Origin of the sequence: Pseudomonas sp. p99-361 (assembly GCF_003935475.1) — a bacterium.
Lineage (GTDB): Bacteria > Pseudomonadota > Gammaproteobacteria > Pseudomonadales > Pseudomonadaceae > Aquipseudomonas > Aquipseudomonas juntendi.
The window spans coordinates 1-57,671 of the sequence record NZ_RHQO01000012.1; the positions used below are offsets into that span (position 1 = coordinate 1).

Sequence of the window (57,671 nt, forward strand, 5' to 3'; positions counted from 1 at the left end):
TCGCTCTAACAGGCGCTGCATACCTTGTGGCAAACACCTGTCAGCCCTGATGCGATCCCCGTGGGAGCTGGCTTGCCAGCGATAGGGCCCGAACAGGCCATCTTCCCCTCAAATCAAAAGCCCAACAAATTCAAACCCTTGGCTAACCTCAGCGATTCCCGCTAGCATCCGCCCAATCATTTGCGCCAATAATAAGTTCAAACCCGCAGCGCCCAACCATCGAGGCCAGCATGTACATCTATCGTTTGGTCCTGCTTCTGGTCGTGGGGATCTACCTGTTCTCCCCGGCCATCATGGACTGGTGGATCGAACCGACCGGAGCGTGGTACCGCCCGTACCTGCTCTGGCTGATCCTGATCGTCGTCACCTTCATCCTGCAGAGCCAACGAGATGCCGATGAGCTTTAGCCTGACCCAGATGATCCTGATCAGCGCCGGGTACCTCATGGTGCTGTTCGGCGTAGCCTGGGTCAGCGAGCGCGGGCTGATCCCGCGCGCCATCATTCGCCACCCGCTCACCTACACCCTGTCCCTGGGCGTATACGCCAGCGCCTGGGCGTTCTACGGGTCGGTGGGCCTGGCCTATCAGTACGGCTACGGCTTCCTTGCCTGTTACCTGGGGGTGTCCGGTGCATTCCTGCTGGCGCCGGTGCTGCTGTACCCGATCCTGAAGATCACCCGCACTTACCAGCTGTCGTCGCTGGCCGACCTGCTGGCGTTCCGCTTCCGCAGCACCTGGGCCGGCGCGTTGACCACCCTCATCATGCTGATTGGCGTACTGCCGTTGCTGGCGTTGCAGATACAGGCGGTGGCCGACTCGATCAGCATCCTTACCGGTGAGCCGGTCAAGGCCCGGGTGGCCTTCGCGTTCTGTGCGCTGATCATCCTGTTCACCATCTTCTTCGGCTCACGGCATATCGCCACGCGCGAAAAGCATGAAGGGCTGGTGTTCGCCATTGCCTTCGAGTCGGTAATCAAGCTGCTGGCACTGGGCGGCATCGGCCTGTACGCCCTGTATGGCGTGTTTGGCGGCCCGCACGAGCTGGAAGTGTGGCTGCTGCAGAACCAGACCGCCCTGGCTGCCCTGCACACCCCGTTGCAGGAAGGCCCGTGGCGCACCCTGCTGCTGGTGTTCTTCGCCTCGGCCATCGTCATGCCGCACATGTACCACATGGCCTTCACCGAAAACCTCAACCCACGCTCGCTGGTCAGCGCCAGTTGGGGCCTGCCGCTGTTCCTGCTGCTGATGAGCCTGGCCGTGCCGCTGGTACTCTGGGCCGGGCTGCGCCTGGGCGCCAGTACCAACCCCGAATACTTCACCCTGGGCCTGGGCATTGCCGCCAACAACCAGGCACTGGCCCTGCTGGCCTATATAGGCGGCCTGTCGGCGGCCAGTGGCCTGATCATCGTCACCACCCTGGCGCTGTCGGGCATGGCCCTCAACCACCTGGTGCTGCCGCTATACCAGCCACCGGCCGAGGGCAACATCTACCGCTGGCTGAAATGGACCCGCCGCGCACTGATCGTCGCCATCATCACTGCTGGGTTCATGTTCTACCTGACCCAGAACAACCACCAGAGCCTGGCCAACCTGGGCATCGTGGCGTTCGTGGCCACGCTGCAGTTCCTGCCCGGCGTGCTGTCCGTGTTGTACTGGCCGACCGCCAACCGCCGCGGCTTCATCGCCGGACTGCTGGCCGGCACGCTGGTGTGGATGGTGACCATGCTGCTGCCGCTGCTGGGCAATCTGCAAGGCTTCTATATCCCGCTGCTGGACATGATCTACGTGCTGGACGATACCAGCTGGCACATGGCGGCCATCGCCTCGCTGGCGGCCAACGTGCTGCTGTTCACCCTGATTTCGCTGTTCACCAACGCCAGCACCGAAGAGGTCAGCGCCGCAGAAGCCTGCGCGGTGGACAACGTGCGCCGCCCACAGCGCCGCGAACTGCACGCAGCCTCGCCCCAGGAATTCGCGACCCAACTGGCCAAGCCGCTGGGCGCCAAAGCCGCGCAAAAGGAAGTGGAGCAGGCCCTGCGCGACCTTTACCTGCCGTTCGACGAACGCCGGCCATACGCCTTGCGCCGCCTGCGTGACCGCATCGAGGCCAACCTGTCGGGCCTGATGGGCCCGAGCGTGGCCCAGGACATGGTCGAGACCTTCCTGCCGTACAAGTCCGGTAACGAGAACTACGTCACCGAGGACATCCACTTCATTGAAAGCCGCCTGGAAGACTACCACTCGCGCCTGACCGGCCTGGCCGCCGAGCTCGATGCCCTGCGCCGCTACCACCGCCAGACCTTGCAGGAGCTGCCCATGGGCGTCTGCTCGCTGGCCAAGGACCAGGAAATCCTCATGTGGAACAAGGCCATGGAAGAGCTCACCGGGATTGCCGCCAAGCACGTGGTCGGCTCACGCCTGGTGACCATCGCCGAGCCCTGGCGCGGGCTGCTGCAGGGCTTCATCAACGTGCCCGACGAGCACCTGCACAAACAACGCCTGGCTCTGGATGGCCAGCCACGTTGGCTGAACCTGCACAAGGCGGCCATCGATGAACCACTGGCCCCCGGTAACAGCGGCCTGGTACTGCTGGTCGAGGACCTGACCGAAACCCAGGCCCTGGAAGACAAGCTGGTGCATTCCGAGCGCCTGGCCAGCATCGGCCGGCTGGCCGCCGGCGTGGCCCACGAAATCGGCAACCCGATCACCGGCATCGCCTGCCTGGCGCAGAACCTGCGCGAGGAGCGTGAAGGCGACGGCGAAATCACCGAGCTGTCCAGCCAGATCCTCGACCAGACCAAACGCGTGTCACGCATCGTCCAGTCGTTGATGAGTTTTGCCCATGCCGGTGGCAGCCACCAGAACAGCGAGGAACCGGTGTGCCTGGCCGAAGTGGCGCAGGACGCCATTGGTCTGCTGGCGTTGAACCGGCGTAATTTCGAAGTACAGTTCTTCAACCTCTGCGACCCCGACCATTGGGTAGAAGGCGACCCGCAGCGCCTGGCCCAAGTGCTGATCAACCTGCTTTCCAACGCGCGCGACGCCTCGCCGCCCGGCAGCGCAGTGCGCGTGCGCAGCGAGGTGAGCGAGCACACCGTCGACCTGATCGTCGAGGACGAGGGCAGCGGCATCCCGAAGAACATCCAGGACCGTCTGTTCGAGCCGTTCTTCACCACCAAGGACCCCGGCGAGGGAACCGGACTGGGCCTCGCTCTGGTCTATTCCATCGTGGAAGAGCATTATGGGCAAATCACCATCGACAGCCCGGCCGACATCGAACGGCAACGTGGCACCCGGATCCGCGTGACCCTGCCCCGGCATGTCGTAGCGACGTCCCCTGAAATTCGAGACCGTCGAGAGAATTGAATCAATGCCGCACATTCTGATCGTCGAAGACGAAACCATCATCCGCTCGGCCTTGCGTCGTCTGCTCGAGCGGAACCAGTACCAGGTCAGCGAAGCCGGCTCGGTGCAGGAAGCCCAGGAACGCTTCAGCATTGCCACTTTCGACCTGATCGTCAGTGACCTGCGCCTGCCAGGTGCACCCGGCACCGAGCTGATCAAGCTCGGCCAAGGCACCCCGGTGCTGATCATGACCAGCTACGCCAGCCTGCGCTCAGCCGTGGACTCGATGAAGATGGGCGCGGTGGACTACATCGCCAAGCCCTTCGATCACGACGAAATGCTGCAAGCGGTGGCCCGCATCCTGCGCGACCGGCAGAACGCCCCGGCTGCAGCACCGGCTGCCGAGCCCCGCGCCACCACCGGCAAGGCAGCCCCTGCCGACAAAGCGGCCCCGGCAGCGGCCAATGGCGACATCGGTATCATCGGCTCGTGCCCGCCCATGCAGGACATGTACAGCAAGATCCGCAAGGTGGCCCCTACCGATTCCAATGTGCTGATCCAGGGCGAATCGGGTACCGGTAAAGAGCTGGTGGCGCGCGCCCTGCACAACCTGTCGCGGCGCGCCAAGGCGCCGATGATTTCGGTGAACTGCGCGGCCATCCCCGAAACCCTGATCGAGTCCGAACTGTTCGGCCACGAAAAAGGCGCGTTCACCGGCGCCAGTGCCGGCCGTGCGGGCCTGGTGGAGGCTGCAGACGGTGGTACGTTGTTCCTCGATGAAATCGGGGAACTGCCCCTGGAAGCCCAAGCCCGCCTGCTGCGCGTGCTGCAGGAAGGGGAAATTCGCCGGGTCGGTTCGGTGCAGTCGCAAAAGGTCGATGTGCGCCTGATCGCCGCGACCCACCGCGACCTGAAGAACCTGGCCAAGGCCGGCCAGTTCCGCGAAGACTTGTACTACCGCCTGCACGTGATCGCCCTGAAGCTGCCCGCGCTGCGCGAGCGCGGCAGCGACGTCAATGAAATCGCCAGTGCCTTCCTGGCTCGCCAGAGTGCGCGCATCGGCCGTGATGACCTGCACTTCTCTGCCGAAGCCGAACAGGCCATTCGTCACTACAGCTGGCCGGGCAACGTACGTGAGCTGGAAAACGCCGTGGAGCGCGCGGTCATTCTCAGCGAAAGCGCAGAAATTTCTGCCGACCTGCTGGGTATCGACATCGAGCTGAGCGACCTGGAAGAAGACGATATTCTCGACAACGCCCTGGCGGTGGCCAGCGCGGCCAATGCCAGCCACGAGCCGACCGAGGACTTGTCCCTGGAAGACTACTTCCAGCACTTCGTGCTCGAGCACCAGGACCACATGACCGAGACCGAACTGGCCCGCAAGCTCGGCGTCAGCCGCAAATGCCTGTGGGAACGCCGCCAACGCCTGGGCATTCCGCGGCGCAAGAGCAACGCCACCAGCGATAACTGACCTGCCTGGGTGGGAGGTTCCTCCTGCCCCTTCTCTACCAGCCTCACCGGCCTGTTCGCGGGCTTGCCCGCTCCCACAAGCACAGCGCAACCTGGCAGCCACGGTGATCCTGTGGGAGCGGGCAAGCCTGCGAAACGGCCAGCCACCACACCCCAGGTAACACATCTGCTGCCGCAAAAATCTGTTACCCACCCTCTGCGCCGTAACAGTCACCGAGGCGTACGGTAACGAAATTTCCACATTTCGGGCTTGCCACAAACCTGCAGAATCCACCAACCCCTTGATTTTACTGGCTTTTCAAAAGTTGGCACGGCACCTGCTATATCTCTGGTACAAGAACAATAACAAGCACTGCAACTCATAATAAGAACAAGACGAAACGGCTCACGCACAATAAAAACAAGACGGCGGAGGCGCAGCTAACTGATTCTTTTGGAGAGGATGCGTGTTTGGGGCTTGCCCCACGACCAGGCAGAGAACAACAAAAACTGCACTAAAAAGCAGCGCCTGAACTGGTTGGATCAACAGATCAACGTGACATCAGCGGCCAAAGCAATCCGTTTGCTCTTTACCCCCGGTTTGGGGGTCGTCCACAAGCTTCAGGCTTTGTGGGCAGGGCACTCAACAAAAACAAAAAGCCCGGCAAAAAATAATAAGAGCACGCAACGACACTTCTTGGGGAGCTTAGGCTCCCCTTGTCGTTTCTGCGATTCCCGCAGGCTTCCTGCTACCCGCCTACACCATTCCCTGAGTAAATGCTAGAATCCCCGCCCATCATGCGGCCATTCTCCTATTCTTGGCCGAACATTCCTTCAAACAGTGCATCCCATGCTGAAGAAGCTGTTCCAGTCGTTCCGCCCGCCCGTACCGGGCCAGCACCACAGGCGCACCACGCCTGAGGTGATCAACAAGAGCCAGCACTCGTTGCAGCGCCACCAGTTCAGCCGCCACGCGGTGAACATTGTCGAGCGCTTGCAGGCTGCCGGTTACCAGGCCTACCTGGTCGGTGGCTGCGTCCGCGACCTGATGCTGGGCATTACGCCGAAAGACTTCGACGTAGCCACCAGCGCTACCCCTGAACAGGTCCGTGCCGAGTTCCGTAATGCGCGCATCATTGGCCGCCGCTTCAAGCTGGTCCATGTGCATTTCGGCCGTGAAATCATCGAGGTCGCTACCTTCCGTGCCCCGCATACGGAAGATGACCAGAATGACAGCCACCGTTCGTCGCATAACGCCAGTGGTCGCATCCTGCGTGACAACGTATACGGCACCCTGGAAGAAGACGCGCAGCGCCGCGACTTCACCATCAACGCCCTGTACTACGACCCGGTCAGCGAGCGCATTCTCGATTACGCCAACGGCGTACACGATGTTCGCAACCGCCTGCTGCGGCTGATCGGCGACCCGACGCACCGCTACCAGGAAGACCCCGTGCGCATGCTGCGCGCAGTGCGCTTCGCGGCCAAGCTGGACTTCGGTATCGAGAAGCACACCTTCAAGCCGATCCGCGAACTGGCCCCACTGCTGCGCGAAATCCCGCCAGCGCGCCTGTTCGAAGAGAGCCTGAAGCTGTTCCTGTCGGGCCAAGGTGCCATCGCCTTTGAAATGCTGGTCGACCTGGAGCTGTTCGAGCCGCTGTTCCCGGCCAGTGCGCACGCGCTGGAAGAGCGCCCGACCTATACCCACACGCTCATCAGCCAGGCACTGAACAACACCGACCTACGGGTGAAGCAGGGCAAACCGGTAACGCCGGCGTTCCTGTTCGCCGCGCTGCTGTGGCCTGCCCTGCCAGCCCGCGTGCTGCATTTGCAGAGCCAGGGCGTACCCCCGATTCCGGCCATGAATGGCGCAGCCCACGACCTGATCGCCGAGCAATGCGCCCGCATCGCCATCCCCAAGCGCTTCACCCTGCCAATCCGGGAAATCTGGGACATGCAGGAGCGCCTGCCACGCCGCAGCGGCAAGCGCGCCGACATGCTGCTGGACAACCCGCGCTTCCGTGCCGGTTACGATTTCCTGCTGCTGCGTGAAAGCGCGGGCGAAGAAACCGACGACCTGGGGCAATGGTGGACCGATTACCAGGACGCCAACGACAGCGAGCGCCGCGAGATGATCCGCGACCTGGGCAACCGTGACGAAGGCAGCACTGCCGGCCCGCGTAAACGCAAGCGCAGCGGCAGCAAACGCAAGCGCGCTGGCGACGAGGCATTCGAGTGACGACGCGCGCCTACGTCGGCCTGGGCAGCAACCTGGCTGCACCGGCCGAGCAGTTGCGCAGCGCGTTGCAGGCGCTGGACCAGGTCGCGGCCACGCGCCTGGTAGCCGCCTCTGCCTTTTACACCAGCGATTCGCTGTTGCCCGGGCAGCCACGCTATACTAACGCCGTCGCGGCGCTGGATACCCAGCTGGCACCGCTGGCCTTGCTCGATGCCCTGCAAGCCATCGAGAACGACCAAGGCCGGGTGCGCGCGGAGCGCTGGGGCCCACGCACGCTGGACCTGGACATCCTGCTGTTCGGCGACCAGGTGCTCGACGAGCCCCGCTTGAAGGTGCCGCATTACCATATGCATGCCCGCCCCTTCGTACTGTACCCGCTGGCCGAGCTGGTACCGGGCGACTTCCGCCTGGCCGATGGCCGCGCCCTTGCGCAGCTGCTTGAGGCTTGCCCATTCATCGGCCTGGAGCGCTTGTAAACCGGGTGCTCCAGCCCGTTGCACCGGCCCGGTAACGCCAGTAACACCCTGATCGTAACAATGCGGTAACAGGGTGATTGACTTCCCCCACCTCGCTCACGACTATAGGCGTCCCGTGTGGCAACTGACTGCCGCATACCCGTATTTAGGCCCGGACGGACCTGTGCCCGAACATCACGCGCGATGATGTGCCGCTCCGGAAGATGACTACACGCGTTGAATGCAGTCGTTTTTTACAGCGCCTGAACGAGGAATTTCCTACATGCCTGAAGTAACCCTGACCACCCTGCATGGCCTCAAGGCCAAGGGTGAAAAAATCACCATGCTGACCTGCTACGACGCGACCTTCGCCAAAGTCGCCAGCCAGGCCGGTGTTGAAGTGTTGCTGGTGGGCGACTCGCTGGGGATGGTCCTGCAGGGCCACGACAGTACCTTGCCGGTCACCACGGCCGACATGGCCTACCATACCGCCAGCGTCAAACGTGGCAATGACGGCGCGCTGATCCTGGTAGACCTGCCATTCATGGCCCACGCCACCCCGGAACAGGCGTTTGCCAACAGCGCCACGCTGATGCAGGCAGGCGCCCACATGATCAAGATCGAAGGTGCCGCCTGGCTGGCAGAAACCATTCGCCTGCTGGCTGAGCGTGGCGTACCGGTGTGTGCGCACCTGGGCCTGACCCCGCAGACCGTCAACGTACTGGGCGGCTATAAAGTGCAAGGCCGCCAGGAAGCCCAGGCCCGGCAGATGCGCGCTGATGCCATTGCCCTGGAACAGGCCGGTGCAGCCATGCTGCTGCTGGAGTGCGTACCCAGTGAACTGGCCGCGGAAATCACCAACTCGGTCGGTATTCCGGTGATCGGCATCGGCGCCGGCAGTGCCACCGATGGCCAGGTGCTGGTGCTGCACGACATGCTTGGCCTGTCGCTGAGCGGCCGGGTGCCCAAGTTCGTGAAGAACTTCATGCAGGGCCAACCGGATATCCACAGCGCCCTCGTCGCTTACGTCGAGGCCGTCAAGCAAGTCAGTTTCCCAGGCAGCGAACACGGGTTCAGTGCATGAATACAGTCAAGACCGTCCGCGAACTGCGCGCAGCAGTAGCCCGTGCCCGCGGTGAGGGCAAGCGCATCGGTTTCGTGCCGACCATGGGCAACCTGCACAGCGGCCACGCGGCCCTGGTCACCAAGGCCGCGCAGCGTGCCGATTTCGTGGTCGCCAGCATCTTCGTCAACCCGCTGCAGTTCGGTGCCAACGAAGACCTGGACAGCTACCCGCGTACCTTGGCCGCCGACCAGGAGCGCCTGCTGCAAGCCGGCTGCAACCTTTTGTTCGCACCCAGCGTGGCAGAGATGTACCCCGACGGCATGAGCGTGCAAACCCGGGTCAGTGTTCCCCAGCTTTCCGAAGGCTTGTGCGGCGCCAGCCGGCCAGGGCATTTCGAAGGTGTGGCCACCGTGGTCACCAAGCTGTTCAACATGGTCCAGCCAGACCTCGCGGTGTTCGGTGAAAAGGACTTCCAGCAACTGGCAGTGATCCGCGCCATGGTCCGCGACCTGAACATGCCGATCCAGATCATTGGCGAGCCTACCGTGCGGGCCGACGATGGCCTGGCGCTGTCGTCGCGTAATGGTTACCTCACGCCCGAGCAGCGGGCCACCGCGCCTGCGCTGTACCGCACGCTGCAGCATATCGCTTCGGCCATTGGCCGCGGGCAGCGGGACTTTGCCGCGCTGGTTGCCGAAGGGCAGGCGCAGCTGGTTGCCGCGGGTTTGCGTCCAGATTACCTGGAAGTGCGCCATGCCGTGAGCCTGCGCCCGGCGGTGATCGATGATCGCGACCTTGTGGTGATTGCGGCGGCTTACCTGGGTAACACCCGGTTGATCGACAATCTGTACCTGCATGTGGAAGAGAAAACCGCATAAAGGCCTTGGGGGCTGCTTTGCAGCCCCCTCAAAATCCCCGTCCCACAGCCATTCCCAGCGCGTGACCTTTGCCTATAATGATGCAGCCTGAACCCGGCAATGACTGCCGTGTCAAAGGCCTCACCACGCATTAAGGGAACCCCGCGCAATGGCGTATTACCGTACACCCCACGATGTGACGGCGCTGCCCGCCTGGCAGGCGCTTCAGCAACACCGCGACGCCATGCAGAGCTTCAGCATGCGCGACGCCTTCGCCGCCGATGCCCAACGCTTCGACCAGTTTTCCCTTAGCGCTTGCGGCCTGTTCCTCGACTACTCGAAAAACCTGATCACCGAGCAAACCCGCGATCTGTTGGTCAACCTGGCCAACGAAGTGGGCCTGCAGGACGCTATCAAGTCGATGTTCAGTGGCGAAATCATCAACACCTCCGAAGGCCGCCCGGTGCTGCACACCGCATTGCGCCGGCCGGTTGGCGACAAACTCAGCGTCAACGGCGTGAACGTCATGCCGGAAGTGCACAAGGTACTCAACCAGATCACCGAACTGGTTGGCCGCATCCATGACGGCCTGTGGCGTGGCTACAGCGAAAAGCCGATCACCGACGTGGTCAACATCGGCATCGGTGGCTCGTTCCTCGGCCCGGAGCTGGTTTCCGAAGCCCTGCTGCCCTACGCGCAGCGCGGTGTACGCTGCCACTACCTGGCCAACATCGACGGCAGCGAGTTCCACGAACTGTCGGCCAAGCTGCGCGCCGAAACGACCCTGTTCATTGTTTCGTCGAAGTCGTTCAACACCCTCGAAACCCTGAAAAATGCCATGGCCGCGCGTACCTGGTACCTGGCCCAGGGCGGTTCGGAGGCCGAGCTGTACCGCCACTTCATTGCGGTTTCCAGCAACAAGGCTGCCGCGGTGGCCTTCGGTATCCGCGAAGAGAACATCTTCCCGATGTGGGACTGGGTGGGGGGGCGCTACTCGCTGTGGTCGGCCATCGGCCTGCCGATCGCCCTGGCCATCGGCATGGCCAACTTCAAGGAGCTGTTGTCCGGCGCCTACACCATGGACCAGCATTTCCAGACCGCGCCGTTCGACAAGAACATGCCGGTACTGCTGGCCCTGCTGGGCGTGTGGTACGGCAACTTCTGGGGCGCCAGCAGCCATGCGATCCTGCCGTACGACCATTACCTGCGCAACATCACCAAGCACCTGCAGCAATTGGACATGGAGTCCAACGGCAAGAGCGTGCTGCAGGACGGCACCCCGGTCAAAACCGAAACCGGCCCGGTAATCTGGGGTGGCGTCGGCTGTAATGGCCAGCACGCCTACCATCAGTTGCTGCACCAAGGCACCCAGCTGATTCCGGCCGACTTCATCGTACCGGTCGTGAGCTTCAACCCGGTCGCCGACCATCACCAGTGGCTGTACGCCAACTGCCTGTCGCAAAGCCAGGCCCTGATGCTGGGTAAAACCCGCGAAGAAGCTGAAGCCGAACTGCGTGGCAAAGGGCTGAACGAAGCAGACATCGAAAAGCTGGCCCCGCACAAGGTGATCCCGGGCAACCGCCCGAGCAACACCCTGGTGGTAGAGCGCATCAGCCCACGCCGTTTGGGGGCGCTGGTGGCCATGTATGAACACAAGGTGTTCGTGCAAAGCGTGGTCTGGGGCATCAACGCCTTCGACCAGTGGGGCGTCGAGTTGGGCAAGGAGCTGGGCAAGGGTGTGTACCAGCGCCTAGTCGGTAGCCTGGACGACAGCGCCGAAGATGGTTCCACCCAAGGCCTGATCAACTACTTCCGCGGCCGTCATCGCGGGTGATCTCAGGCCTGTGCCGGCCGCTTCGCGGGCACGCCCGCTCCCACAGCGATAGCGCCGCCCGCGAGTGGGGCGTGGTACCTGTGGGAGCGGGCATGCCCGCGAAGAGGCCGGCACAGTTTGAACACCTCTCCCAGCTACACTGTCCTATCGAATAGCCGTTGCAGTCCCTCGCCCCTTACAAGAGCAGGACCACCGCCATGTTCGATATCCGCAACTATCCCCAGGCCCTGGCCGTCAGCCAGTCCGCCGCCCTCACACCTGACGACTACCAGCGCCTTTACCGCCAGTCGGTAGAAGACCCCGACGCCTTTTGGGCCGAGCAAGCCAAGCGCCTGGACTGGATCAAGCCGTGGTCAAGCGTGCAGCAGTGCGACCTGCGCTCCGGCGAGGCCCGCTGGTTCGACGGCGCACAGCTCAACGTCAGTTACAACTGCATCGACCGCCACCTGGCCCAGCGCGCTGAGCAGACGGCCTTGCTGTGGGAAGGCGACGACCCGAAAGATGCCAAAGCCATCAGCTACCGCGAACTGCACCGCGAAGTCTGCCGCCTGGCCAACGCCCTGAAGGCGCGCGGGGTGAAGAAAGGCGACCGCGTGTGCATCTACATGCCGATGATCCCCGAAGCAGCGTTCGCCATGCTGGCCTGCACCCGCATCGGCGCTATCCATTCGGTGGTGTTCGGTGGCTTCTCGCCGGACGCCCTGCGTGATCGTCTTCTCGATGCCGACTGCCGTACGGTGATTACCGCCGATGAAGGCGTGCGCGGCGGCAAGCGTATCCCGTTGAAGCAGAACGTCGACAAAGCCCTGGCCAGTTGCCCGGCCGTCAGCAGCGTCTTCGTGGTACGCCGTACCGCAGGCGCGGTGGACTGGGCCGCGGGCCGCGACCTCTGGTACCACGAGGCTACCGAACACGCCGGCGACGACTGCACCCCCGAGCCCATGGCAGCCGAAGACCCGCTGTTCATCCTCTACACCTCTGGCAGCACCGGCAAACCCAAGGGCGTGCTGCACACCACCGCCGGCTACCTGTTGCAGGCAACCCTGACCTTCAAGGTGGTGTTCGATTACCGCGACGGCGAAGTGTTCTGGTGCACCGCGGATGTGGGCTGGGTGACCGGGCACAGCTACATCGTCTACGGCCCATTGGCCAACGGCGCCATCTCGCTGATGTTCGAAGGGGTACCGAACTACCCAGACACCTCGCGCTTCTGGCAGGTGGTGGACAAGCACCAGGTCAATATTTTCTACACCGCGCCGACCGCGCTGCGGGCACTGATGCGCGAGGGCTCTGGGCCACTGCAGGGCACCTCGCGCAAAAGCCTGCGCCTGCTGGGCAGTGTCGGCGAGCCGATCAACCCGGAAGCCTGGGAGTGGTACTTCGAAGCGGTCGGGCAAAAGCGCTGCCCCATCGTCGACACCTGGTGGCAGACCGAAACCGGCGGCATCATGTTGACCCCCCTGCCCGGCTCGACCACGTTCAAACCGGGCTGTGCCACCCAGCCCATGTTCGGCGTACAGCCCGCCCTGCTGGATGAAAAGGGCGAGGTGATAGACGGGCCGGGTGCCGGCCTGCTGGTGATCAAGGCCAGCTGGCCCGGGCAGATCCGCAGTGTCTATGGCGACCACCAGCGCATGGTCGACACGTATTTCAAACCCATGCCCGGTTACTACTTCACCGGCGATGGCGCCCGCCGCGACGCCGACGGCGACTACTGGATCACCGGGCGTATTGACGATGTGATCAATGTGTCAGGGCACCGTATCGGCACGGCCGAAGTGGAAAGTGCACTGGTATTGCATGATCGCGTCGCCGAAGCCGCCGTGGTCGGCTACCCGCATGACCTCAAGGGCCAGGGCGTGTACGCCTTCGTCACGGCCATGAATGGCGTTACACCGGACGAAGCGCTCAAGGCCGAGCTACTCGCCATGGTCAGCAAGGAAATCGGCAGTTTCGCCAAGCCCGAGCTGATCCAGTGGGCCCCGGCACTGCCCAAGACCCGCTCCGGCAAGATCATGCGGCGTATACTGCGCAAGATCGCCTGCAACGAACTGGACAACCTGGGCGATACTTCGACGCTGGCCGACCCCGCCGTGGTGCAGGACCTGATCGACAAACGCCTCAACCAGTAACCGGCGGCCGCTGCTGATGGCCGCCCTGTATTGCAGGTCGCCATGGAAGCCCTACGCCGCCGTATCGAAACCCAGGTCATGAGCCTTACCGGGCTGGCCCTCGGCCAGCTCGACCTGGAGTCCCCCAAGGGTGACCCAGGGCTGTTCGGCCCGCACAGTGTCAGTTGGCAGGTGCATGGCGACTTTCCGAGCATGCTGGTCGGCGGCATCAGCGCACTGATGCTGCAGCTATTGCATCCGCTGGCCCTGGCCGGCGTGTGGGACCACTCCAACTTCCGCGAGGACTTGCTCGGCCGCCTGCGGCGCACCAGCCAGTTCATCTCCGGTACAACCTTCGGCGCGACCGGTGATGCCGAGTGGCTGATCGAGAAAGTGCGCACCATCCACCTGCAAGTGACCGGCACCGCGCCGGATGGCCGGCCCTACGCGGCCAGCGACCCAGCCTTGCTGACCTGGGTGCATGTGGCAGAGGTCAGCAGCTTTCTGGCCGCCCACTTGCGCTACCGTAACCCGCACATGCCGCGCGGCGAGCAAGATGCCTACTACAACGAAATCGCCTTGATCGCCGAGCGCCTTGGCGCCCGTGACGTACCACGCTCGTGCCAGCAGGTGGACGCCTACCTGCAAGCCATGCGGCCGCAACTGCACTGTGATGCGCGCAGCCACGAGGTCATGCGGATTCTGCTCGACGCCCCTGCCCCCAGCCGCCTGGCTCAACCGGTGGGCAAACTGATGCTGCATGCCGGCATCGACCTGCTGCCTGGCTGGGGCCAGAGCCTGCTTGGCCTGCAGCACCGGCCCTGGCAGCAGCGCCTGATCCGCCTGGGCCTCAAGCCCACGGCAGCGCTGCTGCGCTGGGCAATGCGCGACGGCTCCGCGCACCGCGCCAGGCGGCGCATGGGCATCGAGTGAGGGCAACAGGTCGCGCCTGCGGAACTGATTTAACGTGCCATACTCCAAGCACTCCTGCTCAGACCGACGAAGCGACACATGTACAAAGGATTGACTCGCGCCGCTGGCGCCATCGTGGCCCTGGTAGCCCTCTACAGCCTGCTTGGGTTCCTGATTCTTCCCGGCGTGGCACTGCGTATCGCCAATCAGCAATTGACCAAGTACGCTACCGTGCCCGCGCACCTTGAACGCATCGAACTCAACCCCTTCAGCCTTGAGCTGACCCTGTGGGGCCTGCAGCTTGGCGAGCCTGGCAAGGAGCAGGTCGGTTTCGACCGGTTGTACGCCAACCTGTCGCTCGACAGCCTGTGGAGCAAGGCCCTGCACCTGGAAGCGGTCGAGCTCGACAAGCCCCGCAACCAGGTCCTGTTCGCCAAAGACGGCACACTCAACCTGACGACGTTGTTCAAGCTGCCGCCGAGCGAAGCCAAGCCCGACGAGCCACCCAGCGACCCCTTCCCGTTGCGTATCGGCAGCATCAAGCTCAAGCAAGGCTTGCTGCACTTCCAGGACATGCGCCCGAGCGAACCCATCGAGTTCCTCTACGACAACATGAACCTGGAGCTGAAGAACCTCAGCACCTTGCCTGACGACAACGCCGACATGACCCTGGTGGCCAACGGCCCCAACGGCGGGCGCATCGACTGGAACGGCACCCTCAGCCTGTCGCCGATCGCTTCGCAAGGCACGCTGAAAGTCACCGACGCCAAGATGAAGCTGTTCTGGCCCTACGTGCGCGATGCCGTGCCCCTGGTGCTGCAGGACGGGCTGGTCAGCCTTCAGACCCAGTACAAGCTCAACCTCGCCAAGCAGACCGAGCTGCTGCTGGACAACGCCACGCTGCGGGTGGCCCCGTTCGCCATCAACGCGCCAGACGGCCGCCCGTTGGCGCGCCTGGCCAACCTGGAGGTGAGCGAGACGACCGTCGACCTGGTCAAGCAACAGGTCAGTGTGGGCAAGCTGCGCAGCGACAAGCTGGAAACCTGGGCAGCACTGGAAAAGGACGGCCAGCTCGACTGGCAGAAGCTGTTCGCCAGCCAACCGGCCAAAGCCACGCCGAAAGAAAAGGCCGAACCGGCTGCCGCCGGCCCTGCGCCTGAGCCGCAATCGGCCAACGAACCGGCCAAGCCTTGGCAGGTATTGCTCAAGGACGTGCAACTGCGCAACTACCTGGTGCACCTAGCAGATCGCAGCCAGAAAGAACCGGTAGCGCTCGATGTCGGCCCGCTGAATGTCGACCTGCAAGGCTTCGACAGCCTCAACCAGTCCCCCTTCACCCTCAAGCTCGATACCGGCGTAGGCAAGCAAGGCAAGCTGCAGGCCGCCGGCCAGGTGAACCTGGCGCCCATCCAGGCCAAGCTCGACGTCAGCACCCGCGACATCGACCTGCGCGTGGCCCAGGCCTACGTCAGCCCGTTCATCCTGCTGGAACTGCGCAGCGGCATGCTCGACAGTGACCTCAAGGTCGACCTGAAGAACACCGCGCCACTGGCCTTCACGGTCACCGGCAAGGCCCAAGTCAGCCAACTGCATACGTTGGACACCATCAAGAGCCGGGACTTCGTGAAATGGCAACAGGTCAACGTAGACGGCTTGTCGTATGTGCACGGTGATGCCCTGTCGATCGACAAGGTGACCCTGCAGGAACCCTACGCGCGCTTCATCATCAACGAAGACCGCACGACCAACGTCAATGACCTGTTGATCCCGCAACCGGCCGGCGCCAAGCCAAGCAGCCCGGCCACAACGGCCCCCGCCAGCAGCAGCAAGCCGCTGGGCATTCATATTGGCCAGGTCGACATCAAGAACGGCTCGGCCAACTTTGCCGACCTGTCCCTTACCCCCAACTTCGCCACCGCCGTGCAGCAACTCAACGGCCAGATCGGCACCATCGACAACCGCAAGCCGGTGCCTGCCAAGGTTGACGTGAAAGGCAAGGTCGACCGCTACGCCCCGGTTACCATCAAGGGCGCCCGCAACCCGTTCAACCCGCTGGCCAGCCTGGATATCGCCACCAGCTTCAAGCGCGTCGAGCTGACCACCTTGACGCCCTATTCCGGCAAATTCGCCGGTTACCGCATTCGCAAAGGCCGGCTCAACCTCGACTTGCACTACCTGATCACCAATGGCCAGCTCAAAGCCGAGAACAAGGTGGTGGTGGAGCAACTGCAGTTAGGTGAGAAAGTCGACAGCCCGGATGCGGTCGACCTGCCGATCCGCCTGGCGGTGGCGTTGTTGAAGGACACTCAAGGCAAGATCTCCATCGAGCTGCCGGTGTCGGGCGACCTCAACAACCCGCAGTTCAGCGTGATGCCGATCGTCTGGCAAACCCTGCGCAACCTGGTGCTGCGGGCAGCCCAGGCGCCCTTCAAGTTCATCGGTGGGCTGATCACTGGCGGCGGTTCGCAAGACCTGGGTAACGTCGCCTTCGCCCCCGGTTCCAGTACCCTCAGTGGCGATGCCCAGGCGGCGCTGGACAAGCTGGCTTCCGCGCTTAAAGAACGCCCGGAATTGCGCCTGGAAATCGAGGGCACCAGCGCCCAGGCCAGCGATGGCCCACTGATTGCCCAGCAACGCCTGGAACGTGAGTATCAGGCCACCTGGTACAAGATATTGCAGCGCCGCGGCGACAAGGTGCCTGCCAATGCCTCTATGCTGGTGGTCGACGACAGCGACAAACCGGCGATGCTCGAAGGCATCTACCGTACGCGCCTGAAGCAACAACCGCCGGCCGAATGGGAGCAACTAAGCCGTGACGAACGCACAGCCAAGTTGCGCGATGCGGTGATCAAGTCGTGGGCGGAGAGTACTGCGTTGTTGCGCACGCTGGGTCAGGAGCGGGCCAGCAGCATCAAGGATTACCTGGTCGACAAAGGCAAGCTGGAAGATGACCGGGTGTACTTCATCGACACCAGCCTGGGCCAGCCCGAGAAAGACGGCCGGGTGATCACCCCGATGCATCTGGATGCTGAGTAATTAGCAAGCCTGACGCGTGCCTGTGGGAGCGGCCTTGTGTCGCGAAAGGGCCGCAAAGCGGCCCCAGCAATTGATAAATCGCTGCTGAAACCCTGGGGCCGCGGCGCGCCCCTTTCGCGACACAAGGCCGCTCCCACAGAGGCGGGCGCAGGCTTCAGACCAACCGCTGCCCCGACACCGCCGGGTGATACAGCGGCTGCACCTTGTTCCCCGCCGGGTCCAGCAGGTGGAAGCTGCGCGCGCCATCACCATGGTTGAAAGGCCGGTCGAGCAAGGTCACCCCTCGGGCCTTGAAGTACGCATACCAGGCCTCCAGTTCCTCGACGCTGTCCACGATGAACCCGTAATGGTCCAAGGTCTGCAACCCGTTGGCAGCCCCTGCCCCGCGCCCCAGCGACATGTTGTCATTACCGCAGGTCAGGTACACCAAGTCTTCATTGGCGCGGCTCAGTACTTCCATACCCAGCACATCGACGTAAAAGCGTTCGCACTCCTCAAGGTTGGGTACCAGCAAGGCAATATGGCGCAGTCCATTCAGGCGGCCAGGGCGGGCAGGCAATTCAGACATTGGCTAGGCTCCTTTTTTGTATACAATTCATTATTGAATTTAAAACAAAAGGAGCGCTTTGTGTATAGCCTGTTCATCAAGACCCGCGTGAAGCCCGGATGTGCCGATGCTTTCCTTAGCGCGATCAAAGTCAATGCCGCTGCTTCGGTGGCCAGCGAGGCGGGTTGCCTGGTGTTTGATGTGTCGCAGGACAAGGTCGATCCGGGTGTGATCTACCTGTATGAGATCTACCGCGATGATGCGGCGTATGAGGCGCATATCCAGACCGCCCATTTTCGAGATAGCCGGCCCCTGGTCGAGCCGCTGATCATTGAGCAGGAATGCTTCGAGAGTGATGTGGTAGCGCGTAATCCGGCTTATTAAATAAAAGGGGCCGCGAAGCGGCCCCTACAGCATTTGGTGGCCAAATCCGTTTGGCCGACGGGACATTCCTTATTCGGCTTTCAGGCCGTCAGCCGAAACGGCCTGTACGCCTTTGATCTTTTTGGCGATAGCGACTGCCATTTCTTTCTGGGCGTCAGTCACTTTCACGTCAGACGACAGCGAAACCACGCCTTTGTTGGTTTCTACCTTGATGTCGCTGCCCGGTACGCCTTTCTCGGTCATCAGGTCAGCCTTGACCTTGGTGGTGATCCAGGTATCGGAGGTAGCTTCCTTGGCTTTGGTCACCTCACCGGCCGCCAGCATCATCGGGGCCTGGGTGGTCTGTTGGGCAAAAGCCGCGTTAGCCATGGTCAGGGTCAGAGCGGTAGCAGTAGCGGCAGCAATGGCGAACTTCTTCATGTGGGTCACTCCTGTTTTTCGAAAGGTCTGCGCCGTGTGTCCTGGCGTCAGGTATGAAGGTAATTGCATGCGCTGTGCCAGGTTTTGATTTTCTATTAAAACCTTATAAATCAGTACGTTAGCGATTAGGCCAAACGGCAGTAGTCATGCATTTTGCAATCTGCACCTGCAACCTGCATGCAAGATGCAAGTCCGCAAAAGGTTCCCGCCCCGGTCAAAAAAAAAGAGCCCCGAAGGGCTCTTCTATTGCTGCGTATCGGTCGCTTAAACGCCCGAGGCCTTGGCCGCGGCTACGTCCTTGATCGACAGCTTGATACGGCCGCGGTTGTCCACGTCCAGCACCAGTACTTCAACTTCCTGGCCTTCTTTCAGGATGTCGGTGACTTTCTCGACGCGCGCATCGCTCAGCATGGAGATGTGCACCAGGCCGTCTTTGCCAGGCAGGATATTGACGAAGGCGCCGAAGTCCACGATGCGCTCGACCTTGCCGACGTAGATCTTGCCGATCTCGGCCTCGGCGGTGATGCCCAGGATGCGCTGCTTGGCAGCATCTGCCGCTTCCTTGGTTTCGCCGAAGATCTTGATCGAGCCGTCGTCTTCGATGTCGATCGAAGCCTTGGTCTCTTCGCAGATGGCGCGAATGGTGGCGCCGCCTTTACCGATCACGTCACGGATCTTGTCGGTGTCGATCTTCATCGAGATCATGGTAGGCGCGTTGGCCGACAGCTCGTTACGCGACTGGCCAATGACCTGGTTCATCTGGCCGAGGATGTTCAGGCGCGCTTCCAGGGCTTGGCCCAGGGCGATTTCCATGATCTCTTCGGTGATGCCGTTGATCTTGATGTCCATCTGCAGCGCGGTGACGCCTTTGGCGGTACCGGCTACCTTGAAGTCCATGTCGCCCAGGTGGTCTTCGTCACCGAGGATGTCGGTCAGGACCGCGAACTTGTCGCCTTCCTTCACCAGGCCCATGGCGATACCGGCCACTGGCGCCTTCATCGGCACACCGGCGTCCATCAGCGCCAGCGAAGCACCGCAAACCGAAGCCATGGAGCTGGAACCGTTGGATTCGGTGATTTCCGATACCACGCGGATGGTGTACGGGAACACGTCGGCGGCAGGCAGCATGGCCTGGACCGAACGACGGGCCAGACGGCCGTGGCCGATTTCACGACGGCCAGCGCCGCCCATGCGGCCACACTCACCTACCGAGAACGGTGGGAAGTTGTAGTGCAGCATGAAGGGGTCTTTCTTCTCGCCTTCGAGGGTGTCCAGCAGCTGGGCGTCACGGGCAGTACCCAAGGTCGCAACCACCAGGGCCTGGGTTTCACCGCGGGTGAACAGCGCCGAACCGTGGGTTTTCGGCAGCACGCCCACTTCGATGTTCAGCGGGCGAACGGTCTTGGTGTCGCGGCCGTCGATACGTGGCTTGCCGTTGACGATGTTTTCGCGAACGGTGCGGTATTCGATTTCGCCGAAGATGTCTTTTACTTCAGCAGCCGAAGGCTGGCCTTCTTCACCGGAGAACTTGGCAACCGCCTGGTCACGCAGCTCGCCCAGGCGCGCATAGCGGTCGGCCTTGACGGTGATGGTGTAGCCTTGCGAAACCGCTTCGCCGAACTCGGCACGGATGGCGTTGAACAGCTCGGTGTTGGCCACCGCAGGTTTCCAGTCCCAGGTTGGCTTGCCCGCTTCGGCAGCCAGCTCCTTCACGGCCTGGATCACGGCCTGGAACTCGTCATGGGCGAACAGTACCGCGCCCAGCATCTGGTCTTCGGTCAGCTCCTGGGCTTCGGATTCAACCATCAGCACGGCGTCGGAAGTACCGGCAACGACCATGTCCAGGCTGGAGGCAGCCAGTTGCTCGTAAGTCGGGTTCAGCAGGTAGCCGGTGCTTTCGTGGAAGGCCACGCGCGCCGCACCGATCGGGCCTTCGAACGGAATACCGGAAATGGCCAGGGCAGCCGAGGTGCCGATCATCGCAGCGATGTCCGGGTCAGTCTTCTTGCTGGTGGAAACCACGGTGCAGACGACCTGCACTTCGTTCATGAAGCCTTCCGGGAACAGCGGGCGGATCGGACGGTCGATCAGGCGCGAGGTCAGCGTCTCTTTCTCGGAAGGACGGCCTTCACGCTTGAAGAAGCCACCTGGGATCTTGCCAGCAGCGTAGGTCTTTTCCTGGTAGTGAACCGACAGCGGGAAGAAGCCCTTGCCTGGATCAGCCTGTTTGGCGCCTACCACAGTCACCAGCACGGTGACGTCGTTATCGACGGTAACCAGCACGGCGCCGGTTGCCTGACGGGCAATACGGCCCGTTTCGAGAGTGACGGTCGATTGACCGAACTGGAAAGTCTTGATTACCGGGTTCACGGTTTCCTACCTTTTTCAGTGGCTCTTGGGGGAACTGGTTTCTTGCGAATTCTTGGGCAGAACGGGGAATCGGCCCCATTGACCGTCCAGATACAACACGAGGCTGGGAGCCTGGCCGCTGCGCGGTAAACCGCTCAGCTGAACCAGGCTGCCAACCTCGGAGATACGCGTGGCGTGCCCGACGACCCTGCTGCGAAACAGCAAAGCCGAAGCCTGCGACACGCCATGCACACCACTGACCAGGCCGCTATTAGCGACGCAGGCCCAGGCGACCGATCAGGGCGCTGTAACGAGTGGTGTCTTTGCCCTTCAGGTAGTCCAGCAGCTTACGACGCTGGTTAACCATACGGATCAGACCACGACGGGAGTGGTGGTCTTTATCGTTGGCCTTGAAGTGGCCTTGCAGCTTGTTGATGTTGTGGGTCAGCAGAGCAACCTGCACTTCCGGGCTACCGGTATCGCCGGCGGCTTGCTGATATTCGGCAACGATCTTAGCTTTTTCTTCAACGCTGAGGGCCATTTGGCTTCTCCTGATAACGGATCCCGCACGCGGGGTCCAATAGGCCAGGGACAAATCCCTGTATTAATAAAAAAGGTGTGACCGTGCCTACTGACAGCCACCCTTGCTGCCGTGGGGTTCGGCAATTGCCTGGCCCCGCGGTTTCGGTCATTCCGACCGAATAAGCCGACGTGGCGCGATGCGCCCGTCTTCGCTCACTTCACCGATACCGATGAAGCGCGCATTATGATCCTGTACCCGGACCATGCCAAATTGTGGCGCGTCCGGCGCGCGTACCGCCTGCCCATGCAGCCAGTAGAACGCACTGTGTTCGGACAGGCTGACCATTGGCCAGTCCTGCAGGCCGCTGTCCGAGGGCATCAGGAAGCGGTCCAGCGCTTCGTTGCCGCCTTCGGCGTGAGCCTGTTCGAGCGCTTCGAGGGTCACCGTCTGTGCCAGCGCGAAGGGCCCGGCCTGGGTCCTGCGCAGCTCGGCAACATAGGCGCCGCAGCCCAGGGCCTCGCCAATATCCTCCACCAGGGTGCGGATATAGGTGCCTTTGCTGCAACCTACGCTCAACCGTGCACGGGTGCCTTCGCACTCGAGCAACTCCAAGCGGCCAATAGTAACAGAACGCGCCTCGCGCTCCACTACCTCTCCTGCACGTGCCAGCTTGTACAGCGGCTGGCCATCACGCTTGAGTGCCGAGTACATCGGCGGTATCTGGCTGATGGGGCCGCGAAAACGCGGCAGCACCGCCTCGATATCGGCGCGACCAACGGTCACCTCGCGGGTCTGCAGAACCTCACCTTCGGCGTCGCCGGTGTTGGTAGTCTGCCCCAGCTGCATGACCGTTTCGTAGCCCTTGTCGGAGTCGAGCAGGTACTGCGAAAACTTGGTCGCCTCGCCAAAGCACAACGGCAGCACGCCGGTTGCCAGCGGGTCGAGGCTACCGGTGTGGCCGGCCTTTTCCGCATTCAGCAGCCAGCGTACTTTCTGCAGGGCGGCATTGGAGGTGAAGCCCAGCGGCTTGTCCAGCAGGATGATGCCGCTGACGTTGCGGCGGATACGTTTGACCTGGGCCACCGCTTACTCCTTGGTGTCCGGCTCGTCGGCTTCCTTGTGCATGCGGTCTTCGGCCACTGCACGCTCGATCAGCGCCGACAGGTGCACACCGCGGCTGACACTTTCATCGAAGTGGAAGTGCAGTTGCGGCACGCTGCGCAGTTGCATCGAACGCCCCAGGTGCAGGCGCAGGAAGCTGGCAGCGCTGTTGAGTGCCTTGAGCGACTGCTGCACCGCGTCCGGGGTTTCTTCGCCCATGACGGTGATGAACACCTTGGCATGGCCCAGGTCGCGGCTCACGTCCACGGCGGTGATGGTCACCAGGCCGACACGCGGGTCCTTGACTTCGCGACGGATCAGCTCGGCCAGCTCGCGCTGCATCTGATCGCCAATACGTTGGGTACGGCTATATTCTTTGGCCATTCTTGCTACCTGTAACTTAAAGCGGCAAACGCCCGGGCAGACCTGAGCCTGACCGGGCGCTACCTGAAGAGGTACCGCAAGCCGCCCTGCAAGGGGCGCTTGCGGCTCGCTCGCCCTTAAAGGGTACGAGCCACCTGGACTTTCTCGAAGACTTCGATCTTGTCGCCGACCTTGACGTCGTTGTAGCTCTTGACGCCAATACCGCACTCCATGCCCGAACGCACTTCGGAGGCGTCGTCCTTGAAGCGACGCAGCGATTCCAGCTCGCCTTCGAAGATCACAACGTCGTCGCGCAGTACGCGGATCGGACGGTTGCGGTACACGGTACCCTCGATGACCATACAGCCAGCGATGGCGCCGAACTTCGGCGAACGGAACACGTCACGCACTTCGGCAACACCCAGGATGTTCTCGCGAACATCGCTGCCGAGCATGCCGGTCAGGGCCTTCTTGACGTCTTCGATGATGTCGTAGATCACGTTGTAGTAACGCATATCCAGACCTTCCTGCTCGACGATCTTGCGCGCACCGGCATCGGCACGCACGTTGAAGCCGAACAGTACAGCGTTCGAAGCCAGCGCCAGGTTGGCATCGCTCTCGGTGATACCACCGACGCCACCACCAATCACGCGCACTTGCACTTCGTCGTTGCCCAGGCCGCCAAGCGAACCCTGCAGTGCCTCGAGAGAACCACGCACATCGGTCTTGAGCACGATGTTGAGGGTTTTCTTCTCTTCCTGACCCATGGTCTCGAAGATGTTTTCCAGCTTGCCGGCGTGAGCGCGGGCCAGCTTGACCTCGCGGTACTTGCCTTGACGGAACATGGCAACTTCGCGGGCTTTCTTCTCGTCGGCAACCACGGACAGCTCGTCACCGGCTTCCGGGGTACCGTCCAGGCCAAGGATCTCGACCGGGATCGACGGGCCGGCTTCTTTCACAGGCTTGCCGTTCTCGTCGAGCATGGCACGCACGCGGCCATAGTTGGAACCGCACAGCACCATGTCGCCCTGACGCAGCGTACCGTCCTGAACCAGGATGGTCGCGACCGGGCCGCGGCCCTTGTCCAGGCGCGATTCGACGACCACGCCACGACCAGGTGCAGTCGGGGTAGCAGTCAGCTCGAGGATCTCGGCCTGCAGCAGCACGGCTTCGAGCAGCTCGTCGACACCGGTACCCATCTTCGCCGATACCTTGACGAATGGCGTGTCACCACCCCAGTCCTCGGAGGTAACGCCTTCGACGGCCAGTTCGTTGCGGATACGATCGAGGTCAGCACCCGGCTTGTCGATCTTGTTCACTGCAACCACCAGCGGAACGCCAGCTGCCTTGGCATGCTGAACCGCTTCGCGGGTTTGCGGCATTACGCCGTCGTCCGCCGCCACCACCAGGATGACGATGTCGGTCGCCTTGGCACCACGGGCACGCATCTGGGTGAACGCAGCGTGGCCCGGGGTATCGAGGAAGGTGACCATGCCGCGGTCGGTTTCCACGTGGTAGGCACCGATGTGCTGGGTAATGCCACCGGCTTCGCCAGCAGCAACTTTGGCACGACGGATGTAGTCGAGCAGCGAGGTCTTACCATGGTCAACGTGACCCATGACGGTAACCACCGGCGCGCGGGACTCGGCCTGGCCTTCGAACTTCAGCGATTCGGCCAGGGAATCTTCCAGCGCGGTGTCGCTGATCAGCGTGACCTTGTGGCCCAGCTCTTCAGCGATCAGCTGGGCAGTTTCCTGGTCGAGCACCTGGTTGATGGTGACCGGGGTACCCATCTTGAACATGAACTTGACCACTTCAGCGGCCTTGACCGACATCTGCTGGGCCAGTTCGGAGACGGTGATGGTCTCGCCGATGGTCACGTCACGGATGACTGGACCGGTCGGGTTCTGGAAGCCGTGCTGGTTACGCTTCTTCAGCTTGCTCTTGCCACCACGACCACGACGGGCGCCGTCGCTCTCTTCATCGGTGGTACGCGGAGCGGCACGTGGCGTTGGAGCCTTTTCCTTCTCCTTGACCTTGACCTTGATCGACACACGAGGGGCTTCGCCACGACGACGGTCGTCATCACGGGTACGGCTCTCGTTGCGACGGGTCTCGTCCTTCTTGCGCTCGGCAGCACGGGCTGCAGCGTCTTCGGAGGCTGGCGCGTCGGCGACGACCGGGGCCGGGGCAGCGGCAGGCGCCGGCTCTGGCTTGGCGGCAGGCGCCGGGGCCGCTGTTGCGGTATCGGCAGCCTGACGGCGAGCCTGTTCCTCGTTGCGCTGGCGAACTTCGGCCTCGACCTTGTCGCGCGCAGCGTTTTCGGCCGCACGGCGCTCTTCCAGCTCACGCTTCTGCTCAGCCTGGATTTCTTCCGGGCTGCGCTGCACGAAAACTTTCTTCTTGCGTACTTCTACGCTGATGCTCTTGCTACCGGCGACACGCAGGGTGCTGGTGGTTTTGCGCTGCAAGGTAATCTTGCGCGGCTCTTCCGCCTTGCTCTTGTGGCTGCTTTTCAAATGAGTCAGCAGGGTCTGCTTCTCATTGTCGGTCACTACCTGACCGGCGTCGGTGTGCGGCAGACCTGCCTCACGCATCTGCTGCAGCAGGCGCTCTACCGGTGCCTCGACCTCTTGGGCCAGTTCTTTCACCGTGACTTGCGTCATGCACTTCTCTCCTCAGGCCGCGCCTAATTACTCGAACCAGTGGGCTCGGGCGGCCATGATCAACTTGCCGGCACGCTCTTCGTCGATGCCGTCGATGTCGAGCAGATCGTCGATCGACTGCTCGGCCAGGTCTTCGCGGTTAACCACGCCGCGCACCGCCAGTTCAGCCGCCAGGTCCTTGTCCATGCCCTCAAGGGAGAGCAGGTCTTCGGCCGGGTGGGCGTCTGCCAGTTTTTCTTCGGTAGCGATGGCCTTGGTCAACAAACGGTCCTTGGCTCGAGCGCGGAGCTCATTGACGATATCTTCGTCAAAGCCATCGATGTTGAGCATTTCTTCCAACGGTACGTAGGCAATTTCTTCGAGGCTGGTGAAGCCTTCGTCGACCAGCACTTGGGCCAGCTCCTCGTCGACTTCCAGTTCATCGATGAAATTGCGCAGGATGTCACCGGTTTCGGCCTGTTGCTTGGCCTGGATGTCCTTCTCGGTCATCACGTTCAAGGTCCAGCCGGTCAACTGACTGGCAAGACGAACGTTCTGACCGCCACGGCCAATGGCCTGGGCCAGGTTGTCCTCGGCGACGGCGATGTCCATGGCATGGGCATCTTCATCAACGATGATCGCCGCGACTTCAGCCGGCGACATGGCGTTGATGACGAACTGCGCCGGGTTATCGTCCCACAGGACGATATCCACACGCTCACCACCCAGCTCCCCGGATACAGCCTGGACGCGCGAACCACGCATGCCGATACAGGCACCTTGCGGGTCGATACGCTTGTCCTTGGAGCGGACGGCGATCTTGGCTCGCGAACCCGGGTCACGGGAAGCAGCCATGACTTCGATCAGGCCCTCGGCAATTTCCGGCACTTCAATGCGGAAAAGCTCGATCAGCATCTGCGGCGCGGTGCGCGACAGGATCAGCTGAGGGCCACGGTTTTCAGTGCGAATTTCCTTCAGCAGTGCACGCAGGCGCACGCCAACACGGAAGGTTTCGCGGGGAATGATGTCTTCGCGGGCCAACAGGGCCTCGGCGTTGTTGCCCAGGTCAACGATAACGTTGTCGCGGGTAACCTTTTTAACGGTACCCGAGATGATTTCGCCAACGCGTTCGCGGTAGGCATCGACCACCTGGGCACGCTCGGCCTCACGGACCTTCTGCACGATGACCTGCTTGGCGGTCTGGGCGGCGATGCGACCAAATTCGATGGACTCGATCTTCTCTTCGATCACGTCACCTACCTTGGCTTCAGGGTGGGTGTCCTTGATCTTGTCCAGCCAGGTCTCGATCGCCGGATCGTCCAGATCGGCTTCATCGACCACGGTCCAGCGACGGAAGGTCTCGTAGCTACCGGTGTGGCGGTTGATTTCCACACGCAGATCGACTTCGTCTTCAAAACGTTTTTTGGTTGCAGTGGCCAGGGCCACCTCCAGCGCTTCGAAAATGACGCCGGGCGGTACACCTTTTTCGTTGGATACCGATTCAACAACCAGCAGTACTTCTTTGCTCATCGTACGCCTCGCCTTGCGCAAGCCATTGGGCCCGGATAGTCCGCCGGGCCCGGCACGTCTCAGTCAAAACTGGGAATAATATTGGCCTTGTCGATCGAATCGATCGGCAGAAGGAATTCCTGGTTGTCCACCTGGACCACCACGTCCTGCTCCTCCACACCGCGGAGAAGGCCCTGGAAGTTACGACGACCCTCGAAGGGTGAGCGCAGCTTGATCTTCACTTGTTCGCCGGCATGCGAGGCAAACTGTTCCAGAGTGAACAGTGGGCGATCCATGCCTGGGGAAGACACCTCGAGGGTGTATTCACTGCTGATTGGATCTTCCACATCGAGGATTGCGCTGGCCTGACGGCTGACTGCTTCGCAATCGTCCACCAGAATACCGCCTTCCTTGTCGATGTAGATGCGCAATACCGAATGCTTACCCTGGGAAACGAACTCGATCCCCCAGCATTGATAGCCCAGACCCTCGACAACCGGGGCCAACAAGGCCTGCAACTGTTCTAGCTTGCTCGACACCTGAACCCCCTCGTGCATGCTGTGCAAATAAAAAATGGGCAAAGCGCCCATCCCTGAAAGCGCCGTTGGACAACGACGCCGAAACTGTTCGGTTAGCAAAAAGCCCCTGAAAAGGGGCTCCGCTGAAGCTGGTTGCGGGGGCTGGATTTGAACCAACGACCTTCGGGTTATGAGCCCGACGAGCTACCAAGCTGCTCCACCCCGCGACAAAGCTGGGGCGAAAGTATAAGACCGAACCCTGCTGAGGGTCAAATCCAAACCTTCACCTGCAAGAAAGCCCGCTAAAGCGGGCTCTCAAGCTTCAATTGGTACCGAGAAGGGGACTCGAACCCCTACACCCTATGGGCACAACCACCTCAAGGTTGCGTGTCTACCAATTCCACCACCTCGGCAATACTACTACTTGAAACCCGTTACTTCTGCTCTTCTGCCGGAGGAGGTACATCACCCGTATTAGGAGTGGCTTCGCTCTTCTGCTGCTGGAGCACCGGTACATCATCATTGACTGCCGGTTTTTGCGGCTCTTTCACTTCTAGCACTGCTGGATCTGGAAGACCTGCTTGGCTAAGCTGGTGAGCTTGTTGCTTCGCGAAGTATCCTAACCCAAGTGCTGTCAAAAAGAAAGTGGCAGCGAGTATAGCAGTTAATTTACTTAGGAACGTTGCAGAGCCTTGGCTCCCGAACACGGTATTAGAAGCACCCGCGCCGAAAGATGCACCTGCTTCAGCACCTTTACCCTGTTGCAACAGTACCAGCACTACTAGCGAAAGCGCTGCCAACAGATGAAAAACAACGATGACTGTTTCCAGCATTTGTTCAGTTTCCTGCGGCGCGACAAATTGCACCGAATTCGTCTGCGTTCAGGGACGCTCCACCAATGAGCCCCCCATCGATATCCGGCATGCCGAACAGTTCGGCCGCATTGGCCGCCTTCACGCTGCCGCCGTAGAGCAACTGCACCTTCGCAGCCACTTCAGCATCTTCTGCCGCCAGCTGGCCGCGGATGGCGGCGTGCACATCCTGGGCCTGCTGTGGCGTGGCCGTAAGGCCAGTGCCGATGGCCCATACAGGCTCATAGGCAATTACTGCATCGGCAAAAGCCTTAACACCGAATGCTTCGATGATACTGCTTAGTTGACGCCCGACAACTTCGAGCGTTTTGCCTGCCTCGCGCTCTTCCAGGGTTTCCCCTATGCAAAGCACTGGCTTCAAACCTTTGGCCTGGGCCGCTGCAAACTTGCGATTCAGCACTTCGTCGGTTTCGCCAATGATCTGGCGACGCTCGGAATGGCCAATCAACACCAACTTGCAACCTGCTTCAACCAGCTGCTCAGGAGCAACTTCCCCGGTCAGCGCACCCTGTTCGGGTTGTACAGCAGAATTCTGTGCACCGACAGTAATTTCTTTACCCGCCAGGCCATCGATCACTTGATTGATGAACAAGGCCGGTGGAAATATTGCGACTTCCACTCCGCTCGGCAAGGCGAGATTGCTCAAGCCTTCGGTCAGCTCAGCGACGCTAGCGCGGGTACCGTGCATCTTCCAGTTACCAGCTACCATAGGGCGACGCATGCTTTACCTCGTCGGTCAAAGTGGGCGCAGATCTTACCCAACCAGATCTGCGCTGGCAAGCGCCTTCAGACACAAACTTCGCCAACCAGTTTGGCCAGGGCTTCGGCATGGCCACGCACCTGCGCTTCGTCCTCGCCTTCGACCATTACCCGCACCAGCGGCTCGGTACCGGACTTGCGCAACAGCACACGCCCGCGCCCCGCCAGCGCCTCGGTGACCTTGGCGCTGGCTTCCTGCACGGCCGGGTGCTGCAGCGGGTCGACCTTGCTGCCGCCAAAGCGCACATTGATCAGCACCTGCGGGCATTTGCGCAGGGCCTGGCGAGCCTGGGCCAGGCCCTCGCCGCGCCGCTTGAGCGCCATCAGCACCTGCAACGCGGCAATGATCGCATCACCGGTAGTGGTGTAGTTGCAGCACACCACGTGGCCCGAGTTTTCGCCGCCCACCAGCCACTCACGCTCAAGCAGCTCGGCCATCACATAACGGTCACCGACCTTGGCCCGCACGAAGGGGATATCCAGGTCCTTGAGCGCCAGCTCCAGGCCCAGGTTGCTCATCAGCGTACCCACTACCCCGCCCTGGAGCTTGCCACGCTCCTGCAGGTCGCGGGCAATGATGAACAGCAACTCGTCGCCATCGACGATCGCCCCGGTGTGGTCAACCATCAGTACGCGGTCACCGTCACCGTCGAAGGCAATGCCGAGATCGGCATGCCCGACCAGCACCGCAGCCTGCAGCGATTCGATATGGGTCGAGCCGCAGTTTTCGTTGATGTTCAACCCGTCGGGCTGGGCATGCAGCACAGTGACATCGGCACCCAGCTCGCGGAACACGCTTGGCGCAACCTTGTAGGTGGCACCATGAGCGCAATCGACCACCAGCTTGAGGCCTGCGAAACTGGTGCTGCTCGGTACGCTGCTTTTGCAAAACTCGATATAGCGGCCAGCAGCATCGTTGATACGCGACACCTTGCCCAGCTTGCTCGACTCGACCACGGTCATCGGCTGATCGAGCAGTTCCTCGATCATCAGTTCGACGTCGTCCGGCAGCTTGGTGCCCTGGCCCGAGAAGAACTTGATGCCGTTGTCGTCATGCGGGTTGTGCGAGGCACTGATGACGATACCGGCTTCGGCGTGGAAGGTACGTGTAAGGTAGGCGATGGCCGGTGTCGGCATCGGCCCCAGCAGCATCACATCGGCCCCTGCCGCCGACAGGCCGGCTTCGAGGGCAGACTCGAACATGTAGCCGGAGATACGCGTGTCCTTGCCCACCAGCACCCGGCAGTGGCCGAGCTTGCGGAAGGCCATGCCGGCCGCCCAACCCAGCTTCAGCATGAAGTCCGGGGTGATCGGGTATTCGCCGACGCGGCCACGAATGCCGTCGGTGCCAAAGTATTTTCTGCTCATAGGGACTCCAATGTTCTTATTCGGCGCCTTGTACCGCAGCGATCATGCGCACCACATCGACCGTTTCGGCCACGTCGTGGACACGCAGGATGCTCGCGCCCTTGGTCATGGCCAGGGCTGCCAGTGCCAGGCTGCCGTACAGGCGCTCGTCGACCGGACGTTCCAGCGTCAGGCCGATCATGCTCTTTCGCGAGACCCCCACCAGCAGTGGGCGCCCAAGACGATGGAGCGTTTCCATGTGCTTGAACAGGCTCAGGTTGTGCGCCAGCGTTTTGGCGAAACCAAAGCCAGGGTCAAGGATGATGCGTTGTTCATCAATACCGGCCGATGCGCAGGCCGCCATGCGCTGCTGCAGATACCGGGCAACATCGGCAGTCACGTTCTCGTAGTGCGGGTCGTCCTGCATGTTGCCCGGCTCGCCACGCATGTGCATCAGGCACACCGGCAGGCCGGTGGCGGCAGCGGCATCCAGGGCGCCGTCGCGCTCCAGGCCTCGCACGTCGTTGATCAACCCGGCGCCAAGGCGCGCAGACTCACGCATGACAGCCGGGGTCGAGGTATCGACGGAGATGACCACGTCCAGGCGACTGTTGATGGCCTCGACCATCGGCGCCACACGCTCGAGCTCCTCGGTGACCGAAACGGCGCGCGCCCCAGGCCGGGTGGACTCACCACCGATGTCGATCAGCGTGGCACCGGCGGCAACCATGGCTTCGGCATGGCGCAAGGCCTCGTCGCGCTGGTTGAAGCGCCCGCCATCGGAGAAGGAATCGGGGGTGATATTGAGAATACCCATCACATGGGTACGTGACAAATCAAGAACCCGGTTGCCGCAAGGCAACCGGGTCGGGTACTGCACTGAGCTCATAGATGCCCTTAGTGTTGAGCTGCCGGGCCGCCAATCGGCGATTCCGGACGATCGTTCTGGGCAGCAGGCGTGCCCGAATCCGTATCATCGTCCCAGTCACGCGGCTCGCGCGGCGTACGCCCAGCCATGATGTCGTCGATCTGATCGGCATCAATGGTCTCATACTTCATCAGCGCTTCGGTCATTGCTTCGAGCTTGTCGCGGTTTTCGACCAGCAACTGCTTGGCCGTTGCGTAGCACTGGTCGATGATGCTGCGCACCTCGGAGTCGATCAGCTTGGCGGTTTCACCGGAAACGCTGGCGTGCTGGCTGGCAGCGCTGCGGCCCAGGAACACCTCGCCGTCTTCTTCGGCATACATCAACGGACCGAGTTTTTCGGACAGGCCCCACTTGGTCACCATGTTTCGTGCGATCTGGCTGGCACGCATGATGTCGTTGGAAGCGCCGGTGGTAACCCCGTCGAAGCCCAGGGTCATCTCTTCGGCAATACGACCGCCGTAAAGCGAGCAGATCTGGCTGATCAAGGCACGCTTGGACAGACTGTAACGGTCCTCTTCCGGCAGGAACATGGTCACACCCAGGGCACGACCACGCGGGATGATCGAAACCTTGTAGACCGGGTCGTGCTCAGGCACCAGGCGGCCGACGATGGCGTGGCCTGCCTCGTGGTAGGCAGTGTTACGTTTTTCTTTCTCGGACATGACCATGGTCTTGCGCTCGGCGCCCATCATGATCTTGTCCTTGGCCAGCTCGAACTCCTTCATCTCCACCAGGCGCTTGTTGGAGCGGGCGGCAAACAGGGAAGCTTCGTTGACCAGGTTGGCAAGGTCGGCACCGGAGAAGCCCGGCGTACCCCGCGCGATAACGGCCGGGTTGACGTTCTCGCTGACCGGCACCTTGCGCATGTGCACCTTCAGGATCTGCTCGCGGCCGCGGATGTCCGGCAGGCCGACCACTACCTGGCGGTCGAAACGGCCGGGGCGCAGCAGCGCCGGGTCGAGTACGTCCGGGCGGTTGGTGGCGGCGATGACGATGATGCCATCGTTCATCTCGAAGCCGTCCATTTCCACCAGCAGCTGGTTCAGGGTTTGCTCACGCTCGTCGTGACCACCGCCCATGCCGGCACCACGGTGGCGACCCACGGCGTCGATCTCGTCGATGAAGATGATGCACGGGGCGTGCTTCTTGGCCTGCTCGAACATGTCGCGCACACGGCTGGCACCGACACCGACGAACATTTCAACGAAGTCCGAACCGGAAATGGTGAAGAACGGGACTTTTGCCTCACCGGCAATGGCCTTGGCCAGCAGGGTTTTACCGGTACCGGGCGGGCCTACCATCAGCACGCCACGCGGGATACGGCCGCCCAGGCGCTGGAACTTGCCCGGGTCACGCAGGAACTCGACCAGCTCGCCAACTTCTTCCTTGGCCTCGTCGCAACCGGCGACGTCGGCCAGGGTCGTCTTGACCTGGTCTTCGGACAGCAGGCGCGCCTTGCTCTTGCCAAAGCTCATGGGCCCGCCTTTACCGCCGGCACCGCCCTGCATCTGGCGCATGAAGAACATGAACACGGCGATGATCACCAGGATCGGGAAGCTTGCTACCAACAGCTGCGTCCAGATGCTCTGCTGCTCAGGCTGCTTGCCTTCGACCACTACGTGGTTGTCGACGAGGTCGCCGATCAGGCCGTTATCGGTGATGGCCGGGCGCACGGTCTTGAAGCTGTCGCCATCGGAGCGCTTGCCGGTAATGATGTAGCCGTCGACGGTCACACGCTCGACCTTGCCATCCTTGACCTGCTGGATGAAGTCGGAGTAGTTGAGGGTCTGCGGCTCGTTAGGGCTGGAGAAGTTGTTCATCACTGTCACCAGGACAGCTGCGATGATCAACCACAGGATCAGATTCTTTGCCATGTCGTTCAATTCGCTACCCTCTGAGGCCGGCGCACGACGCAGCCGTGCCTCGCATGATATTCATCGCCCTAACTTACTACATTACCTACGCAGCCGCAGGCACCGTCTGTAACCCTTTGTGAAAGCTAGACTACACGAAGTTCGGACGATCCTGACGCCGCGGCCGATTGGAAATAACTATCGGCCGCCGCGCTTCACGCCTTTCAAGCGCCTTTGAAACCTTTGCCCAACAGGTACTGTTCACGCGAGCGGTCCCGCGATGACGAAGGCTTGCGCATCTGCACCTTGTCGAACTTGGTGCGCACGTCCTTCAGGTACATGTCGAAACCTTCGCCCTGGAAAATCTTGATCAGGAAATCCCCGCCAGGCTTGAGCACGCGGGTTGCCAGGTCCAGGGCCAGCTCGCAGAGGAACATGGCACGTGGCATGTCCACTTCGGGCGTACCACTCATATTGGGGGCCATGTCGGAAATCACAAGGTCCACGTGCGAATCACCGACCGCGTCGAGGATTTGCTGGAGCACGGCGTCTTCGGTGAAATCGCCCTGGATGAAGGTAACGTCTGGGATCGAGTCCATTTCCAGGATATCCGAAGCGATCAGCCGGCCCTGGCCGCCAATCAGACGACTGGTCACCTGCGACCACCCGCCCGGGGCCGCACCCAGGTCAATTACGCTCATGCCGGGGCGGATCAGGCGGTCCTTTTCCTGGATCTCCAGCAGTTTGTAGCTCGCACGCGAGCGGTAGCCGTCCTTCTGTGCCTGTTTCACAAAAGGATCGTTGAAATGCTCTCGCAGCCAGTTTGCGCTGCTTTTGGAACGTTGTACCACGGGGCACCTCGATGATATGCGTCGTGATTGACTGGGCGGAGCCGGTGGCCCTCGGGTAAAATGCCGGTCAATTTTACAGAATCAGACGGAAAGGGTCAGATTATGCCGCTCAATAACGAGCAGAAGAAGCAATACAAGTCCATTGGTCATGACCTGAAGCCGGTCCTGATCGTTGCTGGCAATGGTTTGAATGAAGGCGTGGTCGCCGAGCTGGAACGCGCACTGGTCGATCATGAACTGATCAAGGTCGAGATTCGCTCGGAAGACCGCGAAGAACGCGCCGAGACCATCGCCGAGCTGTGCAAGGCCGGCCGCGCCGAACTGGTGCAGACCATCGGCAAGAAAGCCCTGATCTACCGCAAGAACCCACAACCGAACAAGCAGCTGTCCAACATTCACCGTTACAAGTAACGGAAAGGATAGCGCGCCGCCTGTGTAGGAGCGGCCTCGTGTCGCGATGGGCTGCGAAGCGGCCCCCTGCAATATCTGTTGTTAAGCTGATATCTGGGGGCTGCTTCGCAGCCCATCGCGACACAAGGCCACTCCTACCAGGGACTGCAACAGCCTGGGCTAGCGGCGGGCTTTGACCGGCACCGGCTGGGCCACCAGCACGATGCCGGAGAAGCCCAGCACCAGGAAGCAGAACATCTGCCAGCGCTCGCCAACGGAAATGCCGTAACGCAGGGTGTAGTACCCCACACACGCACCGAAGCCGAGCAACAGCATCTGGCCGCGAAACTGCCGCCACCAGGCCGCCAGGCCTTCCACCCTTGCCAGCACAGCCAGCTGGGTCAACAAGCCAAGCAGCGCCACGCCGATCAACCAGCGGTCGATCTGCCCGGCGATATCCTGCACAAGCAGCGGCGCCAGGCCGCTGACCTTGAGCGCAGGCACCAGCCCCACATGGAACACCCACAGGCCACCGACCCAGAATACCTGGGCCAGTTGCCAGAGGATCCCCTCGAGGGATGGCGCCCGCAGGCGCCGGTCAGATGTGTTTGACTTCGACAATCTCGTACTCGACCGTACCGTTAGGCGTCTTGACGACAACGGTATCCCCTTCTTCCTTGCCAATGATGGCACGGGCAATCGGGGCGCTGTTCGACAGCTTGCCTTTCTTCACATCGGCTTCATCTTCGCCAACGATCTGATAGGTCACTTCTTCATCGGTTTCGGTGTTGGCCAGCACCACGGTGGTGCCAAAAATCACCTTGCCGGTGTGGGCGATGGTGGTGACGTCGATCACCACCGAGTTCTGCAGGCGGCCTTCGATATCGCGGATACGCGCCTCGACCATGCCCTGCTCTTCACGCGCGGCATGGTATTCGGCGTTTTCCTTGAGGTCGCCCAGCTCACGCGCTTCACCAATGGCTTGGCTCAGGCGCGGGCGCTCGGTCTTGCTCAGGAAGGTCAGCTCCTCTTCCAGGGCGCGAGCGCCCTGGACGGTCATCGGGTATTTGGTAATGCTCATGCTTTGAGTCCTGCATGCAGATCCTGCAGGCGACGAACAGTCTTCTCGGGACCGAATTTCAACGCCTCGCAGATGGCTTCACCAGCCGCAATGGTAGTGGTGCAGTAAATCTTGTGCTGCAGCGCATTGCGACGAATCGAGTAGGAGTCGGCGATCGACTGGCGGCCTTCGGTGGTGTTGATGATCAGCGACACTTCGTCGTTCTTGATCATGTCGACCACGTGCGGGCGGCCTTCGGTCACCTTGTTCACGCGGCGCACTTTCAGGCCAGCCGCCTCGATAACCTTGGCGGTGCCGGCAGTAGCAACCACTTCGAAGCCCAGGGCGATCAGGTCACGGGCAACGCCAGCCACTTGTGGCTTGTCGTCGTCACGCACGCTGATGAACGCGGTGCCGCCGGTAGGCAGCACTTCGCTGGCACCCATCTGGGCTTTGGCGAAGGCTTCACCGAAGCTGTCACCAACACCCATGACCTCACCGGTCGATTTCATCTCAGGGCCGAGGATCGGGTCAACCCCTGGGAACTTGGCGAACGGGAAGACGGCTTCCTTGACGCTGTAGAAGTTCGGGATGATTTCCTGGGTGAAGCCCAGCTCTTTCAGGGTTTTGCCAGCCATGACGCGGGCCGCGATCATGGCCAGGGAAGTGCCGATGCACTTGGACACGAACGGCACGGTACGCGATGCACGCGGGTTGACTTCGATCACGTAGATCTTGTCGCCCTGCAGGGCCAGCTGCACGTTCATCAGGCCGACCACGCCCAGCTCCAGGGCCATTTTCTTGACCTGTTCGCGCACTTCGTCCTGCACGCCCTTGCTCAGCGAGTAAGGTGGCAGCGAGCATGCCGAGTCACCGGAGTGAACGCCGGCCTGTTCGATGTGCTGCATGATCGCGCCGATGACCACGTCGGTACCGTCGCACACCGCATCCACGTCCATTTCGATGGCGCAGTTGAGGAAGTGGTCGAGCAGTACCGGGCTGTCGTTGGAAACCTGAACAGCTTCACGCAGGTAGCGCTTGAGCTCGTCCAGTTCGTAGACGATCTCCATGGCACGGCCACCCAGTACATAGGATGGGCGCACGACCAGCGGGTAGCCGATGCTGCCGGCGGCACGAATGGCCTCTTCTTCGCTGCGCACGGTCGCGTTTGGCGGCTGCAGCAGGTTCAGGCGCTGGACCATCTGCTGGAAGCGCTCGCGGTCTTCGGCGCGGTCGATGGCGTCCGGGCTGGTACCGATGATCGGCACACCGGCCTCTTCCAGGGCGCGCGCCAGCTTCAGCGGGGTCTGGCCGCCGTAGTGCACGATCACGCCTTTGGGCTTCTCGACGCGGCACACTTCCAGCACGTCTTCCAGGGTCAGCGGCTCGAAGTACAGGCGGTCGGAGGTGTCGTAGTCGGTGGAAACGGTTTCCGGGTTGCAGTTGACCATGATGGTCTCGTAACCGTCGTCACGCAGCGCCAGGGCCGCGTGTACGCAGCAGTAGTCGAACTCGATACCTTGGCCGATACGGTTCGGGCCACCGCCCAGGATCATGATCTTGTCACGGGTCGACGGGTTGGCCTCGCACTCTTCCTCGTAGGTGGAGTACAGGTAGGCGGTGTCGGTGGCGAACTCGGCGGCGCAGGTGTCGACGCGCTTGTACACCGGGAACACTTCCAGCTTGTGGCGGTGGCGGCGCAGGTTCTTGTCGGTAATACCCAACAGCTTGGCCAGGCGCTGGTCAGAGAAGCCCTTGCGCTTGAGGCGCAGCATGTAGTCCTTGTCGATGGCCGACAGGGCCAGGGTCTTGACCTTCTCTTCTTCTTTGATCAGGTCCTCCATCTGCACCAGGAACCACATGTCGATGCCGGTCAGATTGAAGATTTCTTCGCAGGTCATGCCCGAACGCATGGCGTCGGCGACATACCAGATACGCTCGGCACCCGGCACGGTCAGCTCGCGCTTGAGGATGCTGGCAGCTTCCGGGCTGGCCAGGTCGACTTTCGGGTCGAGGCCGCAAGCGCCGACTTCCAGGCCACGCAGGGCTTTCTGCAGCGACTCCTGGAAGGTACGGCCGATGGCCATGACTTCACCCACGGACTTCATCTGGGTGGTCAGGCGGGCGTCGGCCTTGGGGAATTTCTCGAAGGCGAAGCGCGGCAGCTTGGTGACCACGTAGTCGATCGACGGCTCGAAGGAGGCCGGGGTACGGCCGCCGGTGATGTCGTTCTGCAGCTCGTCGAGGGTGTAGCCGATGGCCAGCTTGGCGGCGATCTTGGCGATCGGGAAGCCGGTAGCCTTGGAGGCCAGTGCCGAGGAACGCGAAACGCGCGGGTTCATCTCGATCACGACCATGCGGCCGGTGTTCGGGCAGATACCGAACTGCACGTTGGAACCACCGGTTTCCACACCAATTTCACGCAGCACCGCCAGCGAGGCGTTGCGCATGATCTGGTATTCCTTGTCGGTCAGGGTCTGCGCCGGGGCAACCGTGATCGAGTCACCGGTGTGCACGCCCATCGGGTCGAAGTTCTCGATGGAGCAGACGATGATGCAGTTGTCCTTTTTGTCGCGGACCACTTCCATCTCGTACTCTTTCCAACCGATCAGCGATTCGTCGATCAGCAGTTCCTTGGTTGGCGACAGGTCCAGGCCACGGGTGCAGATTTCTTCGAATTCTTCACGGTTGTAGGCAATACCGCCGCCAGTGCCGCCCATGGTGAACGACGGGCGGATGATGCAAGGGAAGCCCAGCTTCTCCAGCACCGCATTGGCCTCTTCCATGCTGTGGGCGATACCCGAACGCGGGCACTCCAGGCCGATGTCCTTCATTGCCTTGTCGAAGCGCGAGCGGTCTTCGGCCTTGTCGATGGTGTCGGCGTTGGCACCGATCATCTCTACGCCGAACTTTTCCAGAACGCCGTGGCGCTCCAGGTCCAGGGCGCAGTTCAGTGCAGTCTGGCCACCCATGGTCGGCAGCACGGCGTCTGGGCGCTCTTTCTCGATGATCTTGGCCACCGACTGCCACTTGATCGGCTCGATGTAGGTGGCGTCGGCCATGGCCGGGTCGGTCATGATGGTGGCTGGGTTGGAGTTCACCAGGATGACGCGGAAACCTTCCTCGCGCAGGGCTTTGCAAGCCTGGGCGCCGGAGTAGTCGAATTCACAGGCCTGGCCGATCACGATCGGGCCAGCGCCGAGAATCAGGATGCTTTTGATGTCTGTACGTTTTGGCATGGTGGTCACTCAAATCCGGGGTCAGTCGGCAAGCCGCTTTGAACAATCTGGGTCAGGCGCTGCCGGGCGCGGCGTGTGCCGGCCCGGGGCCTTGAAGCAGGATGCTCAGCGGCGCTTGGCCATGGCATCGGTGAAACGATCGAACAGTGGCGCGACGTCGGTCGGGCCTGGGCTCGCTTCAGGGTGGCCCTGGAAGCTGAACGCGCTCTTGTCGGTACGCTCGATACCCTGCAGGGTGCCGTCGAACAGCGACTTGTGGATGGCGCGGACATTGCCCGGCAGGGTGGCTTCGTCAACGGCAAAGCCGTGGTTCTGGCTGGTGATCATGACCACGCCGGTGTCCAGGTCTTGCACCGGGTGGTTGGCACCGTGGTGGCCATGGCCCATTTTCACAGTCTTGGCACCGGAGGCCAGCGCCAGCAACTGGTGGCCCAGGCAGATGCCGAATACCGGAATCTCGGTTTCGAGGATTTCCTTGATGGCCTGGATGGCGTAGTCGCACGGCTCGGGGTCGCCAGGGCCGTTGGACAGGAACACGCCGTCCGGGTTGAGCGCCAGCACTTCGCTGGCCGGGGTCTGGGCCGGCACCACGGTCACGCGGCAGCCACGGGCAACCAGCATGCGCAGGATGTTCAGCTTGACGCCGTAGTCGAAGGCCACCACGTGGTAGGGCAGGTCGGCCGCGTCGATGGTCGGGTGGCTGTCGGTTTTCAGCTCCCACACGCTGGAGCGCCACTCGTAGCGTTCCTTGGTGGAAACTACCTTGGCCAGGTCCATGCCCTTGAGGCCCGGGAAACCGCGGGCAGCGGCGATGGCCGCCTCTTCGCTGATGTTGTCACCCGCCAGGATGCAGCCGTTCTGGGCGCCCTTCTCACGCAGGATGCGGGTGAGGCGACGGGTGTCGATGCCGGCGATGGCAACCACATTGTTGGCCTTGAGGTACTCCGGCAGCGACTGGGTGTTGCGCCAGTTGCTGGCCAGCAGCGGCAGGTCACGGATGACCAGGCCGGCGGACCACACGCGGTTGGACTCGGCGTCTTCCGGGGTGGTACCGGTGTTGCCGATGTGCGGGTAGGTCAGGGTGACGATTTGCTGCGCGTAGGAAGGGTCTGTAAGGATTTCCTGGTAGCCGGTCATAGCGGTGTTGAATACCACCTCACCAACGGTCTGACCGTCGGCACCAATGGCTTCACCGCGAAAAATACTGCCGTCGGCAAGGGCGAGTATGGCTGGCTTTGTCAAGAAGACCTCCCGTAAATCAAGCATGAAAGGGCGATCGCAGGTTGCAAAAAAGCGGAGTGACGTATGGACACGTCACCCCGCTTTCATGTGCTGAATTCAATTCGCTGCGCGCTTTTAGTGGACACACTAAAGCTGTAGCTTACAGAAAAGTGCGTTTTCGGTCTACCGCATATGTGCCTCTAAAACACATCGATGCGACAGGCTGACTATTGTATTGGCTTCTTCGCGGGCTTGCCCGCTCCCACAGGGCTTGGGCCTTGCACAAAACCTGTAGGAGCGGGCAAGCCCGCGAAGAAGCCAACACAGCCCTCACGGCTTAACGCAGATCAAGCACATCCTGCATGTCGTACAGGCCAGGCTCACGCCCGTCAAGCCACAGCGCCGCACGCACGGCGCCCTTGGCGAAGGTCATGCGGCTGGAGGCCTTGTGGGTGATCTCCAGGCGCTCGCCTTCTGCAGCGAACAGCACGGTGTGATCACCGACCACGTCGCCGGCACGTACGGTAGCAAAGCCGATCGTCTTGCGGTCGCGCGCGCCGGTCTGCCCTTCACGGCCATACACGGCCACTTCCTGCAGGTCGCGGCCCAGCGCGTTGGCAACCACTTCACCCATGCGCAACGCCGTACCCGAAGGTGCATCGACCTTGTGGCGGTGGTGCGCCTCGATGATTTCGATATCCACATCATCGCCCAGCACGCGCGCCGCCATGTCGAGCAACTTCAGGCTCAGGTTGACGCCAACGCTGAAGTTGGCAGCGAACACGATTGGAATGTCCTTGCCCGCCTCGGCCAGCAACTGCTTTTCTTCGACGGTGAAACCGGTGGTACCGATGACCATGGCCTTGCCGTGCTTGCGGCAGAACGCCAGGTTCTTCAGGGTGACCGACGGGTGGGTGAAATCGATCAGCACGTCGAACTCGTCCACCACCTTGGCCAGGTCGTCGGACAGCAGCACACCAATGCGCCCCAGGGCCGCCAGTTCACCGGCATCGGCGCCGACCAGCGAGCTGTCCGGGCGGTCGACCGCCGCCGTCAGCCCGGCGCCGGGTTGCTGCTGCACGGCCTCGATGAGGGTCTTGCCCATACGCCCTGCCGCGCCCATCACTGCAATACGTCGCATAGCCTTTTCCTTGTCAGAGATCGCCGAAGAAGCGCTTCACGCCATCGAACCAGCCACTGGCCTTGGGCGAGTGCGAGCTGTCGCCTTCCAGCGAATCACGCAGCTCTTCGAGCAGTTCGCGCTGACGGCGGCTGAGGTTGACCGGGGTTTCCACCGCCACACGGCACAGCAGGTCACCGGCACCACCACCGCGCACCGGCGCCACACCCTTGCCACGCAAGCGGAACTGCTTGCCGGTCTGGGTGCCTTCCGGAATACGCAGCTTCACGCGGCCATCGAGGGTCGGCACTTCCAGCTCGCCGCCCAGGGCAGCATCGGTGTAGCTGATCGGCACTTCGCAGTACAGGTGCTTGCCGTCACGCTGGAAGATCTCGTGCTCACGCACACTGATCACCACATACAGGTCGCCGGTCGGGCCACCATGGGTGCCGGCCTCGCCTTCACCCGACAGGCGGATGCGGTCACCGGTATCGACACCGGCCGGCACCTTGACCGACAGGGTCTTGTATTCCTCGACGCGGCCTTCGCCGTGGCACGAGGTGCAAGGGTCGGTGATGATCTTGCCCTGGCCATGGCAACGCGGGCAGGTTTGCTGCACCGAGAAGAAGCCCTGCTGCATGCGAACCTGGCCGATGCCACCACAGGTGGGGCAGGTCGACGGGGTGGAGCCCTTCTTGGCGCCGGAGCCATCGCACGGCTGGCAGTTGACCAGGGTCGGCACACGGATGCTGACCGTAGTGCCGCGCACCGCTTCTTCCAGGTTCAGCTCCAGGGTGTAACGCAGGTCGCTGCCACGCTGGGCGCCACCGCGTCCGCCACCGCGGCCACCGCCGAAGAAGTCGCTGAACACATCGCCGAAGATGTCGGAGAAGTTTGCGCCACCGAAACCAGGGCCGCCGCCACCCATGCTCGGGTCGACACCGGCATGGCCATACTGGTCGAACGCCGCGCGCTTGCTGGCATCAGACAGCACTTCGTAGGCCTCGTTGGCCTCTTTGAACTTGTCTTCGGACTCTTTATCGCCCGGGTTGCGGTCCGGGTGGTATTTCATCGCCAGACGGCGATAAGCCTTTTTGAGGTCTGCCTCGGTGGCGCCGCGCTCGACACCCAGAACCTCATAATAATCACGCTTGGACATAGGTCATTTGCACCTTGTTGGGCGTGTGGCATCTGCGCCACGCCATCAGCACCTGCGCTCGCCCACCGGCGCCGCTGACAGATGCTGTAAAAATTCTCGAATTCCAGATACGCCAACGCGGGAGCAAGCCCCCGCGCGGCGACATCCTACCAGTTCACCGACAAACCACGGTGAACTGGCCGACAACATGCAACGATTACTTCTTGTCGTCGCCTTTGACTTCTTCGAACTCGGCGTCAACCACGTCATCGTGCTTGGCTTCCGGCTCGGCCTGCTGCGCGCCACCCTGAGGCTGTTCGGCCGACTGCTCGGCATACATCTTCTGGGCAACCGGGGCAGAGACCTTGGACAGCTCTTCGACCTTGGCGTCGATGGCGGCCTTGTCGTCGCCTTTGACAGCGGCTTCCAGGGCAACCACGGCAGCCTCGATGGCGGTTTTCTCTTCAGCGGTAACCTTGTCACCGGCGTCAGCGACCATCTTGCGGGTCGAGTGAACCAGCGCATCACCCTGGTTACGGGCAGCAGCCAGCTCTTCGAACTTGCGGTCTTCCTCGGCGTTGGCCTCGGCGTCACGCACCATGCGCTCGATTTCTTCGTCCGACAGGCCGGAGTTGGCCTTGATCACGATCGACTGCGACTTGCCGGTGGCCTTGTCTTTGGCGCTGACGTGCAGGATGCCGTTGGCGTCGATGTCGAAGGTCACTTCGATTTGCGGCACACCGCGTGGCGCTGGCGGAATGTCGGCCAGGTCGAACTTGCCCAGCGACTTGTTCTGCGCAGCCTGCTTACGCTCACCCTGCAGCACGTGAATGGTCACAGCGCCCTGGTTGTCGTCGGCAGTCGAGAACACCTGCGACTTCTTGGTCGGGATGGTGGTGTTCTTCTCGATCAGCGAAGTCATCACGCCGCCCATGGTTTCGATACCCAGGGTCAGCGGGCTGACGTCCAGCAGCAGCACGTCTTTCACGTCACCTGCCAGTACCGCGCCCTGAATGGCAGCACCCATGGCCACGGCTTCGTCCGGGTTGACGTCCTTGCGGGCTTCTTTACCGAAGAAGTCAGCAACGGCCTTCTGCACCAGCGGCATACGGGTCTGGCCACCGACCAGGATCACGTCGTCGATCTTGCTGGCGTCGATGCCGGCGTCTTTCAGCGCTACGCGGCATGGCTCGATGGTACGGGTAACCAGGTCTTCGACCAGCGACTCCAGCTTGGCGCGGGAGATTTTCACGTTCAGGTGCTTCGGACCGGTGGCATCTGCAGTGATGTACGGCAGGTTGACGTCGGTCGACTGAGCGGACGAAAGCTCGATCTTGGCTTTTTCAGCAGCTTCTTTCAGACGCTGCAGGGCCAGTGGATCGTTCTTCAGGTCCATGCCCGACTCTTTCTTGAACTCGTCGACGAGGTAGTCGATCAGGCGCATGTCGAAGTCTTCGCCACCCAGGAAGGTGTCGCCGTTGGTAGCCAGTACTTCGAACTGGTGCTCGCCGTCGACTTCGGCAATTTCAATGACCGACACGTCGAAGGTACCACCACCCAGGTCATAGACGATGACGGTGTGGTCGCCCTTGGCCTTGTCCATGCCGTAGGCCAGTGCAGCGGCAGTCGGCTCGTTGATGATACGTTTTACGTCCAGGCCCGCGATGCGGCCAGCGTCCTTGGTAGCCTGGCGCTGGCTGTCGTTGAAGTAGGCCGGCACGGTGATTACCGCTTCGGTCACGGCCTCGCCGAGGTAGTCTTCGGCGGTTTTCTTCATTTTCTTCAGCACTTCAGCGCTGATTTGCGGCGGTGCCATGTCTTTGCCGCCCGCTTGTACCCAAGCGTCGCCATTGCTGGCCTTGACGATTTTGTAGGGCACCAGCTTGATGTCTTTCTGCACGACGTCTTCTTCAAAGCGGCGGCCGATCAGGCGCTTCACGGCGAACAGGGTGTTGTGCGGGTTGGTGACGGCCTGGCGCTTGGCCGACTGGCCAACCAGGATTTCGCCATCGTTGGCGTAGGCCACGATCGAAGGGGTAGTACGCGCACCCTCGGCGTTTTCGATGACTTTGACGTTACCGTTTTCCAGAATAGAGACGCACGAGTTGGTGGTCCCCAGGTCGATACCGATGATCTTGCCCATGTTAACTCTCCCGAAACTTGAATTTGGTAGCAGCGACTAATTTGGCCAACTGCGGTAATACTTGAAGGCTTGACACCTAGATGGGGATGCCCCGACGGATTTCAAGCCTTTTCATTGATCGAGGGTTGCGCCGCGCTCGGCGCCTTGCTGACCACCACCATGGCGGGGCGCAGCAGGCGGCCGTTGAGCAGGTAACCCTTCTGGAACACGTTCAACACGCTGTTAGGCTCTACGTCAGCGCTTTCCTGCATGGCCATGGCCTGGTGGTGCTCAGGGTTGAACGGCTGGCCGTGCGGGTCGACCGCTTCGAGGTTGTAGCGCTTGAGGGTGTCCTGGAACATTTTCAGGGTCAGCTCCACGCCTTCGCGGATCTGCTTGACGTTTTCATCCTCGGCGCTGGAGTGGGCCAGGGCCAGTTCCAGGCTGTCGATCACCGGCAGCAGGTCGCTGGAGAATTTCTCCAGGGCGAACTTGTGGGCTTTCTCGACATCCTGCTCGGCGCGGCGGCGCACGTTCTGCAAGTCGGCCACGGCGCGCAGCGATTGGTCCTTGGCGGCGGCCAGCTGTTCCTCGAGTTCCAGAACACGGGCATCCGCAGTGGCTTGGGCACCGGTTTCTTCAACATTAAGGTCTTTTTCGTTCAGCTGTTCGTCAGCCATGGGGTCTCTCCTGCGCAATTTTGTGGACTGCGAGCCAGGCTCGCCTTGGTTGTCGGCTATATGGGGCCGGAAAAACCAGCTTCAAGGGGCAAGCGGGTTTTCAGGCACAAACAGAATCCGCCAAGAGGCATTGGCAGGCCTGAAAAAAGTACTGTATAAATAACCAGACCTGACTTTTCGGGAGCCGCCCCCCCATGCTGGTGCACCTGTCCATTCACAACTACGCCATCGTCGAACACCTCGACCTCGAAATTGCCCGCGGCATGTCCGTCATCACGGGCGAGACCGGCGCTGGCAAATCGATCATGCTCGACGCCCTCGGCCTGGCCCTGGGCGACCGGGCCGACAGCGGCGTGGTGCGCCCTGGCACCGACAAGGCCGATATCCTGGCCACCTTCGACCTGGTGGACATCCCCGAGGCGCACACCTGGCTGGCCGAGCGCGACATGGACAGCGACGGCCTGTGCATTTTGCGCCGGGTCATCACCGCCGAAGGGCGCAGCCGGGGCTACATCAACGGCACCCCGTGCCCGCTCGGCGATCTCAAGGCCCTGGGCGAACTGCTGATCGACATCCACAGCCAGCATGAGCACCAGTCGCTGCTGAAAACCGATACCCACCGCCGCCTGCTCGACGAGTACGCCGGCGCTGTCGACCTGGCCCGCCAGGTGCAACTGGCCGCCAAACGCTGGCAGCAAACCCGCCTGGAACTGGAGCGCCTGTCCAACTCCGGTGACGAGCAGCGCGCCCGCCATCAACTGCTCAGCTACCAGCTGGAAGAGCTGGACAACCTTGCCCTCGGCGAGCACGAGCTGGAACAGCTGGAGCAGGAACACAAGAACCTGACCAGCGCCGAAGCCCTGTTCGGTATCTGCCGCCAGGTCATCGACCAGTGCAGCGAAAGCGATTCGGGCAACGTACTCAGCGCCCTCACCGCCAGCCTCAACCGCCTGGGCGCCGCCACCCAGTCGCCCAAGGCGCTGACCGAGGCGGCCAACCTGATCGCCAGCGCGCAGATCCAGGTTGAAGAAGCGGTGGGTGAGCTCAACCGCTTCCTGGACAACTTCGATGCCGACCCGATGCGCCTGCAGGCACTGGAGGAGCGCCTCGACACCATCTATACCCTGGCGCGCAAACACCGTGTGCACCCGACCGAGCTGCCCCACCTGCAGCAGCAACTGATGGAAGAGCTGGAAGGCCTGAACGCCAGCGATGAATCAATTGAACAGCTGGGCGAAGAGCTGGCTGCGTATGCCCAGCACTATAAAGAGCGGGCCAGCGAACTCAGCGCCCTGCGCCGGCAGGCCGCCCAGCAGTTGGCGGTGGCGGTGGAACAGGAAATCCAGCGCCTGGGCATGCCTGGCGGGCGCTTCCGTATCGAGCTGACCCCGCACGAGGGTACGGAACTCTCGCCGCATGGCCTGGAGCAGATCGAGCTGCTGGTCAGCGCCAACCCGGGGCAACCCCTCAAGGGCCTGGCCAAGGTTGCGTCGGGTGGCGAACTGTCGCGCATCAGCCTGGCGATCCAGGTGATCACGGCACAGACCTCGCGCATTCCCACGCTGGTATTCGACGAAGTGGATGTGGGTATCGGCGGGCCCACCGCGGAAATCGTCGGCCAGTTGCTGCGCCGGCTGGGTGAGCGCGGCCAGGTGCTGACCGTGACCCACCTGCCGCAGGTGGCAGCGCAGGGGCACCACCACCTGTTCGTGCACAAGGTGCGCAACAGCGACACCACCCACACCGCCGTGGCCAGCCTGGGCAAGCGCGAGCGCGTGGAAGAAGTCGCACGCATGCTGGGCGGCATCGACCTGACCAAGGAATCCCTGGCGCATGCGCGCAAGATGGTGGTCACCAGCAAGGCTTAATGCCGCCATACAAGCCCGGCGCGCGCCTTGTTAGGAGCGGCCCTTTCGCGACACAAGGCCGTTCCCACAAGGGCCAGCGTCGCCCTCAAAACCTCAAAACCCCAAAAAGCACAAAGGCGACCCGAAGGTCGCCTTTGCTGTCCATAACGATTGAATCGTTACTTCTTCTTACGCACGTACAGGACCAGATTGTGGTCCACCAGCTCGAAACCGTGTTCCTCCACGATTTCACGCTGACGCTTCTCGATGGCGGCGTCCATGAACTCGATGACTTCACTGGTATCCACGTCGACCATATGGTCGTGGTGACCGCCATCGGCCAGTTCGAATACCGCATGACCGCCGTCGAAGTTGTGGCGAACCACCAGACCCGCCGCTTCGAACTGGGTCAGTACGCGGTACACGGTAGCCAGGCCAACGTCCTCGCCAGCCTCCATCAGCGCCTTGTAGACATCCTCGGCGCTCATGTGACGCTGCTCGGCAGAGTCGAGCATCTGAAGGATCTTGACTCGAGGCAGGGTTACCTTGAGACCGGCTTTGCGTAATTCGCTATTTTCAACCATGGTCAGCTTTCTCGCCGATGCTGCTTCGCAGCTTCTCTTAATACGGGTATGATCGGGGTTTACGTTGTCCAGCCAAGATAGTGGAAGTCGCCCACCGATGCAAAACACCAAGCTCTTGCTAAACAGCCTCGCCCTCGCGGGACTGCTCGCACTCGCCGGTTGCTCGTTTCCCGGGGTTTACAAAATCGACATCCAGCAGGGCAATGTCGTCACGCAGGACATGATAGACCAATTGCGCCCGGGAATGACCCGACGGCAAGTGCGGTTTATCATGGGCAACCCGCTGATTCAGGACACTTTCAACACCAACCGTTGGGATTACCTGTACAGCCTGCAGCCTGGTGGCGGCCAACGCCAGCAGGAGCGCATGAGCATTTTCTTCAACGACAGCGACCAACTGGTCAGCCTGTCTGGCGACTTTATGCCAGGCGTTAGCCGGGACCAGGAAATTCTGGGTGGCAGCAGCGATACCACGGTCAGCCCCGGCACCGAGCCAGGCCAAACCGAGCAGCCCGCCACACAACCGGCGGAGCAACCCGCCAAGCCTGGTTCGACCGAAGAGGCCATCCAGCGCGAAATCGATACCATCGAGACCACCCCGGTGCCTACGCCAGCACCGCTGGAAACCCGGTAATCGAAAGCAACAAAAAAGCCCGGACTTGTTCCGGGCTTTTTGTTGTTGCCTGCCTGATCAGCCGTTCAGCTGCTTAGCACGCTGGCAGAACGCATCGACCAGGGTATTCGCCGCCTGGTTGAACAGCGGCCCCAACGTGGCACGCACAATGGGCCCGGCATAATCGAACGACAGGTCCAGGCTGATTTTGCAGGCCTTCTCGCCCAAAGGCTTGAACACCCACACCCCATGCAATTGGGTAAAGGGGCCCTCCTCCAGGTTCATTTCGATGGACTGCCCGGGCACCAGCACGTTGCGCGTCACAAAGTGCTGGCTCATGCCGCCCTTGGCCACTTCGAGCTTGGCACGCATGTGCGTTTCGCTGCTGTCGATCACCGTCGCGGCCGAGCACCACGGCAGGAACTGCGGGTAGCTGGCCACGTCGTTGACCAGATCGTAGAGCGCCTGGGCGGGGTATGGCAGCAGGGCGGAGCGTTGAATATGGGTAGTCATCCAGGCGTCACTTCCAAGGCTGGGTGGCGGCGCTTCGCAGCGTGCCAAAAACAGATTCTGTCGGCAGGACAGGGCTTGTATTGTCCGGTATTCATTGCGGTGGCTCAAGCACACCGAAATCCCATAGCGAACGACGCACGGTCTTGCCTATAATGCCGGCCCTATGGCTAAACAAAAGAAACATCCGACCGGGACCATCGCGCAGAACAAAAAAGCGCGACACGATTACTTCATCGAACACAAGTTCGAGGCCGGGCTGGTCCTGTCCGGTTGGGAAGTAAAAAGCCTGCGAGCCGGCAAGGCGCACCTCGTGGACAGCTACGTGCTGCTCAAGGACGGTGAGGCCTGGCTGTTCGGCAGCCACATCACCCCGCTGACCACGGCCAGCACCCACGTGATCGCCGACCCGATGCGCACGCGCAAGCTGCTGCTGAACAAGCGCGAACTCGAGCGCCTGGAAGCGGCGGTGGCGCAAAAGGGTTACACCTGCGTGGCGTTGTCGCTGTACTGGAGCAAGCACCTGATCAAGTGCGAAATTGCACTGGGCAAGGGCAAGAAGGAATTCGACAAGCGCGACACCGTGCGCGAACGCGATTCCAACCGCGAGCTGCAGCGGGCGGTGCGCAACAAGGGCAAGGAAGACTAGCGCTTGCACTGCCTTCGTGGCGCACCCTGGGCAGGCACCTGCCCAAGGGTGCCGCTTGAGCGTTTGCGCGCCAGCGCTGAAGACGGTTGACTGCTACCTTGCTGGATGCGGTGTTGCGGCCGCTAGTTTCGGACAGGCCTAAATCCGGTATTTCGGATGCCAGAGGCGCCTTCGCTCACCCTAAACGTACCTTGCCAATAAGCAGACAAGTCGCTCGGATCTTCCGCTCGTTTTACGAGGGAACGCCCCCTCCGCGTTAGGCCCTGGCTATAACTTTCAAGATTGGACAGGTAAGCGGAGCTGCCAGTCACTCTTGAATCGCCCATCTTAGAAGCCAGCGTGAGTGCATTTAGCTCATTGGTAGCCTCTAGATAGTTATCCAGATTCCGGCTGGTTACGTACGTTGTTTCCTCCCCGATTAGAGGGTTCACGCGAACCTTGTTTACCTCGGTTGTGTTGAGTGTTCTGCGGATGTCAACAACGGTCTGGCTCTGAGCGCGTTTACCATTGCCCACGGTTTTGATCCGGGTAACCTTCAACGTCTCATAGTGTTCAATCCAGTATGTCTCGACAACCCTCCGGTTTACATGCCCACCCCTGGAGAGTGGCGCGTGGCCGCTAGGGTCTAGGTTGTTAACCGGATCATCGCTGCAGTAGGCGTAGCTGTTCAGTCCGCCACTGGCGAAAGGGCTCCAGCTGTCGCTGGAACGAAAACGCATGAGTACTGGGCTGTAGGCGCGGTATCCGTTTCCAAGAACGTAACTACCCGAATGCCTGTTGAAGTGTTCCCCATTGAAACCGAGTATGCCGTGACCGCGCAGTTGACTCACATCATGGCCATACGCTGTAAAGGCGTGGCTCTGCCGCTCGTCACCCAGCACACTTAGCACCGTTTTTTGACTGTCTGAAGCGAGCAAACGTATCGCGCCATCGCCTTGTACGTGCTGTTCAGCTAGCGGCAATTCCTGGAAGCGGAAAGCGTGACGCGTCTGGCTCCCTTGCTTCAGGCTTGTGAGCTTGATGTTATAAAAATAATAGGAACGGTCAGATGCCTGTCTCATCTCTCAAATACCTGCTGTGTGGGTGAAGGATGGCTGTTGAGACAATTCTGAAGCGCTTGAGAAATCTTTATACTGGCAAAACTGACAGGTGTGAGCGCGGTAACGATTCGGCGCGTAACCCTAGTCCGCAAGCATCCATTCGTAACGACCGCGCGGACGCTCGCATTTGCTCGAAGAAAGCCCAGATGAGACTTGGGGTAGGCACGTACTCACTTGCACATGCGCCTGTACAAACGACCTCTAGTGCCCATTGCGCCGCTCCGCCCGCGCCACCCGCTGCGCCTCCTCATGGGCCTCTTCCAGCACTTCCTGCACATACAGAATGTGCCGGCTGGACACCTCTCGCGCCTCCTCCGCCCTGCCTTCGACAATCGCCAAGTACAGCTCGCGGTGCTGGCTGATCAGCATGTCGCGAGTCTCGGTCCGCTGCTGGTACATGCCACCAATGTTGGTCACCACGTTGCGCTTGAGCAGGTCGAACAGGCCACGAATGGTGTGCAACAGCACCGCGTTATGGCTGGCCTCGGCAATTGCCAGGTGGAAGCGCGCATCGGCCGCGCCCTCCTCGGCCCGGGTCACCTCATCGACCCTGGCGTAGCAGTCCTGCAGCGTGTCGAACGCCGCCTTCAGCCGCGCCCGGTCTGGCTCGGTAGCGCGCTGCGCCGCGTAATACGCACAGGACGCCTCCAGCGTATGGCGAAACTCGAGCAGGTCGCGCTGGGCCTCGGGGCTGTGTTCCAGCAGTTGCAACAGCGGGTCACTAAACGTGGACCCCAGCGACTCGGCGACAAAATTGCCGCCCCCCTGCCGGCTGACCAACAAGCCCTTGGCCACCAGCTTCTGGATCGCCTCACGCAGTGACGGGCGCGACACGCCGAACTGTTCGGCAAGCGCACGCTCGGCGGGCAGCCGCTGCCCCGACGTGAGGGTGCCCTCCAGAATCATCGCTTCCAACCGATCGACAATGTCGTCGGACAGGCGCCGTTGGCGAACCTGATCAAAAACCATCACATGCTCTCCACAAACCCCGGCACACACCCGGGGGTGCCTATTCTCGCCGATCCAGAGCGCGCGAACACCCATCAGGCCATGATTTTCCCGGCACATCAGCTGCCCGCTCATCGGCACGCGACCAAAGTTTTGCACGGGACAAATTGACACACCCACGACAGCGCTTTTAACCTAGCGACCAGCCATTGTAAATTGGTCTTACCAATTATCCAATGCCAGCGCCTGACCAACAACAATTAGGGGCCACCCCATATGCAAACCTGGCAACAACTCTATAGCCCGCTTGGTAGTCTCGGCCTGTCCGCACTGGCGGCGGTCATTCCCATCGTGTTCTTCTTCCTTGCCCTCGCCGTGTTCCGCCTGAAGGGCCACGTGGCGGGTAGCATTACCCTGGCCTTGTCGGTACTGGTGGCCATATTCGCCTTCCAGATGCCGGTCGACATGGCGCTGGCTGCCGCAGGTTACGGCTTCCTTTACGGCCTTTGGCCAATTGCCTGGATCATCGTTGCCGCGGTGTTCCTGTACAAACTCACGGTCAAGAGCGGCCAGTTCGAAGTGATCCGCAGCTCGGTGCTGTCCATCACCGACGACCAGCGCCTGCAGGTACTGCTGATCGGCTTCTGCTTCGGCGCGTTTCTGGAAGGTGCAGCAGGCTTCGGCGCGCCGGTGGCCATCACCGCCGCACTGCTGGTCGGCCTGGGCTTCAACCCACTGTACGCCGCCGGCCTGTGCCTGATCGCCAACACCGCACCGGTCGCCTTCGGCGCCCTGGGCATCCCGATCATCGTGGCCGGCCAGGTGACCGGTATCGACGCCTTCCACATCGGCGCCATGACCGGCCGCCAGCTGCCGCTGCTGTCACTGTTCGTGCCGTTCTGGCTGGTGTTCATGATGGACGGCCTGCGCGGCGTGAAAGAAACCTGGCCTGCCGCACTGGTCGCCGGCCTGAGCTTTGCCGTGACCCAGTACTTCACCTCGAACTTCATCGGCCCCGAGCTGCCAGACATCACCTCGGCCCTGGCCAGCCTGATCTGCCTCACCCTGTTCCTGAAAGTGTGGCAACCCAAGCGCGCGTTCGGCGAAGCCAAGGCCAGCGTGGGTGCTGCCGTGGTGCAGCCAAGCGGCAGCCAGCCAAGCCCTTACAGCTTTGGCGAAATTTTCAAGGCCTGGTCGCCGTTCCTGATTCTGACCGTGCTGGTCACCATCTGGACCCTGAAACCGTTCAAGGCAGCCTTCGCCCCGGGCGGCGCGATGTACAACTTCGTGTTCAACTTCGCCATCCCGCACCTTGACCAACTGGTGATCAAGACCGCACCGATCGTGGCCGCGCCAACCGCCATGCCCGCAGTGTTCAAGCTGGACCCGATCTCCGCCACCGGCACCGCGATCTTCCTCTCGGCGCTGATCTCGATGGCGGTGCTGAAAATCAACGTCAAAACTGGTCTTACCACTTTCAAAGAGACCTTCTGGGAGCTGCGCTGGCCCATCCTGTCGATTGGCATGGTGCTGGCCTTCGCCTTCGTCACCAACTACTCGGGCATGTCGTCGACCATGGCCCTGGTGCTGGCCGGCACGGGCGCGGCGTTCCCGTTCTTCTCGCCGTTCCTTGGCTGGCTGGGTGTGTTCCTGACCGGGTCGGACACCTCGTCCAACGCCCTGTTCAGCTCGCTGCAGGCCACCACCGCCCACCAGATCGGGGTCAACGACACCCTGCTGGTAGCGGCCAACACCAGCGGCGGCGTGACCGGCAAGATGATCTCGCCGCAATCGATCGCCGTGGCGTGCGCCGCCACCGGCCTGGTCGGCAAGGAATCCGACCTGTTCCGCTTCACCGTCAAGCACAGCCTGTTCTTTGCCACCATCGTCGGCCTGATCACCCTGATCCAGGCTTACTGGCTGACCGGCATGCTGGTTCATCACTAAAGTGAAAGGGGCCGGGCGCCATCGGGCGCCTGGCATACCCCCCAAGCAACGCTGCGAGAATCCATGATCATTTCTGCCTCTACCGACTATCGCGCCGCGGCCCAACGCAAGCTGCCTCCTTTCCTGTTCCACTATGCCGACGGCGGTGCCTACGCCGAGCACACGCTGCGCCACAACGTCGCCGACCTGGCAAGCATTGCCTTGCGCCAGCGCGTGCTGAAGAACATGTCCGAGCTCAGCCTGCAGACCACACTGTTCGGCGAAACCCTGAGCATGCCCGTGGCCCTGGCCCCGGTCGGCCTCACCGGCATGTACGCCCGCCGTGGCGAAGTACAGGCGGCGCGGGCGGCGGCGGCCCATGGCATCCCGTTCACCATGTCTACGGTGTCGGTGTGCCCGATCGAAGAAGTGGCGCCAGCCATCGACCGCCCCATGTGGTTCCAGCTGTACGTGCTCAAAGACCGCGGCTTCATGCGCAACGCCCTGGAGCGGGCCAAGGCGGCCGGGGTCAAGACCCTGGTATTCACCGTGGACATGCCCGTGCCCGGCGCCCGCTACCGCGACGCCCACTCTGGCATGAGCGGCAAGCACGGCCCGCTGCGCCGCGTGCTGCAAGCCATGACCCACCCCGAGTGGGCCTGGGACGTGGGCGTGATGGGCCGCCCGCACGATTTGGGTAACATCTCCAAGTACCGGGGCAACCCGACCGGCCTGGCCGACTACATCGGCTGGCTGGGCAACAACTTCGACCCGTCCATTTCCTGGAAGGACCTGGAGTGGATCCGCGAGTTCTGGGATGGCCCGATGATCATCAAAGGCATCCTGGATGCCGATGACGCCCGCGATGCGGTCAAATTCGGTGCCGACGGCATCGTCGTGTCCAACCACGGTGGCCGCCAGCTCGATGGCGTGCTGTCCAGCGCCCGCGCCCTGCCGGCCATTGCCGATGCGGTGAAAGGTGACTTGAAGATTCTCGCCGACTCCGGCATTCGCAGCGGCCTGGATGTGGTACGCATGATCGCCCTGGGTGCCGACACCGTGCTGATTGGCCGCGCCTTCCTCTATGCGCTGGCCGTGCATGGCCAGGCCGGGGTGAAAAACCTGCTGGAGCTGTTCGAGAAGGAAATGCGCGTAGCCATGGTGCTGACCGGCGCCAAGACCATCAGCGAAATCACCCGCGACTCGCTGGTACGCGAACTGGGCGCCTGAGCGCCTGCACCAACGACCGCCTGATAGACCCGGGGCATGTGGCACGCAGAGGCCACAGCCCCGCGAGGAGACTGCATGAGCCTGCCCGCCGCGTTTCTGCGTGATGCCGAGCGCCTGATCCCCGCCGCACGCCGCTTCGACGACCCCACCTCGACCCTGGCCTTCGGCACCGACGCCAGCTTCTACCGGCTGATCCCCAAGCTGGTGGTGCGTGTCGAGTCCGAAGACGAAGTGGTCGGCCTGATCAAGCTGGCCCAACGCGACCGGGTGCCGGTCACCTTCCGCGCCGCCGGCACCAGCCTGTCTGGCCAGGCCATCAGCGACTCGGTGCTGATCGTGCTGGGCGATAACTGGAACGACCGCGAGATCCGTGGCCAAGGCGAACAGATCCGCCTGCAGCCCGGGGTGATCGGCGCCCAGGCCAACGCTTGGCTGGCCCCGTTCGGGCGCAAGATCGGCCCCGACCCGGCCTCGATCAACGCCTGCAAGATCGGCGGTATCGTCGCCAACAACGCCAGCGGCATGTGCTGCGGCACCGCCCAGAACACCTACCACACCCTGGCCGGCCTGCGCCTGGTGCTGGCAGACGGCACCCGCCTGGACAGCGAAGACCCGGCCAGCGTGGCGGCCTTTGAAGCCAGCCATGCCGAGCTGCTGCAAGCGCTGGCCCGCCTGGGCCGCGAAACCCGCGCCAACACGGCATTGGCCGATCGCATCCGGCACAAGTACCGGCTGAAGAACACCACCGGCCTGTCGCTGAACGCGCTGGTGGACTACGACCAGCCGCTGGACATTCTGCAGCACTTGCTGGTCGGCTCCGAAGGCACCCTGGGCTTTATCAGCGCTGTTACCTACAACACCGTGCCCGACCACCCGCACAAGGCCAGCGCCCTGCTGGTGTTCCCCAGCGTGGAAAGCTGCTGCCGCGCGGTGCCGGTACTCAAGCGCCAGCCGGTGTCGGCCGTGGAACTGCTCGACCGCCGCAGCCTGCGCTCGGTGCAGGACATGGCCGGCATGCCGCTGTGGGTAAAAGGCCTGTCGGCCAACGCCTGCGCCCTGCTGATCGAGTCACGCGCGGCCAGCCAGAGCCTGCTGCACGAGCAGTTGGAGCAGGTAATGACCTCGATCGCCGACTTCCCGCTGGAGCAGCGCGTGGACTTCAGCGAAGACCCGGCGGTGTACAACCAGCTGTGGAAAATCCGCAAAGACACCTTCCCCGCCGTCGGCGCCGTGCGCCAGACCGGCACCACCGTCATCATCGAAGACGTGACCTTCCCGGTCGAGCAACTGGCCGAGGGCGTGAACCGGCTGATCCAGCTGTTCGACAAGCACCGTTATGACGAAGCGATCATTTTCGGTCATGCCCTTGAAGGCAACCTGCACTTCGTGTTCACCCAAGGGTTCAACAGCGCCGAAGAGGTTGCCCGTTACCAGGCATTCATGGACGACGTGGCGCAGCTGGTGGCCGTGGAGTTTGGCGGTTCGCTGAAGGCCGAGCACGGCACCGGGCGCAACATGGCACCGTTCGTGGCGCTGGAGTGGGGCCACGACGCCTACCAACTGATGTGGCAGCTCAAGCGCCTGCTCGACCCCAACGGCATCCTCAACCCCGATGTGGTGCTGAGTGACGACCCGGCCATCCACCTGAAGAACCTCAAGCCACTGCCCGCCGCCGACGAAATCGTCGACAAGTGCATCGAGTGCGGCTTCTGCGAACCCGTGTGCCCGTCCAAGGGCCTGACCCTCAGCCCCCGCCAGCGTATCGTGATGTGGCGGGACATCCAGGCCAAGCAGCGCGCCGGCGTCGACACCCGCGAGCTGATGCGCACCTACCAGTACCAAGGCATCGACACCTGCGCTGCCACCGGCCTGTGCGCCCAGCGCTGCCCGGTGGGCATCAACACCGGCGAGCTGGTAAAGAAACTGCGCAGCCAGGCTGCCGACCACGGCAACACCGCCAACTGGCTGGCCGAGCACTTCCCCACCGCACTGGGCGGCGCCCGCCTGACCCTGACCGCAGCCAACAGCGCGCGCAAGCTGCTCGGCGCCCCACGCCTGGGCCGCCTGAGTGCCACCCTGCGCAAAGCCAGCAACGGCCGCCTGCCGCAGTGGACGCCCGCCATGCCCCAACCGCTGCGCCCGGTCGCCTTCGGCCAGGCCAGCAACGACGCCCGCCCGCGGGTGGTGTACCTGGCGGCTTGCGTGTCCAGGGTAATGGGCCCGGCCTATGCCGACCGCGAGCAAAGCCCGCTGCTGGACAAGACCCGCGCCCTGCTGGAAAAGGCCGGCTACCAGGTCGTGTTCCCCGACAATGCCGACAGCCTGTGCTGCGGCCAGCCGTTCGCGTCCAAGGGTTACCCCGAGCAGGCCGAACACAAGCGCCAGGAGCTGATCAACGCCCTGCTGCACGCCAGCCGCGGCGGCCTTGACCCGATCTACTGCGACACCAGCCCCTGCACCCTGCGCCTGGTACAAGACCTGGGCGACACCCGGCTGGACCTGTACGACCCCGTGCGCTTCATTCGCACTCACCTGCTCGAACGCCTGGAGTTCACCCCCCAGGATGAGCCGGTGGCCGTGCACGTGACCTGCAGCACCCAGCACCTGGGCGAAAGCCAGGCCCTGATCGACCTGGCCCGGCGCTGCAGCAAGCAGGTAGTCATCCCGGAAGGCATTCATTGTTGCGGGTTCGCTGGCGACAAGGGCTTCACCACCCCCGAGCTCAACGCCCACTCGCTGCGCAGCCTGAAGGATGCCGTGCAGTACTGCAGCGAAGGCATTTCCACCAGCCGCACCTGCGAGATCGGCTTGAGCAGCCACAGCGGCATCGACTACCACGGCCTGGTCTACCTGGTGGACCGCGTCACCCGCCCCCGCAGCCTCTGAAGCCTGCGCGATCCATTGTGGGAGATAACGCAGCCCAACGGGCTGCGCTGTCGCGAAGAGAACTCAATCCGTAAGCGCGACGCGCCCTGTGTGGGAGCGGGCGTGCCCGCGAAGAATCCAGCGCGGTAGCTGGCA

The 57,671-nt window shown here is 62.1% G+C and carries 46 protein-coding genes and 2 tRNA genes; 19 read left to right on the forward strand and 29 right to left on the reverse strand.

Going from position 1 to position 57,671, the window contains the following annotated elements; translation table 11 throughout:
* The first annotated feature begins 230 nt into the window (after nt 1-230).
* The 11 genes from EGJ22_RS07725 (at nt 231) to EGJ22_RS07775 (ending at nt 17,304) form a co-directional block, all read left to right on the forward strand.
* Nucleotides 231-407, forward strand: coding sequence for a hypothetical protein (locus tag EGJ22_RS07725; RefSeq protein WP_003250005.1), 177 nt, complete (start codon nt 231-233; stop codon nt 405-407).
* Nucleotides 391-3,366, forward strand: a complete 2,976-nt coding sequence (locus EGJ22_RS07730; protein WP_029886588.1) for a sensor histidine kinase — start codon at nt 391-393, stop codon at nt 3,364-3,366. Before EGJ22_RS07725 ends, EGJ22_RS07730 begins: the two co-directional genes overlap by 17 nt.
* Before the next feature lie 4 nt (nt 3,367-3,370).
* The gene (locus EGJ22_RS07735; RefSeq protein WP_029886587.1) at nt 3,371-4,816 is read left to right on the forward strand and encodes a sigma-54 dependent transcriptional regulator; all 1,446 of its coding nucleotides are present in this window, start codon (nt 3,371-3,373) and stop codon (nt 4,814-4,816) included.
* Nucleotides 4,817-5,644: 828 nt separating this feature from the next.
* Nucleotides 5,645-7,033, forward strand: a complete 1,389-nt coding sequence (locus tag EGJ22_RS07740) for a polynucleotide adenylyltransferase PcnB (RefSeq protein WP_009685365.1) — start codon at nt 5,645-5,647, stop codon at nt 7,031-7,033.
* Nucleotides 7,030-7,509, forward strand: coding sequence for a 2-amino-4-hydroxy-6-hydroxymethyldihydropteridine diphosphokinase (gene folK / locus EGJ22_RS07745; protein WP_009685364.1), 480 nt, complete (start codon nt 7,030-7,032; stop codon nt 7,507-7,509). Before EGJ22_RS07740 ends, folK begins: the two co-directional genes overlap by 4 nt.
* A 262-nt stretch (nt 7,510-7,771) precedes the next feature.
* Entirely contained in the window at nt 7,772-8,572 is an 801-nt protein-coding gene (gene panB, locus EGJ22_RS07750) for a 3-methyl-2-oxobutanoate hydroxymethyltransferase (protein WP_029886585.1), read from the forward strand.
* Complete coding sequence (gene panC / locus EGJ22_RS07755; protein ID WP_029886584.1) at nt 8,569-9,432, forward strand: pantoate--beta-alanine ligase; 864 nt, start codon at nt 8,569-8,571, stop codon at nt 9,430-9,432. Before panB ends, panC begins: the two co-directional genes overlap by 4 nt.
* Nucleotides 9,433-9,580: 148 nt before the next feature.
* On the forward strand, nt 9,581-11,245 hold the full coding sequence (gene pgi, locus EGJ22_RS07760; protein ID WP_009685361.1) for a glucose-6-phosphate isomerase: 1,665 nt from the start codon (nt 9,581-9,583) through the stop codon (nt 11,243-11,245).
* 197 nt (nt 11,246-11,442) lie between these two features.
* Nucleotides 11,443-13,377: an acetate--CoA ligase gene (gene acs / locus EGJ22_RS07765; protein ID WP_029886583.1), complete on the forward strand. Its 1,935-nt coding sequence runs from the start codon at nt 11,443-11,445 to the stop codon at nt 13,375-13,377.
* Nucleotides 13,378-13,419: 42 nt separating this feature from the next.
* A complete protein-coding gene (locus EGJ22_RS07770) occupies nt 13,420-14,289 on the forward strand; it encodes an oxygenase MpaB family protein (RefSeq protein WP_029886582.1) in 870 nt (289 codons plus the stop codon).
* Nucleotides 14,290-14,367: 78 nt separating this feature from the next.
* Complete coding sequence (locus EGJ22_RS07775; protein ID WP_029886581.1) at nt 14,368-17,304, forward strand: DUF748 domain-containing protein; 2,937 nt, start codon at nt 14,368-14,370, stop codon at nt 17,302-17,304.
* Nucleotides 17,305-17,458: 154 nt separating this feature from the next.
* Here EGJ22_RS07775 and EGJ22_RS07780 read toward each other — a convergent pair whose 3' ends face one another.
* Entirely contained in the window at nt 17,459-17,872 is a 414-nt protein-coding gene (locus EGJ22_RS07780) for a VOC family protein (RefSeq protein ID WP_029886580.1), read from the reverse strand.
* A gap of 60 nt (nt 17,873-17,932) precedes the next feature.
* Here EGJ22_RS07780 and EGJ22_RS07785 point away from each other — a divergent pair, with 60 nt between their 5' ends.
* Complete coding sequence (locus EGJ22_RS07785) at nt 17,933-18,235, forward strand: putative quinol monooxygenase (RefSeq protein ID WP_029886579.1); 303 nt, start codon at nt 17,933-17,935, stop codon at nt 18,233-18,235.
* A gap of 69 nt (nt 18,236-18,304) precedes the next feature.
* Here the strand turns inward: EGJ22_RS07785 and EGJ22_RS07790 are convergent, their stop codons facing one another.
* The 16 genes from EGJ22_RS07790 to rlmE all read right to left on the reverse strand — a co-directional run bounded on the left by EGJ22_RS07790 (nt 18,305) and on the right by rlmE (nt 34,273).
* The gene (locus EGJ22_RS07790; RefSeq protein WP_029886578.1) at nt 18,305-18,655 is read right to left on the reverse strand and encodes a BON domain-containing protein; all 351 of its coding nucleotides are present in this window, start codon (nt 18,653-18,655) and stop codon (nt 18,305-18,307) included.
* A gap of 264 nt (nt 18,656-18,919) precedes the next feature.
* Nucleotides 18,920-21,025, reverse strand: coding sequence for a polyribonucleotide nucleotidyltransferase (gene pnp, locus EGJ22_RS07795; protein WP_029886577.1), 2,106 nt, complete (start codon nt 21,023-21,025; stop codon nt 18,920-18,922).
* Between the two features lie 250 nt (nt 21,026-21,275).
* Nucleotides 21,276-21,545 (reverse strand): 30S ribosomal protein S15, encoded by a 270-nt coding sequence (gene rpsO / locus EGJ22_RS07805; protein WP_009685353.1) that lies wholly within the window; start codon nt 21,543-21,545, stop codon nt 21,276-21,278.
* 147 nt (nt 21,546-21,692) lie between these two features.
* Nucleotides 21,693-22,610, reverse strand: a complete 918-nt coding sequence (truB, locus tag EGJ22_RS07810) for a tRNA pseudouridine(55) synthase TruB (RefSeq protein WP_009685352.1) — start codon at nt 22,608-22,610, stop codon at nt 21,693-21,695.
* Between the two features lie 3 nt (nt 22,611-22,613).
* Nucleotides 22,614-23,012 carry a 30S ribosome-binding factor RbfA gene (gene rbfA, locus EGJ22_RS07815; RefSeq protein WP_009685351.1) on the reverse strand — a complete coding sequence of 133 codons (399 nt, stop codon included), beginning with the start codon at nt 23,010-23,012 and terminating at the stop codon, nt 22,614-22,616.
* A gap of 116 nt (nt 23,013-23,128) precedes the next feature.
* The gene (gene infB / locus EGJ22_RS07820) at nt 23,129-25,657 is read right to left on the reverse strand and encodes a translation initiation factor IF-2 (RefSeq protein WP_009685350.1); all 2,529 of its coding nucleotides are present in this window, start codon (nt 25,655-25,657) and stop codon (nt 23,129-23,131) included.
* Between the two features lie 27 nt (nt 25,658-25,684).
* Nucleotides 25,685-27,166, reverse strand: coding sequence for a transcription termination factor NusA (gene nusA, locus EGJ22_RS07825; RefSeq protein WP_009685349.1), 1,482 nt, complete (start codon nt 27,164-27,166; stop codon nt 25,685-25,687).
* Nucleotides 27,167-27,225: 59 nt separating this feature from the next.
* Nucleotides 27,226-27,684: a ribosome maturation factor RimP gene (gene rimP / locus EGJ22_RS07830; protein WP_009685348.1), complete on the reverse strand. Its 459-nt coding sequence runs from the start codon at nt 27,682-27,684 to the stop codon at nt 27,226-27,228.
* 129 nt (nt 27,685-27,813) lie between these two features.
* Nucleotides 27,814-27,890 (reverse strand) — tRNA-Met (locus EGJ22_RS07835).
* Between the two features lie 100 nt (nt 27,891-27,990).
* Nucleotides 27,991-28,076: transfer RNA gene (locus tag EGJ22_RS07840), tRNA-Leu, on the reverse strand.
* 21 nt (nt 28,077-28,097) lie between these two features.
* Entirely contained in the window at nt 28,098-28,496 is a 399-nt protein-coding gene (secG, locus tag EGJ22_RS07845; protein ID WP_029885740.1) for a preprotein translocase subunit SecG, read from the reverse strand.
* Nucleotides 28,497-28,500: 4 nt separating this feature from the next.
* A complete protein-coding gene (gene tpiA / locus EGJ22_RS07850; RefSeq protein WP_029885741.1) occupies nt 28,501-29,256 on the reverse strand; it encodes a triose-phosphate isomerase in 756 nt (251 codons plus the stop codon).
* A 65-nt stretch (nt 29,257-29,321) separates the two neighbouring features.
* Nucleotides 29,322-30,662: a phosphoglucosamine mutase gene (glmM, locus tag EGJ22_RS07855; RefSeq protein WP_009685345.1), complete on the reverse strand. Its 1,341-nt coding sequence runs from the start codon at nt 30,660-30,662 to the stop codon at nt 29,322-29,324.
* Between the two features lie 16 nt (nt 30,663-30,678).
* A complete protein-coding gene (folP, locus tag EGJ22_RS07860) occupies nt 30,679-31,530 on the reverse strand; it encodes a dihydropteroate synthase (protein WP_029885742.1) in 852 nt (283 codons plus the stop codon).
* A gap of 8 nt (nt 31,531-31,538) precedes the next feature.
* Nucleotides 31,539-33,443, reverse strand: a complete 1,905-nt coding sequence (gene ftsH / locus EGJ22_RS07865; protein WP_009685343.1) for an ATP-dependent zinc metalloprotease FtsH — start codon at nt 33,441-33,443, stop codon at nt 31,539-31,541.
* A gap of 203 nt (nt 33,444-33,646) precedes the next feature.
* Nucleotides 33,647-34,273 (reverse strand): 23S rRNA (uridine(2552)-2'-O)-methyltransferase RlmE, encoded by a 627-nt coding sequence (gene rlmE, locus EGJ22_RS07870; RefSeq protein ID WP_009685342.1) that lies wholly within the window; start codon nt 34,271-34,273, stop codon nt 33,647-33,649.
* Nucleotides 34,274-34,375: 102 nt separating this feature from the next.
* On the opposite strand from rlmE, the gene yhbY reads away from it, so the two are divergent.
* Complete coding sequence (yhbY, locus tag EGJ22_RS07875; RefSeq protein ID WP_009685341.1) at nt 34,376-34,684, forward strand: ribosome assembly RNA-binding protein YhbY; 309 nt, start codon at nt 34,376-34,378, stop codon at nt 34,682-34,684.
* A gap of 159 nt (nt 34,685-34,843) precedes the next feature.
* Here the strand turns inward: yhbY and EGJ22_RS07880 are convergent, their stop codons facing one another.
* The 8 genes from EGJ22_RS07880 to grpE all read right to left on the reverse strand — a co-directional run bounded on the left by EGJ22_RS07880 (nt 34,844) and on the right by grpE (nt 45,243).
* A complete protein-coding gene (locus tag EGJ22_RS07880; RefSeq protein ID WP_080709202.1) occupies nt 34,844-35,284 on the reverse strand; it encodes an MFS transporter in 441 nt (146 codons plus the stop codon).
* Nucleotides 35,262-35,744: a transcription elongation factor GreA gene (gene greA, locus EGJ22_RS07885; RefSeq protein ID WP_029885744.1), complete on the reverse strand. Its 483-nt coding sequence runs from the start codon at nt 35,742-35,744 to the stop codon at nt 35,262-35,264. Before greA ends, EGJ22_RS07880 begins: the two co-directional genes overlap by 23 nt.
* Nucleotides 35,741-38,962 carry a carbamoyl-phosphate synthase large subunit gene (carB, locus tag EGJ22_RS07890; protein ID WP_029885745.1) on the reverse strand — a complete coding sequence of 1,074 codons (3,222 nt, stop codon included), beginning with the start codon at nt 38,960-38,962 and terminating at the stop codon, nt 35,741-35,743. The genes greA and carB overlap by 4 nt, the downstream gene beginning before the upstream one ends.
* A gap of 105 nt (nt 38,963-39,067) precedes the next feature.
* Complete coding sequence (gene carA / locus EGJ22_RS07895) at nt 39,068-40,204, reverse strand: glutamine-hydrolyzing carbamoyl-phosphate synthase small subunit (RefSeq protein WP_003249935.1); 1,137 nt, start codon at nt 40,202-40,204, stop codon at nt 39,068-39,070.
* Nucleotides 40,205-40,520: 316 nt separating this feature from the next.
* Complete coding sequence (gene dapB / locus EGJ22_RS07900) at nt 40,521-41,324, reverse strand: 4-hydroxy-tetrahydrodipicolinate reductase (protein ID WP_009685336.1); 804 nt, start codon at nt 41,322-41,324, stop codon at nt 40,521-40,523.
* Between the two features lie 13 nt (nt 41,325-41,337).
* Entirely contained in the window at nt 41,338-42,462 is a 1,125-nt protein-coding gene (gene dnaJ / locus EGJ22_RS07905; RefSeq protein WP_009685335.1) for a molecular chaperone DnaJ, read from the reverse strand.
* A gap of 196 nt (nt 42,463-42,658) precedes the next feature.
* Nucleotides 42,659-44,584, reverse strand: coding sequence for a molecular chaperone DnaK (gene dnaK, locus EGJ22_RS07910; protein WP_009685334.1), 1,926 nt, complete (start codon nt 44,582-44,584; stop codon nt 42,659-42,661).
* Between the two features lie 101 nt (nt 44,585-44,685).
* A complete protein-coding gene (grpE, locus tag EGJ22_RS07915; protein ID WP_009685333.1) occupies nt 44,686-45,243 on the reverse strand; it encodes a nucleotide exchange factor GrpE in 558 nt (185 codons plus the stop codon).
* A 194-nt stretch (nt 45,244-45,437) separates the two neighbouring features.
* On the opposite strand from grpE, the gene recN reads away from it, so the two are divergent.
* Entirely contained in the window at nt 45,438-47,111 is a 1,674-nt protein-coding gene (recN, locus tag EGJ22_RS07920; protein WP_029887492.1) for a DNA repair protein RecN, read from the forward strand.
* Nucleotides 47,112-47,269: 158 nt separating this feature from the next.
* Here the strand turns inward: recN and fur are convergent, their stop codons facing one another.
* Nucleotides 47,270-47,674 carry a ferric iron uptake transcriptional regulator gene (gene fur / locus EGJ22_RS07925; protein ID WP_009685331.1) on the reverse strand — a complete coding sequence of 135 codons (405 nt, stop codon included), beginning with the start codon at nt 47,672-47,674 and terminating at the stop codon, nt 47,270-47,272.
* 97 nt (nt 47,675-47,771) lie between these two features.
* Between fur and EGJ22_RS07930 the strand changes: the two genes are divergently transcribed.
* A complete protein-coding gene (locus EGJ22_RS07930) occupies nt 47,772-48,308 on the forward strand; it encodes an outer membrane protein assembly factor BamE (protein WP_009685330.1) in 537 nt (178 codons plus the stop codon).
* Nucleotides 48,309-48,365: 57 nt separating this feature from the next.
* Here the strand turns inward: EGJ22_RS07930 and EGJ22_RS07935 are convergent, their stop codons facing one another.
* Nucleotides 48,366-48,800: a type II toxin-antitoxin system RatA family toxin gene (locus tag EGJ22_RS07935; protein WP_009685329.1), complete on the reverse strand. Its 435-nt coding sequence runs from the start codon at nt 48,798-48,800 to the stop codon at nt 48,366-48,368.
* Nucleotides 48,801-48,963: 163 nt separating this feature from the next.
* Between EGJ22_RS07935 and smpB the strand changes: the two genes are divergently transcribed.
* Entirely contained in the window at nt 48,964-49,446 is a 483-nt protein-coding gene (gene smpB, locus EGJ22_RS07940) for an SsrA-binding protein SmpB (RefSeq protein ID WP_029887491.1), read from the forward strand.
* A gap of 122 nt (nt 49,447-49,568) precedes the next feature.
* Here the strand turns inward: smpB and EGJ22_RS07945 are convergent, their stop codons facing one another.
* Nucleotides 49,569-50,507, reverse strand: a complete 939-nt coding sequence (locus EGJ22_RS07945; protein WP_050492246.1) for an RHS repeat-associated core domain-containing protein — start codon at nt 50,505-50,507, stop codon at nt 49,569-49,571.
* A gap of 240 nt (nt 50,508-50,747) precedes the next feature.
* Nucleotides 50,748-51,515: a GntR family transcriptional regulator gene (locus EGJ22_RS07950; protein ID WP_029887489.1), complete on the reverse strand. Its 768-nt coding sequence runs from the start codon at nt 51,513-51,515 to the stop codon at nt 50,748-50,750.
* Between the two features lie 255 nt (nt 51,516-51,770).
* Between EGJ22_RS07950 and EGJ22_RS07955 the strand changes: the two genes are divergently transcribed.
* The 3 genes from EGJ22_RS07955 (at nt 51,771) to EGJ22_RS07965 (ending at nt 57,536) form a co-directional block, all read left to right on the forward strand.
* Nucleotides 51,771-53,441, forward strand: coding sequence for a lactate permease LctP family transporter (locus EGJ22_RS07955; RefSeq protein ID WP_029887488.1), 1,671 nt, complete (start codon nt 51,771-51,773; stop codon nt 53,439-53,441).
* Between the two features lie 63 nt (nt 53,442-53,504).
* A complete protein-coding gene (lldD, locus tag EGJ22_RS07960) occupies nt 53,505-54,650 on the forward strand; it encodes an FMN-dependent L-lactate dehydrogenase LldD (protein WP_009685323.1) in 1,146 nt (381 codons plus the stop codon).
* Nucleotides 54,651-54,725: 75 nt separating this feature from the next.
* Nucleotides 54,726-57,536: an FAD-binding and (Fe-S)-binding domain-containing protein gene (locus EGJ22_RS07965; RefSeq protein ID WP_029887487.1), complete on the forward strand. Its 2,811-nt coding sequence runs from the start codon at nt 54,726-54,728 to the stop codon at nt 57,534-57,536.
* Nucleotides 57,537-57,671 lie beyond the last annotated feature (135 nt).

Coding starts and splice junctions, on each gene's coding strand:
- greA (WP_029885744.1), bottom strand. CDS start 35,744: ATGAGCATTACCAAATACCCGATGACCGTCCAGGGCGCTCGCGCCCTG.
- EGJ22_RS07735 (WP_029886587.1), top strand. CDS start 3,371: ATGCCGCACATTCTGATCGTCGAAGACGAAACCATCATCCGCTCGGCC.
- ftsH (WP_009685343.1), bottom strand. CDS start 33,443: ATGGCAAAGAATCTGATCCTGTGGTTGATCATCGCAGCTGTCCTGGTG.
- rbfA (WP_009685351.1), bottom strand. CDS start 23,012: ATGGCCAAAGAATATAGCCGTACCCAACGTATTGGCGATCAGATGCAG.
- acs (WP_029886583.1), top strand. CDS start 11,443: ATGTTCGATATCCGCAACTATCCCCAGGCCCTGGCCGTCAGCCAGTCC.
- folP (WP_029885742.1), bottom strand. CDS start 31,530: ATGAGCTCAGTGCAGTACCCGACCCGGTTGCCTTGCGGCAACCGGGTT.
- EGJ22_RS07930 (WP_009685330.1), top strand. CDS start 47,772: ATGCAAAACACCAAGCTCTTGCTAAACAGCCTCGCCCTCGCGGGACTG.
- lldD (WP_009685323.1), top strand. CDS start 53,505: ATGATCATTTCTGCCTCTACCGACTATCGCGCCGCGGCCCAACGCAAG.
- EGJ22_RS07790 (WP_029886578.1), bottom strand. CDS start 18,655: ATGAAGAAGTTCGCCATTGCTGCCGCTACTGCTACCGCTCTGACCCTG.
- dapB (WP_009685336.1), bottom strand. CDS start 41,324: ATGCGACGTATTGCAGTGATGGGCGCGGCAGGGCGTATGGGCAAGACC.
- EGJ22_RS07955 (WP_029887488.1), top strand. CDS start 51,771: ATGCAAACCTGGCAACAACTCTATAGCCCGCTTGGTAGTCTCGGCCTG.
- secG (WP_029885740.1), bottom strand. CDS start 28,496: ATGCTGGAAACAGTCATCGTTGTTTTTCATCTGTTGGCAGCGCTTTCG.
- yhbY (WP_009685341.1), top strand. CDS start 34,376: ATGCCGCTCAATAACGAGCAGAAGAAGCAATACAAGTCCATTGGTCAT.
- EGJ22_RS07740 (WP_009685365.1), top strand. CDS start 5,645: ATGCTGAAGAAGCTGTTCCAGTCGTTCCGCCCGCCCGTACCGGGCCAG.
- EGJ22_RS07780 (WP_029886580.1), bottom strand. CDS start 17,872: ATGTCTGAATTGCCTGCCCGCCCTGGCCGCCTGAATGGACTGCGCCAT.
- pgi (WP_009685361.1), top strand. CDS start 9,581: ATGGCGTATTACCGTACACCCCACGATGTGACGGCGCTGCCCGCCTGG.
- recN (WP_029887492.1), top strand. CDS start 45,438: ATGCTGGTGCACCTGTCCATTCACAACTACGCCATCGTCGAACACCTC.
- fur (WP_009685331.1), bottom strand. CDS start 47,674: ATGGTTGAAAATAGCGAATTACGCAAAGCCGGTCTCAAGGTAACCCTG.
- infB (WP_009685350.1), bottom strand. CDS start 25,657: ATGACGCAAGTCACGGTGAAAGAACTGGCCCAAGAGGTCGAGGCACCG.
- EGJ22_RS07725 (WP_003250005.1), top strand. CDS start 231: ATGTACATCTATCGTTTGGTCCTGCTTCTGGTCGTGGGGATCTACCTG.
- panB (WP_029886585.1), top strand. CDS start 7,772: ATGCCTGAAGTAACCCTGACCACCCTGCATGGCCTCAAGGCCAAGGGT.
- dnaK (WP_009685334.1), bottom strand. CDS start 44,584: ATGGGCAAGATCATCGGTATCGACCTGGGGACCACCAACTCGTGCGTC.
- panC (WP_029886584.1), top strand. CDS start 8,569: ATGAATACAGTCAAGACCGTCCGCGAACTGCGCGCAGCAGTAGCCCGT.
- tpiA (WP_029885741.1), bottom strand. CDS start 29,256: ATGCGTCGCCCTATGGTAGCTGGTAACTGGAAGATGCACGGTACCCGC.
- EGJ22_RS07730 (WP_029886588.1), top strand. CDS start 391: ATGCCGATGAGCTTTAGCCTGACCCAGATGATCCTGATCAGCGCCGGG.
- EGJ22_RS07965 (WP_029887487.1), top strand. CDS start 54,726: ATGAGCCTGCCCGCCGCGTTTCTGCGTGATGCCGAGCGCCTGATCCCC.
- grpE (WP_009685333.1), bottom strand. CDS start 45,243: ATGGCTGACGAACAGCTGAACGAAAAAGACCTTAATGTTGAAGAAACC.
- dnaJ (WP_009685335.1), bottom strand. CDS start 42,462: ATGTCCAAGCGTGATTATTATGAGGTTCTGGGTGTCGAGCGCGGCGCC.
- EGJ22_RS07770 (WP_029886582.1), top strand. CDS start 13,420: ATGGAAGCCCTACGCCGCCGTATCGAAACCCAGGTCATGAGCCTTACC.
- nusA (WP_009685349.1), bottom strand. CDS start 27,166: ATGAGCAAAGAAGTACTGCTGGTTGTTGAATCGGTATCCAACGAAAAA.
- EGJ22_RS07945 (WP_050492246.1), bottom strand. CDS start 50,507: ATGAGACAGGCATCTGACCGTTCCTATTATTTTTATAACATCAAGCTC.
- rpsO (WP_009685353.1), bottom strand. CDS start 21,545: ATGGCCCTCAGCGTTGAAGAAAAAGCTAAGATCGTTGCCGAATATCAG.
- smpB (WP_029887491.1), top strand. CDS start 48,964: ATGGCTAAACAAAAGAAACATCCGACCGGGACCATCGCGCAGAACAAA.
- EGJ22_RS07935 (WP_009685329.1), bottom strand. CDS start 48,800: ATGACTACCCATATTCAACGCTCCGCCCTGCTGCCATACCCCGCCCAG.
- carB (WP_029885745.1), bottom strand. CDS start 38,962: ATGCCAAAACGTACAGACATCAAAAGCATCCTGATTCTCGGCGCTGGC.
- EGJ22_RS07775 (WP_029886581.1), top strand. CDS start 14,368: ATGTACAAAGGATTGACTCGCGCCGCTGGCGCCATCGTGGCCCTGGTA.
- glmM (WP_009685345.1), bottom strand. CDS start 30,662: ATGAGCAGAAAATACTTTGGCACCGACGGCATTCGTGGCCGCGTCGGC.
- EGJ22_RS07950 (WP_029887489.1), bottom strand. CDS start 51,515: ATGGTTTTTGATCAGGTTCGCCAACGGCGCCTGTCCGACGACATTGTC.